The following is a 55,877-nucleotide window of genomic DNA, read 5'->3' on the forward strand; positions in this document are numbered from 1 at the left end:
GTGCTGCTCTGGAGTCGATGTCACGGCTTCTGCGCCCCGGCGGGCGCGTGGTACTCACATCCCGCACTTGGGAACTCGTGAGGGCCAGAGGTTCCCGGCTGGAGATCAGTGACCGACTCGTCCGCCGGAACGGTCGCGATGCCGTCGTGGTCTACCGCTGGGAGATTGCGCCGCATTGGGAGGAGGAGCACCACATCGAGATTGCGATCGCGCAAGTTGATGCGACCGGGTTGGTGCTTGTCCGCTCGGAACTGCTGTCCTGCTGGCCCTACCGTTACGAGGAACTCGAAGTCGAGTTGCACCGGGTCGGACTCCAGACGGAACTGAGCACGTTCGATCTTGAGGCCGAGAACTACATGGTGGTCGCGAGCAAGGTATGAACACCGGACTCTCAGTCCCCGGCCGGACCGCGCGGTTGCTCGCAGGACGCTTGCGCCCTCTCAAAGGTGCGGGTTCAAGTGGTCAACGCAACGCCTCGGACGGGGAGTGCTCGTCGATCAGACGTCGGTAGATCCGGGGTGACGGTGTGGCGCTGTTTCCTGGTCGCATCCAGATCAATGAGCAGGATCTCGTCGATCAGCGGCGGGAACGGATCCAGCTTCGACGGCCGCGCCGAAGCGGTTGTCGTGCGTGGCTGCGGCCAAGCCGAGGTCAGGGCCTTGTTGACCGTGCTTCAGGTGACGCCGTACTTGCACTGCAACGCCCGGTTCGACATGCCATCGCGGGAGTCGCGCCGCAGCGCGGCGTACATCTCGACCTTCGACTGGCCAGGCAGCATCGGGGGTGCTCCTTTACTGAGCACATCCAGCTTGACACCGCAACCCCGATGGTGACGTCAGAATTCGCGAACATCTTTCTGGGCCATCACCTGGTGCCGTCAGCTTTCACGAACAACTGGCGTCACCAACTACCGACAGAACCACGGCGGTGACCCGGTCGTAGAGCTGGGCAACGAGCCACCGCAGACGCAGTGGTCTGCTACGCCTCTTGCTCCGCAGGGCGAACGTATGCGTCGAAAGCGGCGGCGTGGCGGGCCATGGCCGCCTTCCACAGTGCGTTGTGTGTGCGGGCGATCTCCTCCCAGAGGGCGGGGATGGCGGCGGTGAAAGCCTGCACGGAATCGGTGGGTGCGGTGCGCCAGGAAGGGAACTGGTCGGCGCAGGCTGCCGCTGATGCGACGGTGTGTCCGGCTTCGAGGAGTCGCAAGATGAGGACGGCCGGGTCGATCCAGGCTGTGCCGCGTGTGGGCCAGGCCCAGTCGATGCTGGGGGCTTGGTCGTCGTGTCTGAGGCGTCACGTGACTCGCCTCGCGAGGGTCATTACGGTCGACACCTACCGGACAGGACCTGGCCAGCTGTCACCGGTCCGCAGCGGCTATCGGATCGATGTCGCAGTGATCGATCATTTCCACACGCCCCGAACTGGCAACGGCCACCCGGAAGGTTGTTTTGTCCTTAGCAGGTACCGACACCTGGTCGGAAGTGTCGATCATGGTGTAGCCGTGCTTGTCCTTGAAGGCGACTTTCACGGTGAAGAGGCCGTCGCGTCCGTTCGGATTTCTGATCTCGACGGTCGCGTACGGGTCCTCCATGCTTGCGCAGTGCACGAGCACCGCGATGCCGTCCTTCAGGGGCCGTGCGGCATCGCTGGAGGGGGACGCCGTGGAGGTAGGCTGCGAACTCCCGCCACTGTTACGGGCATTCGTGCCGGAGTCGTGCGAGTTACTGCTGGGCGAACTGGACGAATTGCCGTGTGAGCCACCGCCGCCCGACGTCGAACTGTCGTGGTCTTGGCTAGAGCTGCTGCAACCGCTCCCGTCGCTGCTCTCCTGGCTGCCGTTTCCGTGGCCACCGCCCGAAGAGAACCCGGTCAGGGCCAGGACGACCATTGCCGACACCGCTGTGAATCTGAGCTTGCATCCCCGCATGTACATGCCCCGCACCCTATCCACGGGCGCCGCTCCGGCATCGGCGAGGGCGGGCCGAGCTGCTCTGTCTCAGCGTACGGGCCGGGCGGGCGACCCTCCGCGTTGCGATCGCACGTGCCGGCCGCGGGCCCGTCCTTCGCGTGGACGGCGCTACTTTCGAAACACGCCCTACTGATCCTTTCGTAAGTTCAGTCGGTGTGACGGGCGTGTGGATGGGAGGCTTTCGGGGTGGCTCATCAACCTTCCCCTTCGGCTATGGGCTCTCCCCTTACTCCTATGTCGCAGCCTCAGTTGGAGGCTCAGCGTGTTCGGCGGTCGAGTTGTTCGAGGAGGGTGTCGTCTCGAATGCGGAGATCGCGAGGGCGGTGGGGTGTGTGCCGAGAGTGTGCGGCGTTGGCGGCGGGTATGGGAGGAAGACATTGTTTCGGCCCCGTGGCGAGGGGCTGCCGCCGGACGCCCACTCCGTGTGCGGGTCGGGCCTGAAAGTAGTGGGAGGCCTGTCCGGCGGAATCGTCGGCGTGGCCGCGCCGGGCGCTCGCTCCACCTGCCAGAGACAACGAGCGCCCAGAGTCCTCAAAAACCACACCAGCTTTTGCTACCTCCATCGTTGAGGAGGTCGTCACGCATCCACCCGGCCCAACTGGCAGTGACATCTCTGGCAAACGTCCAGGTGTAGCCACTGGGACTGCCGCTCGTCCAGCAGTAGTAGTCGATCTGATGCGTACCGTAGATCGTGCCGTTTATTGAACAGGCAGTGCTGGAGCCACTGCGCATGTTGATGCCGCTGCCCTTGCTGCTGACCGCGGTCGCGTCGAGGTTGGGCGGACGCGTTGATCCACAAGCAGCATGCGCATCTGCTGGCGTGGCATACGTGATTGGTCCCACGAGCAGAGCCGTGGCAGCAACAAGAGCCACGCGCAGCGTCCTCTTTCTCACAGAATCTCCTCGTCGGCGCATGGAGCTGAAAGCTTCATTCCAGACACCATGTGGGCTGACAGTAAAGCCTCGGTAGTAAAGTTCCGGACGATTTGCACTTGGCGGGATGCCGACCGTCGGCGGATCTCACGCCCGTACCGGCAGCGGTGACAGGTGAGCCGACTCATAAGAGCTCGTAACACGATCTTGTGGACGTGCGCTGGTGGGGCGGCACTTGTCGGAGGATTCCACCGTTCGTGAGGTGCGAAGAACCGACCGTGGATCGCGCTCTTTATCAGCGCATCAAACTCGCTTCCTTGGACTGCGTCCGGCAGTCCGGGAGCGAGTGATCTCTATTCCGGAACAGGGTGTGCATGCCGCAGGAACTTGATGGACTGGGGTGATGAAGATCTTGTCGCCTCGTGTCCTGCGGGCTCTTCAACGGTTCAATGCCGCCTATCCCTGGGATCACAACGCCCGCTACCATCGCTGGATCCTGCGGCAGTTGCCAAGGCGCTTCGACCTCGCCCTGGACGTCGGTTCCGGCAGCGGTGATCTCGCAAGGCTCTTGGCACGACGAGCCGCCACTGTGCGGGCCGTCGATTCCGATCCCGTGATCACAGCCCAGGCCCAGAAGCTGACTCCTTCCGGGCCCCCCGTCGCCTTCAATGTCGCGGATGCAATAGCCCGAGTTTCCGGCTGGCCCTTACGACGTCATCACGTGCGTCGCCACGATCCACCACCTGCCATTCACCCAGGCGCTCACCCATTTCCGCCGGCATCTGGTTCCGGGAGGAACCCTGGTGATCGTCGGTCTGTCTCAAGCCCAGACCCGCGTGGACCACTTGCTCGGTGTTGTCGCCATTCCGGCCAACGCTGCCATGGGCTGGCTCAAGAACAAAGGGCGTCCCTCGCAACGCCCCGTCTCCATGACGGCCCCTACTCGCCCCGCGGACATGACCTTTGACGACATCGTCCGAGAAGCCAGAGACGTCCTCCCTGGCGCACGGCTGCGACGACGATTGTTCTGGCGCTACACGCTGGTATGGAGTCAGCCCTAAGCGGCCCGCGGCTTCCTAGATCAAGTGTCGGTTCGAGGGCTCGTACGGGTGAGACGCCGAGTCACATACATACGGCCACTGCGCCCGGGCGTCTTCGCTGGGGAGTCGCCGCGTGCTACGGCACCAGCCCAGCCAGGACCGCACCCAGCGCAAACAGCCGTTTCAGAAGATGAGCGGCGTGCCTCCTCGCAACAATTCCAGGCTCCGCCGGCTCCTGTGATCGCCCGCTCTGCGCGGGAAGAGATCAAGACTCGTGACCGCGCCCCTTCCCCAGCCCCCGAGAGAGCCACAGGTCCCGGTTGCCCGCGATCAGCACGCGCCCGTCCGCGAGGGTGACCGCTGTTCTCGGGGGGTCCTCGCTGCAACCGAGGCCGCCACGTTTGAAGCCCGTTGTCGTCCCCTTGCCGACCCAGACGGAAGCGCACAGCACGGTGCGGGTGTTCGGCTTGGACTTGGGGCGAGGGGCCGAGCCGACCAGGACCGGGCGGCCTGTGGAGTCGACGGTCGCGGCCGTGATCACGCCGCTGCCCATGGCCGACGTGTTCATCCGGGTCCAGTGGGTGCCGTCCTGGCTGGTGAGAACCAGCGGGAGGGAATCGTAGAAGGCGCCGGCCCTCGCGTAGCCACCCACGGCGAACCAGTGGCCCGACGCGTACAGGACGCTGTGCACCTGTGTGCCGGGGGGCGTCCCGGTGATTTCGCCGGACGTCCAGTGCGCGCCGCCGTCCGCGCTGCGCCAGAACGGGATGGTGCCCGAGGAGTGGAAGTCGTAGGCGTTGGTCGCTGCCGCGCCGAAGGCGACGACCTTTGTGCCGTTGACGCCGAAGTCGCCCACGGGTGTAGATGGTTGACCACCTTCGATCGTCGGCAGCGGCACGCGACGCACGGTCTTGCCCGCGTCGTCGGAGGCGAACACGTAGGGAGACTCCACGTGGTCGACACTCTGGCCGCCGCCGATCAGCAGGCGCGAGCCGACCTTCACCACTGTGTTCACCGAGGCGTCGTCCGCGGTCTCCTGCTCGGGGTGGGTGTTGAACGTCAGCGGCAGCGTGGCGAGTTGGACCTGCTCGCCGTCCGGCGCCCGGCGGGTCAACGTGGCACCGACACCGATCAGCGAACCGTCGTCCCACGGCACCACCACGTCGCCCGGCAGGCCGCCACCGAGCCAGCCGCTACGCATGGAGTACGGCACGTCGCTCTCGTCGTCGGCGCCCGGCTTCGGAGTGATCGAGAGCTTCGTACAGCCTTCGGACCCGGTCCAGTTGACGTTCACATAGTGGTAGCCGTTGGCGAACGTCCCCTCTCCCAGGGCGCAGTCGCCCAAAGGCACCAGCTGGCGCAGGCCCTCGCCGGGCGCGACGTACCCCTCGTTGTGCGGGCCGGTCACCGACGGGTAGTCCACGGCGCCCGCGTACTTCTTGAACCCGAGCCCAACCGCGCTCGCGTCGTCCGCGCCCGTGTCCCCCGCCCTGATCTGGCCGCAGCCGACCAGCACCAAGGCCGCACCGGCCACCAGGCTCGCGACGACGGCGAGCTTCCCCCCGCATGTTCTCATCCCTGCACGCTACTCAACTCGCACGCGTCACGCCGGGAGTTGGCGTGGCGGGTGGGATGACCGGCCGGACACGCCAGCGCCCGAACACGTGCGTCGCCTTGGCAGGCAGATTGGCAGGCAGAGTCGTCGCGAGCCAGGAGTACGCCCAACAAGAACGCGAGGGGGCGGACCTCGGCGACCGGAACCGAGCCCGGACTGCGCGCGAGCACACGGCACCAACTCCCATGACCGTGACCTCACGTGTGCACCTCCCGTGTGTGGCTTGGTGGTTGAGCACGTGGGCTGAGCCCGCTCTCGCCTGCGCGGCTGAGTTCACCTCTGCGGCGGCTACCGACCCGGGTTCTTGGTCGCAGCATCGAGTGCGTCGCACGGCCGGCTGACGGCCGCTGGTCGGCGTCCGGGACGATCCGGTCAGGTCTGGCCGATTGCGCCCTCGATCTGGGCCAGTTGGGCGGCGAGGATCTCCTCGAAGGCGGCCTGGCGGTCCGCCCCAAGGGGGCGGACGTCACGAGCGAAGTGGGCCAGGGCAGGGAAGCGTTCGGGGTCGGCGCCCAGCACCGCGACCCGGAAGTGCTGCATGCCGTGCTCGTACTCCTGCGGGGTGATGGTGCTGATTCCGGCCTCAGAGGCGATCAATGCGGCGATGAGGACCGCGAACCGGTGATAGCGCGCCGGGATCTCCTCATCGGGCAGCCCTGACGCGCGCAGGGCCTGCAGCGCCTCTTCCATGACCAGCCGGGAACCGGAGCCTCCTGACGCATAGCGTCCCCAGATCGCAGCGAGCTGGGGCTGCTGCCCGAAGGCCTCCCTCACGCGCAGGGCGAGGACAGTGAGGCGCTGCTTCCAGTCGCCCTCGGGGCGGTAGCCGTCCGTGACTCCTCCCCGTCCTAAAGGACGGGGCTTCTCGCTATGCCGGGTTGGCGTCGCGACGGACCAGCCCGGCCCGTAGAATGTTGAGAGCTCCCACCGTGTCAGCGTGCGCGTTGTGACGGCACGAAACGCAGTGGAATTTTTCCTGCGTGGGCCGGTTTTCCTTCGCGGTGTGCCCGCATACGGGGCAGGTGCGGGAGGTGTTGCGGGGGTCCACGGCGATCACTTCCCGTCCGGCGCTTTCAGCCTTGGCGTGCAGGATCGTCAGGAACACCCCCCATCCGGCATCGTTGATCGATTTGTTGAGCCCGGCTTTGGCGGCGGCCCCGTTGGGGAGGAAGGTGCCTGGCTGGTCGGGGTCGGGGTTCGGTGCGGGGGCCTTGCTCATGTTGCGGATCTTGAGGTCTTCGTGCGCGATGAGGTCGTGTGCGCGGACCAGGTCGAGCGCGGTCTTGTGTGCGTGGTCGAGCCGCTGGCGGCGCACCTTGCTGTGAAGCTGGGCAACCCTGTCCACCGCGCGCTGGTGGTTGGCGGTTCGGTCCTTCGCCTTGCGGCGCGGGAACCGGGACAGGGCCCGCTGTGCTGCCTGGAGTTTCTCGGCTGCACGGCGGCCGTGGCGCGGGTTGGGCACGAACTCGCCGTCTGAGTCGGCGAGGAAGTTCGCGATGCCCAGATCGATGCCGGCCACGGAGCCGGTCGCGGGCAGCGGTTCGGGCTGGTCCTGCGCGGCGGTGAGCACGACGAACCACTGACGGCCCTCGCGCTTGACCGACACGGTCTTGACGTGGCCGACCACAACGCGGTGCTGGTTGACCTTGACGTGGCCAATGCCCTGAAAGCGGACGCGGGTGACGGGGTCGTGCGGGGTGGAGTTCCACCGGCAGCCGTCCCCATCCTTGGGGAAGTCCACCGTGTCGAACCAGTTCACCCCGCGAAAGCGCGGGTAGCCCGGGATGTCGCCGGACTTGACCCGGCGGAAGAACGCGGCGAACGCTTTGTCGAGACGGCGCAAGGTGGCCTGCTGTGAACTGAACGACCAGCGGCCCTGACGCTCCGGGTCGAATGCCCGGATCTCCTTGAGTTGCGCGGACTGCATCCCGTACTTGACGGTGGTCTTTGAAACGTGCTGGTAGGCGTCGCGGCGTTCCTGCAACGCCCCGTTGTAGAGAGAGCAGTGGTCCCGCAGCATCTCGCCGAGCGCCTGGTCCTGCCGGATGGTGGGCCGCATGAGGAACTTATACGCACGGATCATCTCAGCCCACCCCCTCCGGTCGAGCTCGCTTGATCCTACTACACTTGGCGTATGTCACCGCGCTGGGAACCAGATCCCGATATCAGACGTGGAAACCACGTCATCTACAATCTCCATGCACACTTGGTGTTTGTCACGAAGTACCGGCGTGGAGTCTTCAACGGCGAGATGCTGACACGCTGCGAGGAGATCATGCGCGACGTGTGCGAGAGCTTCGGGGCAGAACTACGGGAGTTCAACGGCGAAGGCGATCACGTCCACCTGCTCGTGCACTACCCGCCCAAGGTCGCCCTGTCCAAGCTCGTCAACAGCCTCAAAGGCGTCAGCTCCCGGTACCTGCGCGCGGAGTACACCGGCCGGATCGACAGGATCGGCATGGGCTCAGTGTTCTGGTCCCCGTCCTACTTCGCGGGGTCCTGCGGTGGCGCACCGCTGAGCATCGTCAAGGACTACATCGAGAACCAGAAGCGCCCAGCCTGACCGTCACCACGCAGACATAGAGATCTCCGGCGCTTCGCACCTCCGGGCCGAGGATCGCATTCCCGCCCGGCCTAAAGGCCCAGATTCCCTGCGAAGAACAAGGGATGGAGTCAATGCGTGTCCGACCCAAGGGAACCGCGCCGCGCCACGAACACGAACTCCCTGCCCGGTCGGTCGGGTGCGTCGCGTACGTCCTCGACGACGAAGCCGTGCTCGTGCAAGTCCCGCTCGATCTCCGGACGTTCGCGGAAGCGGAGTGTCGATTCCGAGGTCAGTACGTCGCCGTCGGCAGCGAACACATGCGTACCCTGGAAGCTCACCAGCGGCAGGCTCACGTCCGTCAGCTCGGCCCAGGTCTCGACGTGCCCGACGCCCGGGATGTCCGTCACGCGATACGTGGTTTCACGCGTCCACTCCGCCCATTGCTCCCATACGCGCTGCGCCGGATCGCGCGTCTCGAAGACCAGCCGCCCGCCAGGCCGCAGCGCCTCGTACGCGCCGCGAAGCGTCGCACTCCAAGCCTGCGGATCGACGATCGCCTGGGCGACGTTGCCGGTCATCGTCACCAGGTCGATGTGCATGGGCGGCAGGTGCCTCGCGTCGCCGTCGAGCCAGCGCACCCGCTCCCCGCCCGGCTTGCCCCGCGCGACGTCGACGGACGCCCGCGCGGGATCGATTCCGGTGACCGTCATCCCGCGCTCGGCGAGCAGCAGGGCGAACACGCCCGTCCCGCACCCGATGTCCAGCACCGATCGCGCGCCGAACTCCTGCGCCATCGCGAGGTACGCGTCGAGATCGCTGCGGTCCGGATCGAGAGCGTCGTAGATGGCGGCGAGGCGCGGATGCCCGAAAGCTGCGTCAACCATGGAGGCGAACGTATGTGGCCCCTAGCATGCGCGGCCACTGCATTTTCGGAGTACGTCGCCGATCGGGCGCGGCGACCCACCGGAGTCCTGGGTCCTACGGTTTCCTTCCTTGAGCGGCGAGTTGGGCGGAACCGGGCTCTGTAATTCGGCGCCCCAGGGTGCAGGAACTGGTCACCACTGACGCTGACCGTGCCGTACGACCGCGCCCTCGACATCGTTGTCGAAGACGCGGCCTGCACAGTCGCGGGCCTACGGGATGCTGCACGCCCCGAGGGCACGGTGCGTGCCGGGGTGTGCGGTCGCCTTACGGCGTGTAGACGGCCTCACTGCCGTACAACTCCCGGGTGAACGCGGAGACATCGGAGCTGCGGTCGGCGCCGTCGAGGTTGTACGTCAGGTAGACGCCGTACCCTTCGCTGACGGTGCGGCGGGCGAGGTCGGCGGCCGTGCTCTGCGAGGTTCCGCCGATTTCCACGGCTGCCGGCGACAGCTTCGACTTGGGCAGTGCGATGCCGGGGACCTGCCAGGTGCCGTAGTACGGGTTCCAGGCGTAGTCGAACTTGGACGAGACGTCGACGCCGCCGTAGGAGAGGCGCGACGCGGCCGGGCCGATGTTGTAGAGGCTGATGATCTTGTTCGGCATGTTCGCGCGCAGCGCCGTCACGAGCTGCACGAACGAACTGGCGTTGGGCTGGCCGGTCTCGTTGTTGCCGTACTCGGCGTACTCGTCGTCGAAGTCGATGCCGTCGAGTCCGTACTTGGCCACGGTGTCGGACAGTTGTGTGGCGAACGCGGAAGCCGCCTGCTGGGAGGGGAAGTTGGCGAAGCCGGCGCCCTGATGGTTGCCGAGCACGGAGAGGACGACCTTGATGCCCTTCTGCTGCAACGACCGTATCTCTGTGGCGGCGTTGTCGAGGACGCGCTGCACGTTCTCGTTGAAGTACAGGTACGCGGCCTTCTTGCTGGTGTCGTAGTTGATGTTCGCTGCGAAGATCACGGCGACGTCGAAGACGTTGCCGCCGCCGTTGGCAAGGGTGTACTTGCCGACGTTCTGCATGCTGTTGTTGTTCACCTCGACGTACGCCACCGAGGTCGGTCCCTGTTTCGCTGGAGCGGTTGCCGCTGCCGCGCCCGTGGTCGCCGTCGTGCCTAAACCGAGGGCCGCGACGGCCAAGAGGGCGAGCGCGGCCGTGCGCACTCTGCTCCGTACCGGAGTTGACATCGTTGATCGGTCTCCCATCGCGTGGGGGTGGCGCCCGACCTGTTTCGGAAGCGCCGCGTGAGCCATCCGAGTTTTCCGCCCACGCCACCGAATGTTGAGAGCCGTGCGCCAACTCTTCACGACTCCCACCAACGGCCCGTCTCGGGCCGGTCCCTCGCGTTCCGAGCCCCTTACGGCGCGCTGTCGCATCGCGGCGTGCGCCGAGACGAGAGACGAGCGGCTGCTCACGCCACGCGCCACAGGTGGTCGTCGGTCCCGTTGTCGTCGAACTGCACCACCTGCGCGCTGTTCTGAGTCGACATCCCGTCCACGCCCAGGACCTTTCCGCTGTGCCGGTTGCGGACCAGGAACCAGCCGTCGCCCTTGTCGATCAGGGTCCACAGGTGGTCGTCGGTCCCGTTGTCTTCGTACTGGACGACGTGCGCGCTGTTCTGGGTCGACATGCCGTCGACGCCCAGGACCTTGCCGCTCTGGCCGTTGCGCACCAAGTACCAGCCGTCGCCCTTATCGATCAGCTGCCACGCGTGGTCCCCTGTTCCGGTGTTGTCGAACTGCACGACCCTCGCGCTGTTCGCCGTGGACATTCCGTCGACGGCCAGCACCTTCCCGCTGTGCTTGTTGAGGATGCGCCGGTAGGGCGGCTCCGGCAGCCACGTCCTGCCGTTCGGGGAGGCTGCCGGGAACGAGGTGATCCGTAGCCGGGCCGCGCCCATCGGGACCAGGGTGACGTGTTCCACGGCGCCCGTTGCTCGCGCCGGGCTCTGCTGGAGCGGAGCGACCACGTGTTCGTCGTCGGAGATCCACTCCGGGATGCGGCGCGCCTGGGCGGTGAGCGTGAGCGGGGTGGTGTCGTGGGTGAAGGGGTTGGAGGCGATGGGGCCTTCGGCCCGGGTCAGCGCGAAGGTCGTGTCCGGTGCCAGGCCGTAGTTCCACGGCGTCGTGGCGTGCACCTCGTACTCGGGGAAGGCGTCGTCGCCCGCATAGCGGACGTACTGCTCGCCGATGCGCAGCGCATACGTCAGCGGCCCGTGCGTCACGCTGACGGCGCCGTGGTTGGCGGACCAGGTGTGGACGGCGGTGTGTTGCGGGAGGGTGAGTGTGACGCGGTCGCCGTCCTTCCAGGTCCGCTCCACACGCACGAACACCGGTCCGGCCTGTGCCGGGACCGGCTGTCCATTGACGCGCAGTTGAGGGTCTGCGCACCAGCCCGGCACACGCATCAGCAGCGGGAACGAGACTGGTTGCGGTGTGGACAAGGTCAGGGTGACGGTCTCGTCGAACGGGTAGTCCGTGTCCTCGGTGACGGTGATCGTGGTGCCGGAGCCGACGGTGGCGCGGACGCTGCTCGGCGCGTACATCGCGGCGGCGAGTCCGCCCTCCGAGGTGGCCAGCCACAACTCCTCGCTGAAGTAGGGCCAACCCATTCCGTAGTTGTGAGGGCAGCAGCGGTACTGGTCGACACCGGGCCGGTAGGACTGCATGGCGAAGCCGTTCTGGAACTGGCCCTGGGTCTTGGGGACATTGTCCAGGTCCACGCTGTTGGCGCTGGTGATGTAGTGCACGCCCTTACCGTCGGGATCCAGGGCGGCGGGCAGCATGTTGAAGGCCAGGCCCTCGCAGCGGTCCGCCCATATCGGGTCGCCGGTGACCCGGGTCAGCAGCTCGTGGCTGGCCATGAACTCCACGATGCCGCAGGTCTCGAACCCCTGGCGCGGGTCCCCGAAGCCGGGTCTGATGTTCTCGTCACCGGCGATCCCACCCCCGGGGAACTGCCCGTACCCGCCCAGGACTTGTTCATAGGTCTGGTAGGTGGCCCGGGTCAGGTCGGCGGAGCCCGTTCGCTGGGCGTACTGAGCCGGTTCACGGAAGCCTTGAGCGATGTTGACGTTGTGGGGCGTGGGCAGCGGGCCGGTCCAATCGGCGCCCCACGCGTGCATCTTGTCGACGAGGTCGAGCAGAAACGCCTCGCCTGTACGACGGTGCAGCCACATGGCGATATCCATGCCGTCACCCCAGCGCAGCGAGACCCAACTCGTGTCGAACGCGCCCTGCCCCTGCGCGTTCATGAAGCGCAGGAACCGGACGAGGAAGGGCACGATGCGCAGATCACCCGTGTATTCCTCATAGGTACGCAGCGCCTGGAGCAGCGGGAGGAAGGGCCAGAAGTCGGGGCCGCCGTTCAGCGAGGTGCGCAGTGCCCGAGGTCCGAAGAAGCCGTCGTCCTGCTGTGTGGCGAGGACCGCGTCGATCCAGCGGCGGGCCTGATCCAGGGCGGCGGCGTCTCCGGTGGCGATGGCGAGGGGGACGTATCCCCGCAGCCAGTACGGGAGTTCCTCCCAACCGTCGTGGTCGGGGCGCGCCCAGCCGCTGGTCGTGACGTCGAGGAAATGGGAGCGCGCGGCGTAGCGGCCGCACAGGCCGGCGAGTTGCAGGCGCAGTTGGCCGGCGAGCCAGCCGCGGGGGGTGATGCTGCCTGACGGCAGCCGGGTGAGCGCGTCGGCAGCGAGGCCGCTTGTCGCGGCAGCAGCGGGCGCTGCGGGGAGTGCGGCGCCGACGGTGAGGGAACCGATGGCGAGGCATCCGGATTGAAGGAAGTGGCGTCGGGCAAGGGGCATTCGGCTTCTCCTGTGGGGGGTGAGGCATGATCTGGCTGCAGGGCGCTGGTCTGCAGGTCGCGCGTCAACGGGGCGGCGGACGGCGCTGCAGCGGTGCGCCGGCCGGCAATCGAGGCTCCCGGGGAGGCGCCCATCGATGCCATCGCGGGTTAAGGCGCAGCTCGTCGTTTCGCGTCGGCGCCCATGAACGTGAGGACAACGTTGTCGTCAGCTCCGGTCGACTGGCCGCCGCAGTGGGCGCCGGCGCGCGTCCCGCGGAGATGAGCAGAGGGACGCGTCGATTGAGAGGCCTGGTGCGCACGAATCCTCCTTGGCCGAGGAAGGGTGGCGGCTCATTGCGTTCGCTCTGTACAACGTTGTAAGGAACGGCAGTTGGCATGACAGCACGACTTCCGAACCCTGTCCAGGGACATGACAAAACCGCGTGAGCGCGACACCTCACAGGGCACTAAGCCGCCCACTCCGGAAGCCCTTCGGGGCCTGACCCTGACGAGGGTTCGCGCGCCCGGCGTGGGCAGGCGGCGGGCTAACGGATCTCGCACTTCATGGACAGTCGTCCATGTATTATGGACAACTGTCCATGACGTTGGAAGATGAGGATGTCCCGATGGAGACGACTGCGAATGTGCTGGTCGGGCTGGTCGCCGCGCTGCACGCATACATCCTGGTCCTGGAGATGTTCCTGTGGGAGAGGAAGCCGGGCCGCAAGCTCTCCGGCTTTGATGCAGCCCTGGCTCGCGCCACCGCCCCACTCGCCGCGAACCAGGGCCTGTACAACGGGTTCCTGGCCGCCGGGCTGATCTGGGCACTGATCGCCGGGGATCCGACCGGGTTCCAGGCCAAGGTCTTCTTCCTCGTCTGCGTGCTCATCGCCGGCCTTTACGGCGGGCTCACCGCCAACCGGCGGATCTTCGCCGCCCAGGCTCTGCCCGGGGCCCTGGCGCTCGCCGCCGTTCTGCTTGCCCGGTGACTGGCGTGCAACCAGATCCCCGTACGGCACGGACGCGGGCCAAGCTGGGTCGGGCATTGCTGGAGGAATGCGCCCACCGTCCCCTGGCAGAAGTCAGTGTCGCGGCTCTGGTGCGCCGGGCAGGAGTCGGCCGCGCCACGTTCTACCTCCACTACGCCGACCTGGAGGCGCTCGCCGTCGACGTCTGCGCCGATATCGTCCGTGAAGCCGTGGACGCTCTGCACGCGTGGCGCGGCACACCCGATCCCGAGACCCCTCCACCCGCCCTGCTTACCTTCTTCGACCGCCTCGCTTCCCACGCCGGGCTCTACCGGGAACTGTTGAGCCCGGGCGGCAGCGGCCCTCTCGGCCAGGTACTCCACCAGGACCTGCGCACCCGCAGCCGCACCGAGCGCGCCCTGGCCGGTGCGCCGGAACCAGACCTGGTCGCCTCGGCCGTCGCCGCGACCTTCGCCGGGGTTCTCGCCGACTGGTTGCACGGCTTCATCGAGGCCACGCCCGCCGAGATCGCGCAGCGGATCTGGCGGCTGCTCATCAATCTGCACCGCACTCCCCTGCCCTGACGAGCCGCCTACTCCAACAACAGTCCCCTGCCGCCTTGTTCGCGTGCCGTGGGCACGTCGCACGGCCCACGCCGACCCCGGCCCGCACTGGAACGGGGGCCGGTACATGCGGTCCGCGCACCAGGCATCGTCGACGAAGTCGTAAAACCTTCCACGGGCCGGCCGTATCCGATGCGTCCCTCACCCCTCGCGCCATCCAGAGGAAGTTGGCTATGCCCAGGTCGATACCGACCACGCTGCCGGTGGGCGGCAGCGGTTCGGGCCGGTCCTGCCCGGCGCTCAGCACGACGAACCACTTACGGCCCTCACGTTTGACGGAGACCGTCTTGACCCTGCCGACCACGGCGCGGTGCTGGTTGACCTTGACGTATCCGACGCCCTGCAGGCGGACACGGGTCACGGGGTCGTGTGGGGTGGAGTTCCACCGGCAGCCGCTTCCACCAGGCAGCCCCCGCCCCGGCCGGAGGGGGCGCGCACGGCAGACGGGCCCCGATCCAGTACCGGGATCGGGGCCCGTCTGCATGCTACGGACAGCTCATGGCGACGTCGGCGACCGATCCGCCTATCCACCGTCGTCCACCTCGCCGCCTACGTGGGCCCCGGCACCGGGCGGGTGGCTCAGCGCCGGGACTCGTGTGCGCTACTTGCCGATGGTGATGGTGTTGTTGCACCCCTGGGTTGAGCCGACGTTGGTGTTCTGCGTGCCAGGTGAGCCGTTGGCGTTGGGCGCGTTGCTTTCCAGGCCGTTCTCGAACCCGGACTGGCCCTGCACGTCGACGTTGTCTCCGGTCGTCGTGCAGGTGGTGCTCTGGCTGAACTGCGTCGTATGGACCTCTCGGGCCTGGTGCTCGCGCGCGTGTCCGTGTCCGCGTCCGTGCTTGGGATTGTGCTCGTCCCCGTACCCGTTGGCGTAGGCGGTGCCGGCGCCGAGGAAGCCGACGGCGCCGAGGAGGACGGCTACGACAGCGGTCTTGCGAGGCTTGTGCATGTCTTCTCCGGGTGTTGAATCGGACGCGAACGTCATCTGCCACGCCTCAAGATGACGAGAGGTTAATGCGCAAATGCCCTATATCTGCTCGTCGGCACGCCGGATCGTCTGATCAACGAGCACGGGTGCCGTCGACCCGGCGGCCGGCCCAAGTCCCTTGTCCGGTCAGGGAATTGTGAGGTCGAACGCGGGGGTAGCCGCTCCGCGCAGAACCACCCGTGTGGCGGCTGCGAGCTTGCGGCGGGATAGGCCATTCCGGCCATGATCACAAAGCCGGCGCACCGCAGTACGCAGATGCTGCTACCTACGGGCCCATGGGGCCGGGGAGGACAAGGACATGGTGCAAGGTGGGTGCCGTGAAGTCCTCGCGTGAACCGGACGCGCCGGGCTGAGGAGTCTGCCATGGCGCGCCGTTCTACGGCTGTTGACGGTGGCGGAGTCGATCCCGTGGTGGTTCGATCGTTCAGGCGCCGGCGTCGCCGCTGACGCCGCGCTCGATCGCCAATCGGGTCAGTTCGACCCGTGAGTTGATGCCGAGCTTGGTGAAGATGTGTTTCATATGGGTGTTGACGGTGTGCACGGACACATAGAGCCGGTCGGCGATGGCCCTGTTGGTGAGGCCCTCGACGACGAGCGGGATGAGTTTGCTCTCGGATTCGGTCAGGTCCTCCCAATCCCGGCGGTTGCTCGTGTGGGTGTGCACGGGCGCGGTACGCACACCGAGGCGCCGCAGGCGACGCCTGATCCGCTCCTGATCGCGTCCGGCTCCGGAGGCAGCCGCCAGTTGGGCCGCTTCCTCGAAGTGGGCGATCGCAGCAGTGGTGTCGCCGGATGACGCCGTGAGTTCCCCGAGGTCCTCAAGGGCCGACGTCAGCGCGCCCGGCCTGCCCGTGCTCCGGTAGCCGGTGACCGCGGAAGCCAGTGCGCGGGGGTCTCGGTGGAGCAGGCCGTCCAGGTGGGCGCTCACCGCCACGACGATCTGCCGGCTCACGGCTTCTTCGGCCAGGTCGCGGACGACGCCGGCCACCGTTCGGCCGAGCAACCGGTCCCCACCGCGGAGCGCGATGCGTACGATCGCGGGCCAGTGGGAGGGAGGCAGCGCGAGCAGTCTCGTCGGTTCCTTGTGTGCGAAGCTGCCGGCGAGGATCGTCGCCGCTTCGCCGTCCTCGCCCTCGGCGTCTGCCAGGCAGGCGCCCGCGACAGCCAGCCAGGGGGCGTAGCGCTGGATGCTCGTGGCGGAGCCGGCTTGGGCGGCGCGGAGGTGGACCTTGGCCTTGAACAGGTCACCGCGTCTTGTCTCCACCAGAGCGAGCATCGCCCGGGCCTGCGGATTGGGCAGGGTGATCTCGAGTTCGTCCGCGACCATGAGGCTGGCCTCGGCTTCCACGGCGGCGTCGTCCAGCGCTCCCTGTTCGAGCAGCGCGCGGGCGCGGGCGGCGTGCCAGTGGGGCAGGGACCAGCCCAGGCCCAGCGCTTCCGCCTCGCGCTGTCCCTCCCGCAGCACTCGTTCGGTGTCCGCGAGCCGGTCGGTGAGGGTCAGGACGGTGGCGAGCCACAGCGCGGGAATTCGCGGGGGCCGCAGATAGAGGGCGCCGGACTGGTCGCCGGCGCGCCGGGTGGCCTGCTCGGCTCGTTCAAGGGCGTGGCCGAGGTGCCCGCGGTAGAAGAAGACCTGGGACTCGAACACCATGGCGCTGACGACGACGGCCGGGTCCTCGCTGCGGTAGGAGGTCTCGATCAGGCCGGGGCCGGTTTCTTCGGCAGCGGTGATGTCGCCCAGGTAGATGTGGCCCGTCGCCTTGGTCTTGAGCAACCGGACGCGAAGGTCGGAGGGCAGCGCGGGCAGGTCGAGCGCTTTTTGCAGGTGTGTCATCGTGGCGGCGACGTCGCCTGCTGCCTGGTGGATCTCGGCGGCCACCAGGCGCAGACGTGCCTCCTGCAGCGGCTCAAGGCCTTCCGGCAGTGTGGCGTCGACGAGGTCGAGTGCCTCGTGGACCCGGCGGGTGCGGCCGAGATACTCGGCGGCGTCGGTCAGCAGGACGATACGGCGCGGGTCGTGATGAGGCAGTAGGCCGGCGACCCGCTGGGCGAGGTCCGCGGCGGCGTCGGGGGCCGAGGCTGCCATGTCTCGTACGGCGGTGGTCAGGGTCTGTACGGCGTCCTCGTCGACCGGTCCCCCTGACATGACGACGTGCCAGGCCACCTCCGCCGGGCGGGCTCCGGTCCCGCTCAGGCACTCGGCCGCGTCCCGGTGCAAGGCGGTTCGCACGGCCAGGGGCAGGTTGTCGTGGACCGCCTGTCGTGCGAGGACGTGGCGGAAGGCCAGACGTGGGCCGTCGGCGGAGAGCAGACCGGAGTTGAGGGCAGCCTCGACGCCTGACAGGAGGCTGCCGACCTGCCTGCCCAGCATCCGTGCGGCGGTGCCGAGGTGGAACTCGCGGCCGAGGACGGAGCCGATCTGGAGAAGGTGCACGGCGTCTTCGGGCAGCCGGTCGACGCGCGCTGCCACACTGCGCCGGAAGCTGAGCGGAATGCCGTCGCGCAGCAGACTCCCGTTTCCGCTCCCGCTGGCCGTCTCCATTCTGGCGACGTCGGTGTCGGCGAAAGCGCGTGCCAGCTCGCTGGCGAGGAATGGATTGCCCTCGACGCCGCGCAGAAGTCTGGCGAATGCGGGGGACGGTGGCGCCTCGAGGATGTCGGCCGCGATGTGCTGCAACTCCGCCTGCGGCAGGGGGCCGAGGGTCAGCCACCGGGCGCCGAGGCGTTCGAAGTCCTCCCTGACCCTTGCCACGGTCGGTCGCTCGGTGTCGGACCGCACCGCCAGTACCCACAGGATGCGTGAGGCGGCCAGGCGTCCGGGCAGAGTCCGCAGCACGAAGAGGGTGGCGGGGTCCGCCCACTGGGCGTCGTCGACGAGTACGGCCACCGGAGCACGCTGCGCCCGGTCCTCCAAGGCGTCCGCGATGCTGTCCAGCAGCCAGAGCCGCTGATCGTCGGCGCCCGCGAGGCCGCCGTGGGAACCGCCCGAGGACTGCAGGGCGGACTGGAGGGCGGCTCCTGCGGCGTACTGGTCGAGTTCGTCGGCCCGCACCGAGACCACGTCGAATCCGGTCTGCCGGGCCATACGGTCCAGTTCCGCCAGCAGCCGGCTCTTGCCGACGCCTGCCGCGCCCTCCACGACGACGCAGGCGCCCCGACCGCCACGTACCGCGTCCAGTGCTTCACCGGCAGCCGTGATCTCACGGTCGCGTCCCCGCAGGAGCGGCCCGTTCATGGCGTGGCTCCCAGGCCCGCCAGCGCCCTCGCCCGCGGGGTCTGTGCTGTGCATGGGATCAGCATGACTCAGGCCTCGGTGGCCCTCAATGACAGTTCGGCGCCGATCGCTGCTTTCACCCGGGTGATTGCCGCTTCCCGGCCGTTGTCTCACCCTGTCGCGGCGCATGCTCCCTGCCAGCCGGATCTCTTGGCCCTGGAGAGGAGCACTACGTGCGTACAGGCAAGGAATACCTCGCAGCGCTGAACGACGGCCGCAAGGTGTGGGTGGGTGACGAACTGGTCGACAACGTGGCCACGCACCCCAAGACCCGGGCATACGCCCAGAGCCTCGCGGCTTTCTACGACCTTCACCACCGTCCGGACCTGCAGGACGTCATGACGTTCGTGGACGAGGACGGTGTACGGCGGTCCATGACGTGGTTCCAGCACCGCTCGAAGGACGACCTGCGGCGCAAGCGGCGGTACCTGGAGACGGTGCAGCGCGAACTGGGCGGTGGGGCGATCCCCCGCACACCGGACGTGAACAACTACGTTCTGCTGACCTACGTCGACGACCCGGAGCCCTGGAGCGGCCAGTCCGTCGGGACCGAGGGGAGGGACCTGACCGCGGGGGTCCTGGACTTCTGGAACGTGGTGCGGGACGGAGACCTCAACGTGCCGCCGGCTTTCGTCGACCCGCAGGCGGACCGCTCGCGGGATTCGGCGCAGGCGGAGTCCCCCGCCCTGCGGGTGGTCAGCACCTCGGACGAGGGCATCATCGTGCGGGGTGTCAAGGCGATCAGCACGGGCGCGGCCTTCGGGGACTGGATCCACATCGGCGTCTTCTACCGCCCCGGCATCGTCGCGGAACAGATCATCTACGGGGCCGTGCAGCCCAGTACCCCCGGGGTCACCATCATCTGCCGCGAGAGCAACGTCCGTGACGGCGAGGAGGTGGAGCACCCGCTCGCCTCGCAGGGTGACGAACTGGACAGCATCATCGTGTTCGAGGACGTGCTCATCCCCTGGAACCGCGTCTTCCACATCGGCAACCCCCAGCACGCGGCGTTGTACCCGCAGCGCGTCTTCGACTGGCTGCACTACCACTCGCTGGTGCGTGCGACGGTCAAGGCGGAGCTCATGCTCGGTCTGGCCCTCCTGGTCACCGAGCACATCGGCACCTACCAACTGCCGCCGGTCCAGGCCCGCATCGCGCGGTTCGCCGGCTTCCACCAGTCGCTCAAGGCGCATGTGGTCGGTTCGGAGGACCAAGGGTTCTTCACGCCCGGCGGCATCTTCAAGCCCAACGTCCTGATGTTCGACTTCGGGCGGGCGTACTACATCGAGCACATCACCGAGATGGTGCACGAGCTCATCGACCTGGCCGGCCGGGCCGCGCTCATCTACCCCACCGAGGGCCAGTGGCAGCAGCCCGAACTGCGGCCGTGGCTGGAGGCGCTGCAGACCGGGCCGGTCGGACGGCCGCACGACCGGCTGAAGATCAGCCGGGTGATCCGCGACATGTTCCTGTCCGACTGGGGCGACCGCATCGGCGTGTTCGAGAATTTCAACGGCACCCCCCTGCTGGCCATTCGCACGCTCACCATGAAGCGGGCCGAGATGTCTCCGGCCGGCGCCATGGCAGACCTCGCACGCAAGGTCTGCGGCATCGAGAACGTGAGCGACGACGAGGAGGAGACCGCGTACCGGTCGCAGGCGAACTACGCCCGACGCCAGGACGCCTCGCGCCAGGACGCCTAGGAGCGGATGGCCGGGGCCCGGGTCACAGCACACCGCACTCCCGGGCCCTGGCCACCGCCTCGCTCCGGTCGTGTGCGTCGAGTTTGCGGAAGATCGCACGTACCTGTGTCTTGACGGTGTTGTGGGACACGTAGAACTCGGAGGCGATCTCACGCAGCGTCAGCGTGCCGCACAGGGCGCGGAGTACGCGCCGCTCCCCCACCGACAGGTCTTGGGGGCGGGGGGCGGCGGGCGGGGTCGCGGTCACCTCGTCGGACCGGGCGAGCAGACCCGCCAGGATGCCGGGCGACTCGCACCGGTCCGCCGCGCGTTCGGCCGCCTCCCGGGCCTTCTGCACCGCGTCCGCGTTGCCCCGCACGCGCTCCAGTCGCGACCGTGTGAAGTGCCCCAGGGCGCACACGTGGGGTTCCCCGTCCATCCCGGGCGAGCCCGCCAGTGCCGCCTCCATCGCGGCAAGCATCCGTTCGGCCTCCTCGACACGTCCGTCCTGGAGGAGGACTCCGGCCCGTCCGACGTAGGCGGGCACCGAGACGAAGTGCCGGTCCAGGCCGACGGTCGTGATCTCCTTGAACGCCTCGTCGCCCAGGATGCGTGCGAGGTCGAGGTTCCCGGCCAGGAGCGCGCACAGCGTGCGAAGGCCCAGCGCGCGCACGAGAGCCAGAGCGTGCCCGGCGGCGTGGGCGTCGCGGGTGGCCTCACCGAGCAGTGACTCCGCCTCCCGCAACCGTCCGGTCCACAGCAGGGCGGTGCCCCGTGCCGTGCAGAGCAGGGCGCGCCAGGAGGTCAGCGGCAGCGTGCCGGTGAGGGCGGGCTCTCCGATGCGGTCGGCGGCCAGCACCTGCCCCTTCAGACAGCAGGCCATGCTCTGGGCGACGGCTGCCGCTGCGTCGACGGTGCTGCCTTCGCCGACCGTCTGTCGTCCCGTCTGCCTGAGGCGGGCCACCTCCACCCAGCGGCAGGCCGTCTCGGGGGCGCCGGCGGCGAGCGCCGTCATCGCCGACACGACGCACAGTCGCGCGTCGCCGGCCACCGTGCGGTGCGGCAGCAGGTCCAGCCACTGCGAGACCTGCGCACCTTGACCTGCCGACAGCGTCTCCTCCCAGGCGCCGAGGACCGATGCGACGGCCGCGGCCTCCTCGCCACCCAGCATCCAGTGCCGTATCGCCTCAGTCGTGCGGCCCTGCCGGGAGTACCACTGAGCCGCCGACCGGTGCAGCCCTGCGACGGTGTCCGCTCCCTCGGTGGCGAGGATGTCGGACAGCAGCGACGACAGTGCCCGATGACGCCGGTACGCCGGTGGCTCGGCTGCCACGCGCACGAACAGCTGCACGGTGCGCGACAGTTCACGCAGCACGGTCACTGCCCGATCGCCGGCGAGGGCCTGGCACGGCCCGGCACTCAGCTCGTCCAGCACGCTGGTGCGCAGCAGGAACCGGCGCTGTTCGGTGGTGAGCCGGTCGAACACCTCGCTGAGCAGATACTCGGTGACCGCCTGCCTGCCGCGGGCCACGAGCCCCTCGGTGTCGGCCTCGTCCGCGGCACGGGCCACGGTGCACCCCATGATGCACAGCCCCGCCGCCCAGCCCTCGGTCGCCTCGTACAGCGCTGCCGAAGTCTTCGCGTTGGGGACGGATCCGGCCAGGGAAGTGAGCAGCGTGCCTGCTTCCTCGGGGGTGAAGGCGAGGTCGCTCGCGTCGAGTTCGGCGATCAGCGCCCGGGCCCGCAGGGTCGGAAAAGGCCTGTCGGGAGCGTGCCGGGTCGACACGACGATACGAAAGCCGTCAGGCAGCCGGGTCAAGAAGTCCGCCAGGGTACCGACCGCGTCGGGGTCCGTGATGCATTCCAGTCCGTCGAGGATCAGTGTGAGCGGTTCCGCCGCACCCAGGGCGGTCACCAGGGCCGGAAGGGTCTCGCCGAGCCAGGCGGCGACCGCCCACTCCCCGTCGTCGAGGTGGGCGGGCAGTTCCGGTCGTGCCTGGTGCAGCGCGCGCAGGATGCCCGTCCAGAGCCGGTCGGGGGCGTTGTCGCGGGCGTCCAGACTGAGCCAGGCCCCTGCGCCGCGCGCCAGCAGGCCCCGCGACCACTCGGTCAGCAGCACCGTCTTGCCCGCGCCGGCAGGCGCGGAGACCACCAGCACGGGCTCGGTCGTCTCGTCGAGCCGACGCAACAGGCGTGGCCGGGTCAGCAGATGCGGAGGCTGTGGCGGTGGTTGCAGCTTGAAAGCGGGCACGGAGCTGGTCATGGCACTTCCCGTGTGGTGGGTCGGGACGAGCGGAGCCCCCGACGGCCGTGGGCTCGCCTCGCAGGAGCCGGACGTCGGGGGCGGACGGGACGGTGGCATGGGGCGCGCCAACTCCCGTGAGGCACATGGCCGTCAGGGCCGGTAGGTGGCCCTCAGGGCGCCGAAGTCACCGGCGAAGTGGACCAGCGGCCGGCACTCCATCCGGTGTGAGCAATGGCGGACGTCACCCACGAAGATGGTGTGATCGCCGCCCGGGAGAGCCTCGGCGACATCGCACACGACGGCTGCGATCGCGTCCTTCAGTATCGGAACGCCGTGGTCGTCGATGGTCTCGATGCCCGTGAACTTGTCCGGTTTGGAGGCGGCGAAGTTCCGCGCCAGGTGCTCGGCGTCCTCGCCGAGGACGTTGACCGCGAAGCGACCGTGCTCCGCGATCGCGGTCCGCGTGAAGAGGTGGTTGCCGATACAGACGAGCAGTTGAAGCGGGGCCAGGGACAGGGCGGACACGGCGCTCGCGGTCATGCCGATGGGCGTGCTTCCGGCGCGTGTGGTGATCACGCTGACACCGGTGGCGAGCCGGCTCATCGTGGCTCGGAAATCGACGGTCGTTTCGAGGGTTTCGGTCATCGGGAGACCTCCGTGGAGAACGGAACGGGCGTGATCTGTCACGGGACACGGGTTGGCTCACGGTCCCGGGTGGTGCGTCGGCGGCCATGCCGTCCGAGCGGTGGGCCGGCTGGGCTCAGCGCGCGGGCAGCGGCTCGAGCACGAAGGTGCGGCGCAGCAGGGTGTACGGCACCTCGGTCAGGCCCCGGCAGGGACCCGCGTCGGCCGCGTAGGTCTCGTAGGCCTCCACCAGCGACTCCTTGACGCCGAACACCGGGTCCGCGTCGAGGTACGGGTCGTCGGCGGGGAAGAGCATCGTGGTCACCCGCTGGAACCCCGCGGCCTCGATGAGCAGGTGCACGTGTGCGGGACGCATGAGCGACCTGCTGGTCGCGCTCATGAGTTCGCCCACCGGGCCGTCGCCGGGGATCGGATAGCTGGACGGCCGTATGGAGCGGAAACCGAAGTTTCCCGACTCGTCGGTCCGGAACAGCGCGCGCATGGCGGGGTCGACCTGGCCGGGCACCTCCATGTCGTAGTGACCGTCCGCGTCGCTGTGCCAGACGTCCACCGCGGCGCCGGGCACAGGTGCTCCGGCACGGTCCACGACCTGGCCCTCGAAGAACAACGGCGTGCCGGGCAGGCCTCCTGAGATGTCGGCGTTGTCGGCGTGGCGCGGCCTGTCCTCCCTGAAATAGGGGCCCAGGACACTGTTCTGCGTGGCCTTGGCCTCCCGCCGGTTGCTGAGCGCGTCGACCAGCATGGTGACGCCCAGTACGTCGGAGAGCAGGATGAATTCCTGGCGGGTCGGTGTGCAGGTGTGGCCCGTGCGGGTCAGGAAGTCCACCCCTGCCGCCCACTCGTCCTCCGTCAACTCGACGTCACGGACGACGTCGTGGAGGTGCCGCACGAGTGATTCGAGGATCTCCGCGTGGCGGGGGTCCTTGGTCTCCCGCATGGTCGAGATCACGGCTGGGGTGATGCCGTCGCTGGTCAGATCACGCATGGCGCGCTCCTGTGGTGAGGGGGTGTTCGGTCGCCGGGTCGATGCGCGGTTCGCGAGGGTCGGCCCGCGGTTCGCGAAGGCCGGTAGTCGCTTCGTGAGAGTCGGGCGGCATTCACGGTGCCTCGCCGGCCCAGGCCCGGGTCAGGAAGGTGCGGACGGCGTCCCGGTCGACGGGGCGGGGGTTCCAGTAGCCGTTCTGCACGATGAGTTCGGCGGCCTGCTCGATCCCCGATTCGGGCATGCCGAGGTCCCGCAGTGCCGTGGGTGCGCCCAGTTGGCCGCCGAGCTGGAACAGGGCGTTCGCCGGGGCGTCCCCCGGCAGCGCCTGGGAGATGCGTGCCATGGCTTCGCCCGCGGCCGGAGCGTTGAAGGCCACGACGTGCGGAAGGACGACGGCGTGGGTCTGTGCGTGCGGGAGCCCGAAGGTGCCGCCCAGCACATGGCACACCTTGTGGTGCAGCGCCATGCCCACCGTGCCCAGGCACGTGCCCGCCAGCCAGGCCCCGTACAAGGCGTCGGCCCGCGCCTCCGTGTCGTCCGGGCGTCGCACGATGCGGGGAAGGGATCGGACGAGGGCATCGAGGGCCTCGCCCGCCATCAGGAAGGCGACCGGGTCCCGGTCCTCGGCGTACAGGGCTTCCGCGGCGTGCGCCATGGCGTTCAGGCCGCTCACCACCGATACCGCGGGCGGGAGCGTGAGCGTCAGATCGACGTCGTACACGACCGTCCTGAGCAGCACCTCGGGCAGTCGCCTGGTCTTCTTCCTGCGGCCTTCGGTCTCCCCGAGGATCGGCGTCATCTCCGAACCTGCGTAGGTGGTGGGGAGCGCCAGCTGCGGCAGACCGGTCCGCGCGGTGATCGCCTTGCCCAGGCCGATCGTCGATCCGCCGCCGACGGCGAGCACCGAGTCGGCTCCCAGGGACCCGGCGTGGGCGACCGCCTTCTCGGTCACCTCGACGGGGGTGTGCGGCGCCGCGGCGGTGAAGGTCCCCGCGGCCGCCGTACCCAGCAGGTCGGCGCACTGGTCCGCCTGGTCCGCCTGGTCCGGCGTCGACAGCACCAGCACGCGCCGGCATCCGAGGACATCGGCCTCTTCGGGAATTCGATTGCGGGTGCCGCTCCCGAAAACCACTTTGGTGACCTGCCCACGGTGCACGAATGTCTTCATGATGATGTCCCCGGTCCCGCGTTCCTTAATGGTGGAAAGAAGCGTTGCCCCGGAAACTCCGCGCGTCAACGGAATCTGTGAGAAACAACGGGCCTCAACGCGAGAATCCCTTGTTCGCGCGACGGGCACGGGGGGATCGGCCCAGGCATCGCCTGCGAAATCACCCATCTAAGCGATGCCGAAGCACCGAGTGGTGTTGGATTCTGGCTACCGGCGCCGACGGAAAGGGCCCACATACGCACGTGCGTCCAAACGGCACCGCACCCGGGATTTCCGTGATGCTCGAAAAGCGTCGCAGGGCACGCCGAATTCTTGTCCATTACCCATAGGCACAGGATTGCGTGGGCACGCGTGGCGGAACGCCGAATGAAAAGTAATGCACAAGGTGGTCGCCGCGGTGAGGGAGGCGGTGGCCGACGTGCCGGACGGCACCTCGCCGGCCGCGGGCGGTTTCGGGCTGATCGGACGACGAAAAGGAGAGGCGAGCCCATGACAGGGACGACCGGCAGGGTGGCGATGGTGACAGGGGCCAGCAGCGGAATCGGTGCGGCCACCGCGCGCGTTCTCACCGAACGCGGCATGCGGGTGGTGGTCAACTACCTTTCCAGCAGCGATGCGGCGGAGGCTGTCGTGGCCGACATCGAAGCCGCGGGTGGTCGGGCCATGGCCGTGCAGGCCGATGTGCGCGAGATGGCAGCAGTCCAGCACATGGTCGAACGGGTACGTGCGGCCTGGGGCGGCGTCGACGTGCTCGTGCACAACGCGCTCATCCCGTATGCGGTCAAATCCTTCCAGGACATGACGTGGGAGGAACTGGGCGGCAAACTCGACGCCGAGATGCGTGCGGCGTTCGCGGTCACCAAGGCGGTTCTCCCCACCATGACCGAACAGTCCTGGGGACGCATCATCTATCTCGGCACCGGCCTCAGCCGCCGGCCCCGCGCGGGCATGATCGCGCTGGGCGCGTCCAAAGCCGCGCTGGAGCAGTTCGCCCGCTACCTCGCCCAGGAACTCGGCCCGCTGGGAGTCACGGTCAACGTCGTCGCGCCCGGGCCGGTGGAGTCCCGTATCGCCGATGACGTCCTCGACGACGCGACGAAGCAGCGGCAGGTGACCGCCACTCCCCTGGGCCGCCTGGCACACCCTGCCGACGTCGCCCATGCCGTCGCCTTCTACGCCGACGAGGACAACGCGTTCATGACGGGAACCACCGCCGCCGTCAACGGCGGCATGGCCATGTACTGAGCGCAGACCGCTTCCGCACACGGGACACCCCCTCCCTGGTCCGGCCGCCGGTCGGACCGTGACCGGCACACCGCCGCCTGACAACCGAAGCCGCCGCGCGTGTGTGGCGGAGACAGACACAGACGGCGACACGACCAAGGACGCGTTCATGTACACGATCGATCTCGCCTACGTCGGGCGTGGCCTGCATGAGGAACTGGCCGCCCACATAGCCGATCAGGAGGACTACTACGCCGACGAGGGCGTGCATGTCGCCCTGCGCGACGGCTGCACCTGGGACGAGGAGCGGCTGCGGCGGGGGGCCACCATAGGGCTCGGTCGGGCACTTCTGTCCCGGCTGACCGACGGCACCCCCTGGGTCGGGCTGAACGTCAACACCCACCGCCCGCTCTTCTGGTTCCTCGCCCGCCCCGGCCTGAACTCCCTGGCCGACCTGGCGGGCCGCCGGCTGGCGGTCCACGCCCCCCACACCGCGCCGGGGTGCTTCACCCGGATCGTGCTGCGCAAGGCCGGCCTGGATCCGGACCATGACGTCCGGACCATCGTCCGCCACCCCGGGGACTACGGCATGGACCTGCGCCGGCTGCGCGCCGGCGAGATCGACGCCGCCCTGGTCGGAAGCACCATCGCGCCGGAGGCGGTGGCGGCCGAGTACGGCTGGCGGGTGCTGGCGTGGATGGGCGACCACTTCCAGATCCCCACCGTGGGCCTGGCCGTGGACACCACCTACACCGACCCGGAAGATCCCGCGGTGCAGGCCGTGCTGCGAGCACACCGGCGTGCGCTGAAGGTGATTCACCACGACCCCGACACCACGGTGCACCATATGCAGACATTCCTCGGTGGTCACACGGCAGAGGAGGCCCGCGTGCACTACGACAGGTTCATCGCACCGCACTTCACACCCGACGGCCAGGTCGACCCCGCCATCGGCGACGCCGCCATCTCCGCGGTCTCCGCCGAACTCGCGGTGCCCGTGTCCTTCACCGCGGCCGAGTTCTACCGCACCGCGCCGACGGCCACGTAGCGTCGCGCGATCTCCTTCACGGCTCCGAAATCTGCAGGCCCCTGCCGCCCACCGGCCTCAGTGGTACGCGCCGACCGCCCCGTCCTGTGGTGCGGTCGATGCGCCCCTGCGGGACGCTTCCCGCCGGCTCACTCCCGCCAACGCGGCGAGCACGGTGTCGTTGGCCTCGCGGCTGCCGACGGTGAGCCGCAGTCCCTCGCCGGGGTAGTGGCGAGCCTGGACACCGGCAGCGGTGAGTGCCGTGGCGCCCTCGTCGACGGGATCGGGGGCGGCGAGCCAGAGGGAGTTGGCGTGGCCCGGGCGTATGTGCCAGCCGTGCTGGACGAGTTGGTGGTGCAGCCGGTCGCGTTCGGCGATGACGGTGTCCACGCGTCGGCGCAGTTCGCCGACGGCGAGCAGCGATGCCTTCACTGCCGCCGTTGCCACCGCGTTGACACCGAACGGCAGTTGTTGCCGGCGCATTCGTGCCACCAGGTCGGGCGCGCCGAGTCCGTAGCCGACCCGCAGGGCGGCCAGGCCGTACGCCTTGGAGAAGGTGCGCAGGACCAGCAGGTTGGGGTGGTCGGCCAAGAGGGTGGGAGTGTCCGGCAGGTCGGCGTCACGGGCGAACTCCACGTACGCCTCGTCGAGGAGCACGGTGACGTGTCGGGGGACCTGTCGCAAGAACGCCGACAGCGCGTCGGCGGTGACCAGGGTCCCGGTGGGGTTGTGCGGATTGCACAGCACCACGACGCGGGTGCGGTGGTCGAGCGCCGCGAGCAGGGCGTCCAGATCCTGGCTCCCGTCCGGGGCCAGCGGTACGGGGACGGGTTGGGCGCCGACCATGTCGGCCAGCAGGGGATACGCGTCAAAGGTGCGCCAGGCGTAGGCCATGGTGTCGCCCGGCTCGATGACAGCCTGCAGCAACTGAAGGGCCACTCCCACCGATCCGCTGCCGACCACGACGCGGTCGGGGCTCACCTGGCACCAAGCGGCGATCCGCTCGGTGAGGTCGTCGGGGTAGAACTGCGGGTACCGGTGGGCCTGTTCAACGGCACGTTGCATCGCCTTGCGGACCGAGGGCAGCGGGGGGTACGGGCTCTCGTTCAGGGCGAGTCGGTGCAGCACGGAGGTGTTCACCGTCAGCCCCTCCCGCCATGCCAACGGACCGCGGCGGCACCGGCGAAGTCGCCGGCATGGGCGAATCCCCCGAGGACCACCAGGTCGCCGTCCTCGACCTGCTGTGAGCGGATCGCGCGGTCCAGGGTGATCGGGATCGCCGCTCCGAACAGGTTGCCGTACTCGTCGAAGGTGTTCAGATGCCGTTCGGCGGGCAGTTGCAGAGCTTCTCGCCAGTTCCGCAGGAAGGTGCGGTTGGGCTGGTTGGTGATGAGGCGGTCGATGTCGGTGGTCGCCACGCCGAGCCGCCGGCACAGGTCTGTGACCACCTCCGGGACGAGGCGGTTGCCGCGTGCCAGGACCTTGGCGACGCTGGCGTCGGTGAATCCGATACGCAGTTGGGACTCCCCCGGCTCCCAGTACTTGCGTCCGTCGTCGACCGCCACGGTCATGTCCCCGGCGTACTCGCCGACATGCCGGGTCTCCACGTCGAGCACCGGACTGTCGGCCGACGTCGTCACATATCCCACGCCGCAGCCGTCGCCGGGGATCGCGGCCTGGGCGAGCCGGCGTACCTCGGACTGGGTGAACCACTGGCCCGCGGCGCTCTGTGCGTTGCAGACCAGCGCGGTCTTCGCGTCGGTGGTGCTCAGGATCTGCCGCGCCAGCTTCAACATGTACACGAAAGACGCGCAGCCCGCGTTGGCCACGTCGACGAGCCACTCCGGGTTCAGGCCGAGCCTGCGTGCCACCTCGGTGCCGGCGCCCACGAACGGCAGGTCCGGCAACTGGCTGTGCACCAACAGCACGTCCACACTTCGGATCTCGTGCGCGCCATGGCGTTCGATCAGGGGCTGCACGGCGCGCTCGACCATGTCCGCGTTGGTCTCGTCCGCCGCCACGTGGTGCCGCAACGGCGGGACCTTGAACATGGCGTGGCTGCGCAGCTTGTCCTCGGCTCCGGGGTACCCGGTGTAGAAATCCGCGGGGACGGGCTTGCCGGGCAGGTAGCTTGCGACGTCGGTGAGGCTGACCGTGGTCACTGCGCCACCGCCCTCACCGGAGCCACGCTGACCGGCAGGCCGTTGCGGTGGCGGTGTTCCAGGATCGCCTTGAGGTTGTTCATCTCCACCGTGTGCCCCGCGTAGAAGAGGTCCCAGAAGTCGCCCACCCAGGGCCGGTCCGGGCGAGGAGTCATGTCGGGGTGCGGGTTGTCGTCGTAGTAGGGGTGGCGGCAGTTGGTCCAGGTGATCACCGATCCCGGCTTGTCGAGCACCAGGCGAGCCGGGACGACGCGCATCAGGTAGATCATCCACAGCTTGTCGCCCTGGTCCCAGGAGCAGTGGTAGTCCACGGTCATGGCTTCGGGATTGGCGACCACCTTGCAGTAGATCCTGGTGTCGTCCTCGAGCCGGTCGAAGCCGGCCCACAGCCCCGGTGTGCCGGAGGGCGCGAAGTCCCGCAGGCTGCACGTCCACTCCTCCAGGTGGTGGCCCTGGCGCAGGTACTCGTACACCTGCTCCGGGGGGCAGTCGACGTACTCGTGGATGGTGCAGTACTGCCCGTAGACCTGATGGTGGGGATAGACGGCATGGGTGAGCTCCATGCAATGGGCCGTCAACTCCTCCTTGCCCGGGTTCTCGATCCGCATCAGACCCGGGATGTCAGCCAATGTGGACGACGCCTCGCTCATGGGAACTCTCCTTGTTGTCGGTGGCTTTGGTGCCCCGGGTGCCTTCGATGAAGGACTGGAAGGGGCGGAAGGGCGGGATCTCGCCTGGGTCGCAGTCCAGCGCGACGAACGCCGGGCCTGCGCCCGCGTTGCTGCGCAGCAGGGCACTGCGCAGGTCCGCTGCGTGGTCGGCCCCTGTGACCTCCAGGGACGGGAAGGCAGCGGCCATGCCGGCGGCGAGGTCGGTCCGGGAGAACAGGTCGTCGCTGCGGACGCCGCCCTGGAGGAACTCCTCACGTACCGCGCACATGGCGTGGGCGTTGTTGTTGAAGATGACGAAGGTCACGGGCGCGGCGTACTCCACGGCCGTGTGTACTTCCATCCCGTGCATGAAGAAGGCCCCGTCCCCGGCGAGTACGTAGGTGCGTCGGCCGGTGGCGAGCGCGGCGCCGATTGCGGCACCGAAGGTGTAGCCCATGCCTCCCATACCGACCGCCAGCACGAAGCGGCCGTGGCGCGGTGCCGGGAGGTGATGGACGGCGCTGGCCCCTGCGTTGCCGGCGTCCACGAAGACGTGCGCGTCGTGTGGGAGTGCCGCCTGCACCGCGGCGACCGCCTGGGTGTAGGGGATGGTGCGGCCTCGGGCCTGAGAATCCGGGCTCGGCATGACGGTGGGGACAGGGCCGGCGTGCTGAGGGCAGGCGCGCGGTCGCGGCGGGAGGCGGCCGGTCACCGCGCGCAGAGCATCCGGCAGATGCGCGACCAGTGCGGTGCCCGGCACGAACGGCGGTTCGGGACCGAGGCACACGACTTCGGCGGCGGCCAGGGCCCGTTCAAGACCACCCCGTGCCAGTGACGGCAGCCGCGTGCCGACCAGCAGGCACACGTCGGCCCGCTGCAGACAGTCTTCGACGTTGGCGTGGCCCATCACCCCGGCTACGCCTGCGAATCGGGGATCACTGTTGTCGAAGACGTCTTTGGCGTCGGGGGTGACCGCCACCCACGCCCCCAAGCGCCGGGCCAGTTCGGCCAGTTCAGCGCGGACTCCCGTGGCGGCGACGTCTTCACCGGCGATGACGAGGACGCGGTCGGCCCGGCGAAGGATGTCCGCCACGGCGGTGACGGCCATGGTGTCGAGCCGCGCCACCGACGCCGTCTGCACCGGCGTCGGTACGCCCCGCGTCGGTTCGCCCGACGCCGGTACGCCCGCCTTCGGTTCGCCGGCCTGCGGTTCGCCCGCCGTCCGTGCCGCGCCGCGGCCCGGTAACCGGATCCGTGCCTGCTGAACGTCCTTGGGCAGCAGCAGGACCGCCGGCCCTCGCGGATCGGCCTGTGCCGCCGCCATCGCCCGGGGCAGCAACTCCGTGAGCGAGTCCGCGTCATCGACCCGCGCGCAGAACCGGGAGACAGGTGCGAAGACCTCCCGGGCGTCGAAGGAGCCCGCCTTGCCGCTGGTGTCCTGGAACGCCCCGTGGCCCTCCTGGCCGGTCGGCGGCTGGCCCACCAGGGCCAGCACGGGCACCCGGGAGGCGTACGCCTCGGCCAGGCCGGGCAGGAGATTCATGGCGCCACCGCCCGAGGTGGCGGCAACGACGCTGAGCCGCCCGGTGGTTCGGGCGCATCCGTCGGCCATCGTGACGGCGGAGAACTCGTGTTTGGCGACGACGCCGTGGATGGCGTCGGCGCGGTGCACGGCGTCGTACAGGTCCTCGATGTTCGCGCCGCCGACCCCGAACAGGTGGGTGACGCCGGCCCGGGCGAGCTCCCCGGCCAGGTAGTCGACCAGGCGTACCGTTCCTGCCTCGGTTAAGTCCGCGGTCGTCGCCGTCATAGGGGGCTCCTGTCGGTCTCGTGGTGCGGGTCGATGAAGCCGGATGGCGAGATGAGCTGAAAGCGGTGCCGGTATTCCTTCGGGGTGAGTCCCAGGGTTCGCCCGAAGGAGCGGAAGAAGGTCTCGGGGGCGGCGAATCCGCAGCGGCGGGCTATCTGGCCGATCGTCAGATCGGTGGTTTCCAGCAGCTCGCGGGCGCGGGCTATACGCGTGCGTTCGATGTACTGGCCGGGGGTCGTGCCCGCCTCACGCCTGAAGACCCGGGCGAAGTTGCGCAGGCTCATGTTGGCTCGCCGGGCGATCTCGGCGACGGGTAAGGGGTTGTGCAGATTGTCCAGAATCCACTCCTGCGCTGCCCGGATCGGCGGATGGTCGGCCAACTGGGCGTCGAGGACGGCGCTGAACTGCGACTGTCCTCCGTGCCGCTTGAGGAACAGCACCAGAAACCGTGCCGTCTGCAGCGCGAGCGCCGCACCGTGATCGGCCTCCACCAGAGCCAGCGCCATGTCGATCCCCGTCGACACGCCCGCGGAGGTCACAAAGGGGCCGTCCCACACGAAGATCGGCTCGGCGTCCACCTTCACGTCCGGATAGCGGTGGGCCAGCGCCTCGCTGTATGCCCAGTGCGTGGTCGCGCGTCTGCCGTCGAGAAGACCGGCCTCAGCGAGCAGAAAGGATCCGCCGCATACGGAGGCGACTCTGCGGGACCGGGCCGCCGCCTGACGGATCCAGGAGACCAGCGCCTGGTCCTGAAGTGCGCTGTTGAGGCTCCATCCGCCCGGCACGAGGAGCGTGTCGATCGGGCCCTGCCCCGCCTCCAGCGGCGCGGCTTCCACCACCATTCCGGAACTCATGCGCACCAGTGGCGCGTCGGCGGATACGAAGTCGATCCGGTACCGGGCGTCCTCCGGGCCAAGGAACCGGTTGGCGGTATCGAACACTTCCATGGGTCCGGTGATGTCCAGCGCCATTGCGCCCGCGTACACCACCACCACAACACGTCGCTCTAACACGATCACAGCCTGTATCGACCTTAGGACTGGCTGCAATGACAGATCATTGACGTATCCGGCCATCGCGCGGCCGCCGAGTGCGCAATAGCGGTGCCGGCCAGGCAGTTCGTACCCAGAACGGAGCACGGCGGGTGAGGCAGCTCACAGGGCGCAGACTGCGCCACCACTCCCCGGGCGAAATGCAAGTTCAACGGTCAACGTCAGCGACCTGTAGCTGAGGACGCGGCGGACGGCTCGTCGCTGCAACCGCCGTACTCCTACAGGTGGTTCCTCTCACAGGCGAACGACGATAAGGGCGATGTCATCACGACCGCCGCCGGCCACATCGAGGCGGGCCAGCAGTGTGTCGGCGAGCTGTTCCGGCCCGAGTCTGGCGCACTCACCAAGGACGCTCATCAAGCGGTTCAGGCCGGTGTCGATGTCCTCCTCGCGGCGTTCGATGAGACCGTCGGTGTACAGCACCAGGCTGTCGCCGAGCGTGTACTGGATGCTGGCCTGCGGACGGGGCACGTGCTGCGGCCGTGCGCCCAGTGGCGGGTCGGTGGCCTGGTCCAGCAGCTCGCACCGGCCGTCGGGGTGCACCAGGATCGGGGGCGGGTGGCCGGCGGTGCTGTAGGTGATCAGCTTGCTGCGCCGGTCGACGATCGCCTTCACCGCGGTGGTGCCCAAGGCGCCCTCGATGGAGCGGGCATACAGCCCCAGCACTTCCAGGGCTTGGGCGGGACGTTCCAAAGCGCGGATGGCTGCGGACAGCGCACTGCGCAGCATGCCCATGACGGCTGCGGCCTCGAGGCCGTGGCCGATGACGTCTCCGACGGCCAGAGCGAGCCTGTCGGGTGGGATGTCGACGACGTCGTACCAGTCGCCGCACACGTTCAGCGAACCGATGGCGGGCAGATAGCGCACCGCGACGTCCTGTGCGTGGTGGACCAGGTCGGGGGCGTGGAGCATGGCCTCCTGCAGCGTGACGGCGACCTCGCGTTCGCGGGTGTGGGCCTTTCGCAGTTCCTCGTTGAGGCGCTGCAGCTCCCGCGCCCGCGCGTACAGCTCCGCCTCCAGGGCCTGGGCGGTCTCCCAGGACTCACCGACGCGCGTCTCGGCGGGGTGACCGCTCTGGTGGGCTTTGACGAAGGCGGTGACGTCCTCCACCCGGTGAATGATCCACGCTACGTCGCCGTCCGATCCCAGCACCGGGGTGTTCACCGGCGACCACCAGCGTTCTTCGAACATCCCCGGTCGGTGCATGACGGGGATGTCGTACTTCTGCAGCGCCATCGTGTCCGGCTCGCGGGTGGCCAGAACGCGGTGCAGCGAGGCGCTCAGATTTCGTACGCCGTCCGCGTCCGGGTCCGCCGGATTGTCGGGGAACGCGGTGAAGATGTGCTGGCCCAGGAGATCTTCCCGACTCCGTCCGGTCGCTTCGAGGTAGGCACGGTTGACGTCCACGATCACCAGGTCCGGGCCCAGCACCAGATACGGGCTGGGCGTGGCGGCGAACAGGGCCACGTGATCGACCTGCGCTGCCATCTCGCCACTCCTCGTTCCACTACACCGGTGGCCCCGTCTCCTACCTAGGTTCCACCCGCGCCTACCTACGTTCCACCCGACTCTGCGGACAACCACCGCCGCGGCTTCCTTGTATGGCGTGCAGGTGGTCTGGATGAGATCGCGCACGGTGACGCGCTCGCGACCGCCGTATCCCGTGAAGTCTCGCCGGACGCCGGTCCGGGACTGCCAGGACCAGCGGCCGGGCCGCACGGTCCTGGCCAGGCTTCTACCCTTGACCGCGTTCAGGCGGTCGTCAGCTCCGGCCGGAGCGAGATGCCCGACCTGCCGTGGACGATCTGTTCAGGTTCTCGAGGTTCTGGGCGAGCGAAGCTGCGGTGAAGTCCTTGCCGATGTCGGCTTCGACGCCGGTCAAAGCTCCAGTGTCACAGTCAGCGGTTGACGGCAACGCCTCCAGCGCAGCCCACTACGGCCGTCATGGCCCGACGCAACCCGCACCGTCAAAGATCTCTAGACATCCCCGATGCGGCTCCGCGCCGCCGGCACCGTCCTGCCGATCACGGTGGCGAGCGTCGCTCCGAGGACACTGACGCAGACCAGGGTCAGCCAGATCGCGGCTGCCCCAGTGGACAGCAACCCGGAGAACGCCATCGGGGTGATCGTTCCTGCGAACGTCACGGCGAGCTGGTTGAGGGCCAGGTACCGGCCGCGGAGAGCGTCCGGGGCGCTCTCCGCGGCGATCGTCGATGCGATGGGGCCGCCGAGGATTTCACCGAGGGTGTAGCTGCTCGCACCGAGCAGTACGACGGCGACCGCGAGGGCGAGCACGGTCGCGCGGCCGGCGGCGAGGAACAGGAGGTAGCCGGCGGCGAAGCAGGCGTGTCCTGCGACGAGGACGCGACTGCGGACTCGCCCCCTGAGCCGACCGACGACGACGCCCTGGCCGAGGCCGACCATCAGGGTGTTCAGCGTGAAGACCGCCCCGGCCGTCCAGCCCGGCAGTTCCAGCACGTCCACGGCGTAGACCGGTAGCGCGATGTTGAGGGCGAACAGCGAGACGGCGAAGCACAGTTGATGTCCGACGAGTGGCAGGTATCGCCGGTCCCGGAACACGCGCCGCCAGCCTCCGGCAGCGTGGCGGACCGCTTCCGGACGGGTGTTCGGTACCGCCCGCATCAGGGCGAAGGCGGCGACATAGGACATGGCATTGATGGCCACGATCGCGGCGTAGACGCCGTGGGTACCGATGCTGACGGCGACGGCGGAGAGAAGGCCGCCGAGTGCGTACCCGAGGTTGCGTACCGATCCGAGGAGGCCGAACCACCGCTCGCGTTGACCGGGCGCGGCCAGCGCCGTGACGGTCACGCCGTAGCAGCCGAAGAACACTGCCCTCCCAGCACTGTTCAACCACGCGAAGATGACGATCTGCCAGGTTTGCCCCACGACGAGATACCCGGCGAAGCCGAGCGCCTGGGCCAGGTTTGCCGCTTGCAGCAACGGCTTGGCACCGTACCGGTCGACCAGTCCTCCGATCAGAGGACCTGCCGGGAGCGCCAGCAGCCCGGCCGTCGTCAGCGCCGCGCCCACCTGCACCAGCGTCAGCGAGGTAGTGGCCAGGAAATACAGCATCGAAACGGGAATGAAGACGCCGGTGCCGATCGAGTCGATGACGATCGCCGCGACGAAACGGCCATGTCGAGCCATCGAGGGACGGACCGCGGAATGGGATATAGCCACGGCACGGACGGTATATATTCTATACCGGTATCCACAACGCTACCGGGAGTCGTGCATGGGCAAGGCCTACAACGTCATGGCCGCGACCTGCCCCAGTCGCACCGTCCTGCATCGCATTGGGGCGCGCTGGACGGTGTTCGTCGTGAACGCACTCGACGCCAGGCCGATGCGATTCACTGAGCTCAAGGCGCACATCCGGGGGATCACACCCAAGGCGCTCACCGAGACGCTTCGCGCGATGGAGTACGACGGCCTGATCTCTCGCACGGAGTTTCCCGCGAATCCCCCGCACGTCGAGTACGCCCTCACCGACCTCGGCCGGTCACTGCTGATACCCCTACGTGCCGTCCGGGAATGGGCCGAGCGCCACGTCCCCGACATCGAACGCGCCCACGCGCAAGCCGACTCGCAACGCTGACGTGGCTCGCCGATCCGGCTACGAACCGCGCGACCCGGCCATCGCGTCGGGCAGGTCTGTTTCAGCGGGAGCGGCGCCAGGCGGAGGGCGCTGACGCGGGCTGCCGCCAAACGAGGCGACCCAGCTCGCCATGGGCGGCAGAACCGCCCATGGCCCAGCAGCGCACCCTGACCTTCTTCAACGACCACCCCGGACAGGGCATCCGCATCCCCGACCTGTGGTACGGCCGGCGCCCGTCCACGGGGACCCGGCGGAGCCCCTGAAGGCTCGGGTCGGCGCGCGACGGCCCCGAATCACAAACGGCCGCTCAACACCCCTGCTTTGAGGCCCTGATCGACGGCGAGGCCCCGACGTGGACCGCGCACGGCACTTCACACAGGGCTGATCGCCATGGCCACTTCGCTCAGGTCGTTGTTCAACTGGTGATCGCGCCCGGGCAGCCGGTGCACCTGCGCCTGCGGAATCACCCGGCCAAAGAGCTCGGCATGCGCCGATGGGGCGGTTTCGTCCTCGAGCCCATGGAACACATACACCCGCGCGCCATGCGGAAGCCTTGCGCCGAGGTCGCCGGGGAGCTCGAATTCGTCGCCTGGCCAGCCTCCCGCGCCGACGAACGGGGCGGCGATCAGCACGATCGCCGCAAGCCTCCGCTGCGGCGGCTGCTCGCCGAGCACATGGATGAGGATCGTCCCGCCCACGGAATGGCCGACCACGACCGCGCCATCCTCCAGGTCCGCCATCTCGCGCCGGATCACCGGGCTCCACCGGGCGTAACTCGGGTCGTCCTCGTCGGGCATGCGCGGGTAGCGGACCTCGTACTCGCCCCTGAGTTCTCGACTCAGGCTGCTGACCAGCTTGTCGTCCCATTCGTCGTGCACGCTCGCGCCGCCGCCCTGGATGAACAGGATCTGCTGGGTCCGTGTCATGGCAGTCGTCCTTTGCGCCCTTGTGTCCACCCGGTCGTCGTCCACGGCAGAGGAACTGCCCTCACAGCGCGTGGGCGCAGTCCTGACCGCCTCTTCTTTGCGCCAGGACGTGCTCGCCTCGGGGCAGTCCTTCAGGCGATGCGGCACAGTCCACTGCGTCAAGCGCGTGTCGTGTGCGATTCGATGTGAGCGAGCATCGCGTCCAAGGCCACCTCCAACGGCCTTACCTGGCGCTGCAGCTGAGTAATCAGAAGACCCCCCTGGAGTGCGGCGAGGGTGGCAAGGGCGAGCTCTTCCGGGTCGCTGTCGAGTTCGCCGCGGTCATGCATGGCCTGCAGGCCGGAGCGGATGGCCGCCTCCCAGCGCAGGAAGCCGGTGGCGGCGGCGAGCCGGGCCTCCGGATTCGTCTCGGCAACCTCGCTGCCGAGGGAGCCGATCGGACAGCCGCCTCGGCACTGCAGCCGCAGCTGGTACTCGACCAGGGCGTCCCGCCAGCGCCGTAGGCCCTCCATCGTGTCCAGGTCGGCGAAGAGCGGCTGCTGCATGTCGAGCACCGACTCCGTCTGGTACTCGATCACCGCCAGCAGCAGCGCCTGCTTGTCCGCGAAGTAGTGGTAGACCTGCGAGCCGCTGACTCCGGCCGCGGCCCGCACGTCCTCGAGGGTCGCCTCCGTCACGCCCCGCTCGTACATGAGCTGTGCGGCCGCGGCGACGATCCGGCGTCGCGTCTCCTGGCCTTTGCGGGTGAGCTTCCGCTCCTGCCGCGCTGCCTCTGTCCGGGTCCCCATGGTCGTAGAGCCTAACAGTTTTTGGATTGGACAACCCATTTTTGCATCAGCATTGTGGGTCACGCAATCCATTCCGCGGGCGGAACCTCTCGAAGGACCTAAGCAATGGAACTCAACAACAAGCTCGCCCTCGTCACCGGTGCGACCGGCGGCATCGGCAGCGAAACGGCCCGCCTGCTGGCCGCTCAGGGCGCCGAGGTCGTCGTGTCCGGCCGCGACGCGGAGCGCGGAGCGGCGACCGTGCGCTCGATCACGGACGCCGGGGGCCGGGCCCGTTTCGTGGCAGCCGACCTCACGGACCTGACCTCTCTGCGCCGCCTCGCCGAGACGGCAGGCGACGTGGACGTGCTGGTCAACAACGCGGCGATCTTCCCCGGCGCACCGACCGTGGACCAGGACGTCGACACCTTCGACACCGCGGTCGCGGCCAACATCCGCGCACCGTACTTCCTGACCGCGGCCCTGGCCCCCGCGATGGTCGCCAAAGGCGCCGGCAGCATCGTCAACGTCAGCACCATGGCCGCCCGGATCGGCATGCCCGGACTGTCCGTGTACAGCGCGACCAAGGCGGCCCTGGAGTCGCTGACCCGCACCTGGGCGGCCGAATTCAGCCCGGCCGGGGTCCGAGTGAACACCGTCGCCCCCGGCCCCACCCGCACCGACATGGTGCTCGCCACGGTGGGCGAGGAGGGCGCCGGACAGTTCGCCAAGACCACGATCCTCGGTCGTCTCGCCACGCCTCGCGAGATCGCGGAGGTGATCCTCTTCCTCGCCACGGACCGGTCCGCCTACCTCACCGGCGCCACCATCGCCGCCGACGCCGGCCGCACCGCCGCATGACCTCCGACGCCGCTCCGGAACCCTGCGGGCCAACGCCCCGCTCCCGGAGCGGCGTTGGAGCGCCCCACGGGCGCGGACCCTACGCCCCGGAACCGTAAGGATTTCGGCCCCTCCGGCCGGGGAGACACAGCTAGCCTCGGAGCATGAAGGTGGAAACAGAATGCAGGCGGACGTGAACCGGTTGCCGCTCTTCTGTGATGTCGCCATGGCGCGACGCATCGAACGCGTCGAAGCTCAGCTCATGGCCGCGGCGACCCACGCCGCCTGCCTGCGCAGGCCGGACGAAGGCGGTTTCGTGACGCGGGTGGCCGGCGGGATCGCCACCTTCGCCGAGGACGGCTCGCCCTTCAACAAGATCGCCGGACTCGGATTCGAGGGCGTGCCCGACGCGGCCTTGCTCGACGACATCGAGCAGGCCTACGCCGTTCGTGGTGCCCCCGTGCACGCGGAGGTCTCGGAGCTGGCCGATCCTGAGATCGCCACCCTGCTCACGGACCGCGGGTACCGGCTGGACTCGTTCGAGGACGTGCTGGGACTTGCCCTGGAGGGCGCGTACGAGCGAGTGGTTCCCTCCGGAATCGAAATCCGGTTGTGTCGCGACGACGAGTTCGACGCGTGGCTTGACGTGGTGACCGACGGCTTCGCCCATCCCGACGCACAGGGCGTTCCCTCGCACGAGGACTTCCCGCGCCAGGTCCTGGCGAATGCGGAACGGGACTTCGCCGCGGCCGGCGTGGTGCACTACATCGCTCTGTGCGACGGCACCGTGGCCGGAGGCGGCAGCCTCCGCACGGCGGACGGCGTCGCACAGCTCACAGGGGCCGCGACCGCTCCTGCGCACCGTCGACGCGGCGTGCAGACGGCTTTGGTCTCGGCGCGACTCGCTGATGCTGCCGCCGCCGGATGCGACATCGCCGTCGTGACCACCCAACCTGGTTCCAGGTCCCAACAGAACGTGCAGCGCCGGGGATTCGACCTGCTGTACGCCCGTGCCGTTCTGGTGAGGCAAGTTCCACCCAGCGGAGCAGTGGCTCGTCCCGTTGCGTCGGCTGCCGGTGCACGCGGCCATACGGCGTACGCGGCCCAAGGGCCGTGGGCCCAGGGCCCGGACGAGGTGAACGTAGAGCTGTATGACGGTCCACGGGACAAGCTCAGGCCGCTGTTCGAACTGGCCGAGGATTCACCGACGCAACTCGCCTCCTACATCGAGGGCGGGCGCGTACTCGTCGCCTTGCAAGGAACGGATGTGGTCGGCCATCTGCAACTGACGGCGACCGACCAGGCCGGCGCCTTCGAAATCAAGAACATGGCCGTACGGGAGGACCTTCAGCGCACCGGTGTGGGCCGACGTCTCGTGCACTGTGCGATCGACCTGGTCTCGCGTGAGTCGGGACAACGGGTGCTGGTCGCCACCGCCGCGGCGGACATCGGCAACCTCCGCTTCTACCAGCGCCTGGGATTCCGCATGCAGTCGGTCGAACGGGATGCCTTCACCACCCGCACCGGCTATGCACCCGGGACCCTCATCGACGGCATCGAACTACGCGACCGAGTCCGGCTCGACTACCTCGTCTGTGCCCGGTGCGGGTCGGAACGCCCTTCTTGAGCAACACACCTGGGTCCAAGATCGTCACAACACGACCCTGGGGATCTGCTTCATCGCCTTGGCCAACGGCCCGCAGCCCCCGGCCAGTTGGCGGCCATCACCGCCCCGCCATGTCAGGTGGCCTCTGACGTGGCGCTGCGACGGCACTACGCAGTGGTGCGCCGCGCAGTGCCGTAGTGGCGGCCTGCGCGAACGAGCGGACCAGCGGGTTCGTGTCGCCTTCGGTCCAGGCCACCACCGCACGGCTTGGCTCCATGTCGACCAGCGGCACGACAGCGAGACCTGCTCCCGGCTCGTGGTTCACGAGCGTGATACCGACCGTGCCGTTCCACAGAACGGCCTGCCGGCACTCTTGGACCGCGCGCACGACTGGCCCCTCGCGGCGCTCCCCGCCGTTCCAGTACGACTGCCAGAGGGGGTCGGTGCCTTCCGGGAAGACGAACCAGCGGCGGTCGGCCAGGTCTTCGAGGTGCAGGGCGTCACGGTCGGCCAGCGGGTCGTCGGCCCGCAGCAGTGCTCCCACCGGATCGGCACGCAACTCGCGTATGGTCAGGCCGGTTTCGTCGAAGGGCGCGCGGGTGAGGGCGATGTCGACCAGCCCGGCGTGCAGTCCGCAGGTGGGGTCGGCCAGGCTGGTCTCGCGGACGCGGACTTCGACGTGGGGGTGCCGTCGGCGGTAATCGTCCGCAAGCCGCCGGATGCCGGGATCGGCGCTGTCGCCGAGGAGACCCACGGTGAGGGATGCCGCTCCGGCCGCCGCGGCGACACGTACGTGCATCCGGTCGGCCTGGTCGAGCAGACCGCGCGCCTCCTCAAGCAGCACCGCCCCCACCGAGGTGAGCGAGACACCGGCGGACGACCGGTCCAACAGCACCGCGCCGACATCCCTCTCCAGCTGTTTGATCGCCCGACTCAGCGGCGGCTGGCTCATGTGCAGCCGAGCGGCCGCCCGGCCGAAGTGCAGCTCCTCGGCGACCGCCACGAAATAACGCAGCGTTCGTAGCTCCATGCAGCAACGATACCCATCCGGTATCGGTGTCCCGTAATGAGTCTTGGACAGCCCGGCGCCCGGGTCGTGGAATCGAAGCATGACCGACGACGACAAGGCCGGTGCACGGCCGCATTCCATTCCCGCCGTATCGGTGGTCGGCCCGGATGACGGGGAAACCCTCCTCCTGGGTACCACACGCATGCGCGTCCTCGAAGACGGCAGCAACACCGGACACCGTCTCGGGATGGCCGAGTCCGTGCTCGCCCCGCACACCCCCGGACCGCCGCAGCACCGTCACGCCCAGCACGACGAGGGCTTCTACGTCATCTCCGGCACGGTGCGGTTCACGGTCGGGGAGCGGGACTACGACGCGACGCCGGGAACGCTCGTGATGGTGCCGCCCGGCGCCGCGCACACCTTCGCCAACGTCACCGACCAACCGGCCGTCATGCTCAGCACGTTCACACCTGACCTGTATGTGCAGTACTTCCGAGACCTGCGGGACATGGTGGCCGCGGGCCAGGATCCGACCCCTCAGGCGAACATCCGGATGATGAGCCGGTACGCCACCGAACCCGTCACCGGCACGCCACCGACGACGACTTGACGACACGACTCGCCTGCCCCAATCGGAGCGCGCCGCCCCAGCGGACATCCGCGTACTCACCGCCAACTCCCGACAGGAATAAGGAAATCCGTGAACGTCGCCTATTGGTTCATCGCCGGTCTGCTTGCCCTCTTCTACTTCTACGGTGGCGGGGTGAAGCTGGTCCGCAGTCGTGACCGGCTCCGGCCGATGATGGCCTGGGTGGACAGCATGCCGGTGGCGGCCGTCAGAGCCATCGGGCTGATCGAAGTGCTCGGCGCGATCGGGCTCCTCCTCCCGCCGCTGACCGGCATCGCTCCCTGGCTGGCCCTCGCCGCGACCACCGGCTTCGTGATCCTGCAGATCGGCGCAATCCCGGTCCACCTGCGCATCGGGGATCGCCAGATCGCCCTCAACATCGCCCTGATCCTGCTCGCGGCCGTGACCGCATGGCTCGCGACCGCCTGGCTCTGACGCCGCGAACGCCACGATGGGGAAGACGGTCGGCGTCTGGTGCACGGCAACCCGGCAGGCGCAGGCGCCGTGGCCAACTCCGGTGACAGAGCCGGGGGTTCTCATCACCCTGCAACGCACCGAGGGCCGGCCGTTGGACTCTTCGGCCGACTCCCGGGCGGAGCACGTCCCGACGGCCGGCAACGCGCCGTCGAACCATGCCGGTTACAGGCGGCCGCGCCAAACTCCTCTGCTGATAAGCGAGTTCACGCAGCGCTGCCGGTCTGGTGTGCGCTGGATGCAGCCGGGACACAGACCGTGATCGGCACCGGCACCACCGCCGGGTACGCGTCAGGCAAGCCGGGCGAGGGCGGTCTCGGAGGGGCTTCCGGGGGCCGCCTGGTAGATGATGATCACTTGCTGCTCGGCGCCGCCCACGGTGAGTGCCTGGCGCCGGAGGGAGAGCTCTCCGACGATCGGATGCGTGAAGCGTTTGAGTTCGTCGCGGGAGGGCTGGGCGTCGTGCCGCGCCCACAGGCGGCGGAAGTCCACGTCCGCCGTCAGTTCGGCGACGAGCAGCGCCGTCTGTGGATCGCGCGGGTCGGCCTCGGCGCGCAGGGCCGCGGCGGTCTGCGCGGCGATCTCGGGCCAGTCGGGGAAGAGTTGACGGGCCTCGGGGGCCAGGAACATGTCCCGTGCCAGGTTGTGCCCGGGTTCATACATCGGGGCGAGGGCACGGGCCTGCTTGTTGGCGGCCAGCACGTCGAAGCGCCGGTTGCGCACATACGCCGGCGCGCCCACCCAGGCGTCGAGCAACTGATGCACGTCCCGGGCGACCTCGGTCTCAGAAGGCGGGACGGGATCCGGGTCGGCGAGCGCCAGCATGTACGCCGTCTCGTCGGTGTCCAGCTGCAGCGCCCGCGCGAGCGCCCGCAGCACCTGCGGTGACGGGTGCCGGTCGACGCCCTGTTCCAGTCGGGTCAGGTACGGCTCGCTGATCCCGGCCAGTTGGGCCAGTTCCTCCCGGCGCAGTCCCGGAACCCGGCGCCGACCAGGGGCGGGGCGGTCCACGTGCGAGGGCGGCACCCGTCCCCGGCGGGCCTTCAGGAACTCTCCCAGGGCGTTGTCGGTCGCCATGGCCGCAGGGTAACCCTCCCGGGGTTCTGGCTGCAGACCGGCACCGGGCGCAGGGTCGAGGCATGAAGAAGACCTGGTTCATCACCGGCGCGTCCCGTGGCTTCGGCCGGATCTGGGCCGAGGCGGCGCTCGCCCGGGGCGACCGCGTCGCCGCCACGGCTCGCCATCCCGAGGCCCTGCAGCCCCTCGTCGACGCCTACGGCGACAGGATCTGTGCGCTCCGCCTCGACGTCACCGACCGGGCCGCCGTCACCGGCGCCGTACAGAATGCTGTGGACGCCTTCGGCCACCTCGACGTAGTCGTCAACAACGCGGGCTACGGCCTGATCGGCATGGTCGAGGAGACCACCGAGGAGCAGGCCCGCGCCCAGCTCGACACCAATCTGCTCGGTCCCCTGTGGGTGGTGCAGGCCGCGCTGCCGTTCCTGCGGGCCCGGCGCAGCGGGCACATCCTGCAGGTGTCCAGCATCGGCGGTCTCGCCGCCTTCCCCACCCTCGGGCTCTACAACGCCTCCAAGTGGGCGCTCGAAGGGATGAGCGAAGCACTCGCCCAGGAAGTGGGCCCGCTGGGAGTTCACGTCACGATCGTTGAACCGGGCCCCTACGGCACGGACTGGTCCGGCGCCTCCGCGGTGCATGCCGAACCCATCGCGGCGTACGAGCCGATCCGCCAGGCGCGCCGGTCCGGCGCCGCCGCCCGCGCACCGCAAGATCCGCAGGCCACGGCCGCCGTCATCCTCGAACTGGTCGAGACCGACGAGCCGCCCCTGCGGCTCTTCCTGGGCGACTACCCCTATCCCGTCGTCGAGGCCGCCTACCGGCAGCGCCTGGACACCTGGAACGCCTGGCGCCCGCTCGCCACCAGGGCGTGAACGACGGCCGTTGCGATCAGGCGTCGTCGGCTTCAGCCGGTGTCGCGTCACCGAGCATGGCGAGGGTCAGGACGTTGCCGGCGATGCCCCAGCCGCCGTCGGCGACCTCTTCGATCAGGACCATGGTGTTGTTGCGGGCACGTTCGCCGTAGATCTCGACGTACAGCTCGGTGGTGCGGGTGACGATCTCCTCCTTCTGCTTCGGCGTGAGGGTCTTCTCGGGGACCTTGAAGTTCGCGAAAGGCATGGCTCGTCGTTCCTTCTCTCAGCGGGACGTCGCAAAGGGAGTCACCGGGAACTGCCCGCGGCGAGCAGGAGGTCGGTGTGGCTCTCGTTTTCCACGGTGAGGCGTTCCCGGCATGCGTACCAGGGGATGTCATCCCCACTGTCGGCGGCGCCTCGGCGGGCCGCCGTCACGCAGACTGGGATGCATGGGCTCCCTGCAATACACCGAACTCGGCGCCTTCCTGCGCTCGCGCCGCGAGCGCATCCGCCCCGAGGACGTCGGCCTGGGTCGCAGGCCCGCGCCGCCGTGTACCAGGGCTGCGCCGTGAAGAGGTGGCGCAACTCGCCGGTGCCTCGGTCGACTACTACAACGAGATCGAGCGCGGCGCGGGATCGCAGCCTTCGGAGCAGATGCTCGCCGCGCTGGCACGCGCGCTGCGGCTGACGTCGGACGAGCGCGACTACCTCTACCGCCTGGCCGATCGCCCGCTGCCCGCCCATGGCGGGCCCCAGTCTCACGTGCACCCCGGAATGATGGACCTGCTCACCCGGCTGACGTCGACCCCGGCGCAGGTCATCACCGACCTGCACGTCACGCTCGTGCAAAACCCCCTCGCCATCGCCCTGCTCGGCGACCAGTCAGGATTCCGCGGCAACAACGCGAGCTTTGTCCACCGCTGGTTCACCGACAGCGCCGCGCGCCGCCTCTACCCCGAAGCCGACCACGACACGCAATCCCGCACATTCGTCGCCGACCTGCGGGCCGCCGCGGCACGCCGCGACGCGAAGGACCTCCAGGCCCGCACCCTGATCACCGATCTGAACGCCCGCTCCCCCGAGTTCGCCGCCCTGTGGGACCAGCACGAGGTCGCGGTCCGCCGGGGCGACCGCAAGCGCATCAACCACCCCACGCTCGGCACGCTGGAGGTCAACTGCCTCAACCTCTTCAGCGAGGACGGCCGCCAGCGCCTGCTCTGGTTCACGCCCGCGCTGGGCACGGACAGCGCCGACAAACTGGAGCTGCTCGCCGTCATAGGAACCCAACTCTCAGACACCCAGCCCTGACCGGCACCCGCGAAATCGGCGTCGATTCTTGAAGGTTGCGCACACGCCTGAGAGGAGGCAATGGCCTGCTCAGGTCCGACGGCAGCAGTTCGATGTCGGCGGTGATGTTCTGTTCGGCGCAGAAGCACAACGGGGCCGCCCGGCAGCCCCCAGCAAGCGATGGGCTACTGGTCGCGGGGATTACAGGTCGAGGACCGCGCGGAGGGCGTTGTCGATGAGCTCTTGCTGTTCGGGGCCGATACTTCCGTGGTGGGTGCCCGTCTCGAAGCGGGACACGGAGAGCTGCAGCAGGTTGACGGCGACGACGGACGCGTCGACCGGAGTGGTCAGGTGAACGCTCATCGCCGTGTCGGGGTGCTGCGCCGGCGCGTGCAGCACCAGGACGACGACCGCACCGTAGGCCTCGGCGAGACCGTCGAGGCTGACCACGAGAACGGTACGAGTCCCCTTGCCGGTGTCGACGTCCCACACCTCGCCCTTGTTGATCGTCACAGGGCGTCGCCCTCGCCCGACAGGTCGAGGGGTTCGACGGAGGCGAGCTTGCGGGCGGCGTCCAGCGTCATCTGACGTCGCACGGCCCGCAGGATGTAGTCGTTCAGCGACCCGGCGCCGGCCGCGGCGTCGCGCAGCTGCTTGTCCATGGCGTCGGGGATCCGCAGCGTGATGGCACTCATGACACCAATTCTAGTGGCAGCGGTGGCGTAACAGCAATCATCGGCCTGCGCGTCCGCGACGTGCGCTCGACCGGCTGCTCGAGGACTGCCGTCCGCTGGGCCCGCTGGTGCACGAGATCGAGGAGCAGCCGCCGTATGTGTTTTACACGCCGCGTGACAACACCGGCATGCTCCCCCACAGCCGACGGTGCGGGTGAGCGCCGGGGCCGTGACGACGCTCCACGCCCCAGGGGCGGCAGCCGGGGCTGAGCCAACCACCGCCGTCCGGACCAGGAGTCGAACCAGCCTCGAGCGGGTCTCAGTCCTCGCCGGGCGGTGCTGCGCCTCCGGAGCTCGGGCAGGGCGTGACGTGCGCGTGCCCGTCCGCTCTGGTGCCGGACGGGCACACCGTCATGACAGAGGGGCGGTCACACCTCGTCTGTGGCGAAAAGTTCGAGGTGCCCGCACTTGGGGCAGCGGTAGGCCGCTATCCGCCGGCGGGGCCGGCCCATCCGTTTGGCACCGCCGAAGATGCCCCGCTCCAGAGCGCCCTCGATCCAGCGCGCGTACCCGCGCGAATGCTCGCCGGCGTCCTCGATGAAGCCCTCGGCCAGGCCGGGGGTACCGCAGTGGGTGCACGTGAGGTTGGTCGTCATCCGGGTGAGTGTAGGGACCAGACCGTACGGGCTTACGGAGCCGTCCCCGGCCAGGTGACCGGGAGTTCGTGGACGCCGTAGATGTCCAAGTTGGTCCGCAGTCTCACTTCGGTTGCGGGGGCGGCGAGTTGGAGGGTGTCTGGGCACGTGACCGAAACCGGAGTTCTAGCGCCGGCGTGCTCCGCGCGTATTCGCCTGGCTGCCGGGGGCGTCAGTCGTCCTCGTCCAGCGTGAGCTGGCGGTGGTGGAAGTCGAAGTGCCGGGTGGGGTAGCGGTAGATGTCGGCGCGCGTCATGAAGTCCTGGAAGAAGGGGTCCCAGCGCACGGGGTAGTGCATGCCGCGTGAGAGAGCGGACTCGGGCTCGGCTGCGAGCTTGCGGCGCAGCGCGTCGATGACGCGGTCGAACTTGGCACCCATCCGCTGCGGTCCGTAGACCTTCGCGGCTCCGACCGGGCCGAGGAAGTTGACGAGGTCGAACGGGGCCGTCGCGGCATTCAACAGCCGGGCGAATCGCCTGCCGGCACTCTCGGGAAGGCGCCCGAAGACGCGCACCAGGACGAGCAGCCGCAGGACGATCATATAGCCGAAGAGCATGTGCCACAGCAGCTGCCTGTTGGTCCAGCTGGTGCCGTTGGTGCGCCTGGCGAGATCAGCTTCAGTGGCCCCGTCGAGGAGATGGTGGAATGTGTTTCGAGCGCGGTCGTAGTCGTCGCAGACCGACTGCCGGTCCATCGGGTGCGCGTTCACCATGGTCTTCCGCTCCCGCCGCGGGCCCGGATTCGTCCTGGGGCCATAAATCGTCGGAGCTTGCAGGCGCGTGTAACGTGACCTGCCGATTCGGACAGGTGGGGTGCGACGTTGGCTGACATCGTGCGCGTTATGTAGGCGCTGGCCGATCAGGGCGTCACGGTGCTGTTCAAGGCCGATGCGGAACGCATGCGTCACGGAGTGCGGCCGTGCACCTTCGTCGCAAAGGGTCTTCCGTTCCATGAGGACCTGCTCGTGCGTACTGATGCCGCCTCGGTCGACGCCTGTCTGGAGATGTGTCTGCCGAAGTTGAGTGAGCGCGGCCTGGTCGTCCCTGAGTGAACGCGGCTCGGCCAGCCGTGGACCATACGGTAGCTGACGAGCGAAGCGGCGTACCCCGGCATTGGCCCTCGGGGTTTCGGCGTCTTGCGGTGGGAGGAGGAGGCGGACGGGGCCCGCATGGGGCATGGCGCCTACTTGGGGCCGGTGGTCAACCACCTGGGGCTGAAGTCCCGGGCTTGCTGCTCGGGTCGTCGATGGCTTCGGCGAGATCCGGCTGCGTCCAGCCCCTTGCTTCTCTGTGCGATGAGCGCGAGAGGAGGGGCAGGGGCCGCTGACTGGGCCCCGCAGACCCACGTCCACCAGCCGCGGGCGGCGATGTTGTGGGACGAGTTCAGGTCCGCGTGCGCAACGAAGCCGCAGGACCGGCAGGTGAACACGGCCTGAGCAGGCCGGTTGCGTTTGTCGATGTGGTGGCACTGGGAGCATTCCTGACTGGTGTACGCCGGATCGACATACACCACCGCAACGCCGGCCCGTCGAGCCTTGTAGGCGACGAACGTGCCGAGCTGGTGGAAAGACCAGGAGTGCAAGGTGACGCGTTGGGGCTTCCTGAGCCGTACCCGCTCGCGAATGCCGCCCAGGTCCTCCAGGGCGATCCCGCGTCCGGTGCGTTGAGCCTCCGCCACGATGCTCTTGCTGATCTTGTGGTTGATGTCGCGGGCCCTTCGCCCATCCCGACCCGCGTACTTCCTCGCCCGCCGCTTGGCGGACTTCGTGCCCTTCTTCTGCAACTTTGACCGCACCCGCCGGGCGTTCTCGCGCACCCGGTTCACCCTGCGGCCACTGTGCCGGACACCGGTGGAGGCGGTGGCAATGTTCACGATCCCCAGATCCACCCCGAGGAAGCCGTCCGGCATGGTGTTGAGCACGGCCTCGGGAACCTCGCAGGTCGCTAGGAGGTACCACCGGCCGGCGGTGTGGATGAGGTCACTCTCGCCTTGCCGGTAGGCGTCCAGCAGCTGGAGTTGTTCGGCCTGCCCGGTGTAAGCGATGGATTTCAGACGTCCACGGATGGTCCAGATCGACACCGTCCGATCCTGCGCCTGCCAGGACAGGCAACGGTCGTCGAACGCCTGGGCCGCACCCGACCGGAAGACCACCGCCTTGGACAGCGCGCTCTCGTAGCGTGTCGAGCCGGGCTTACCCAGATTCCCGGCCCGGGCGTTCGCCGCGAGAGTGGTGTACGCGTCGGCGACCTTCCGCAACGTGTGCAGAGCGGGCTGCGCGGACAGGCCCCGCGCTTTCAACTCCGCATAGGCCAGGGCCTGCAAGCCTGCCCGGGAGGAGCGCACCGACCGCGGCTTGCCCGCCCCGCGCGCCTTGCCGTCCCACGACCGGGTCGTGGCAGACTTCGCCCCGGCTCCGGAGGTTTTACCTAAGGGGATTCGTGGAACCGGCAACGCGTCCGGGGCCGACTTCTCCCGTTCCTGTGACCAGGCGGCCAGGGCGGCCTGATCGTGATTGAAAGCGTGGGTCGAGAGCCAGGTAGCGGCCTCGTTGCAGGCATGCAAGGTCGCCTCAAGTGCCGCCGCCTGCAGAGGCGTTGGCAGCAGCTTCACCCGCACCACCAACTTCACGGATCACACGCTACTACTGCACCTGTGTCACCACGATAGGAACAAATGCACGCCGCAGCGTCACCTACTCCCTCCATGCCCACTTGGTCTTTGTGCCCAGATACCGGGGCGCAGTGTTCAGCGACGAGATCCTCACACGCTGCGTGGAGATCACGCGCGAGGTCTGCGGAGACTTCGGGGTCGAACTGATCGAGTTCAACGGCGAGAAGGACCGCCTACCGGTGCACTACCCGCCCGAGGTCGCCCTGTCCAAGCTGGTCGGCTCCATTAAAGGGGTCTCCGCCCGACTGCTGCGCAAGGAGTACCCCGACCACATCCACAAGTACCTGTGGGGCGATCACTTCTGATCACCGTCCTATTTCGCTGCCTCCGCCGCAGGCGCCCCACTGCAGATCGTCAGGGAATACATCGACCATCAGAAACGCCCCGGCTGACCAGCCCAGTCCGGCACCGCCAGAACGACAGTGCGACGCTCCACGTCGCCACGACGGGATGCAACTCCTCTCGATGACTGAGGCCACTGGATTCCTTGCACGGATCAGTTGAACTTCGCGGCCGACCAGAAGTAGCCGAGGACGGCGAGGCCGGCGCACCAGGCGAGGGCGAGCCACCCGTTGTGGCCGATCGCGGTGCCCAGGAGGAGGCCGCGCAGGGTCTCGATGGCGGGTGTGAACGGCTGGTACTCGGCGATCGGCTGGAACCAGCCCGGCATGGAGTGCAGCGGGACGAAGGTGCTGGAGATGAGCGGGAGGAAGATCAGCGGCATTGCGTTGTTGCTGGCGGCCTCCGCGCTCGGGCTGACCAGGCCCATCCCGACCGCGATCCAGGTCAGGGCCAGCGCGAACAGCGCGATCAGGCCGAAGGCCGCCAGCCATTCCAGGACGGTGGCGTCGGTGGAGCGGAAGCCGATCGCCACGGCGACCGCGCCGACCAGGACCACGCTCAGGACGCACTGCAGCACGCTGCCGACGACATGACCGATGATCACCGAGCCGCGGTGGATCGCCATGGTGCGGAAGCGGGCGATGATGCCCTCGGTCATGTCGTTGGAGACCGAGACCGCGGTGCCGATCGTGGTGGAGCCTACGGTCATCAGCAGCAGGCCCGGCACCAGGTAGGCGACGTAGTCGGAGCGGCTGGCGCCGCCAGCCAGGCCCGCGCTCATGGCGTTGCCGAAGATGTAGACGAAGAGCAGCAGCAGCATGACGGGCGTCAGCAGCAGGTTCAGGGTCAGGGAGGGGTAGCGGCGGGCGTGCAGCAGGTTGCGGCGCAGCATCGTGGACGAGTCGCGTACGGCGAGGGAGAGGGAGCTCATCGCAGGGCCTCCTTGGCCTGGTGGGGCTGGCCGGGCGCGGTGGCGCTGTCGGTCAGGGCGAAGAACACGTCGTCGAGGTCGGGGGTGTGCACGGTCAGTTCGTCCGCTTCGATGCCGGTCGCTTCCAGCCAGTCGAGGATGGAGCGCAGTTCGCGCTGGCTGCCGTCGCTGGGCAGTTGCAGGGCGAGTGCCTCGTCGTCGCGGGCGGCCTCGGCCAGCGCGGTGGCGGCGGACCGGTAGGCGGCCGGGTCGGTGAAGCGCAGGCGGACGTGGCCGCCCGGGATCATCCGCTTCAGTTCCTCCGCGCTGCCCTCGGCGGCGATCCTGCCGTCGTGCAGGACGGCGATGCGGTCGGCGAGTTCGTCGGCCTCGTCCAGGTACTGGGTGGTGAGGAAGACGGTGACGCCGCCCGTGACCAGCTCGCGGATGATGCCCCACATGGTGTGCCGGGAGCGGGGGTCCAGGCCGGTGGTCGGCTCGTCGAGGAAGATGATCCGCGGGTTGCCGACCAGGGTCATGGCGATGTCGAGGCGGCGCTTCATGCCGCCGGAGTAGGTGGAGGCGGGCTTCTTCGCGGCCTCGGTGAGGTCGAAGCGCTCCAGCAACTCGGCGGCCACGCGGCGCCCTTCCCGGCGGGAGAGGTGGTGCAGGTCCGCCATGAGGAGCATGTTCTCCTCACCGGTGATCAGGCCGTCGACGGCGGAGAACTGCCCGGTGACGCCGATCGCGGCGCGCACCGCCTGCGGGTCGGCGGCGAGGTCGTGGCCGCCGACGTGGATGGGTCCGGAGGCGTCGTCGGCGCAGATGAGGGTGGACAGGATCTGCACGGTGGTGGTCTTGCCGGCGCCGTTCGGGCCGAGCAGCGCGAACACGGAGCCGGCCGGGATGTGCAGGTCGATCCCGTCGAGGACCCTCTTGTCGCCGTAGGACTTGCGCAGGTTGGTGACGGAGACGGCGGCGGGTGGCTGCGGGCGCCCGTCCGTCCGACTGGATGTGGGCATGACAGAAGAAGGCATGGTGCCCTCCCTTTCGAAGGCTGAGGCGATGAAGGCGAGCGAGACGAAGAACGTGGAGGGGCAGGGGGTGGAGAGGTGGGGTGGGGGGTGAGGCGGAGAGTGCCCGGTGGCCGGGGCGGGAGGTCAGGCCTTGGCGCGGCGGACGTCGATGTTGCCGTACCGGGTGCGGGCGCGGATGTTGACGGTCTCCTCGCTCTTCTCCGGGCTCTGGGACGCGGTGAGCGTGTTGCGCACCTGGCCGGAGCCCGCGCTGACGTCGAGCCAGGCGGCGGTGCCCTCGCGGATGCCGACCTCGATGGCGCCGTAGGAGGTCTCCAACTGCACGGTGCCGCGGGCGACTTCGGCGACGCGCAGGGTGCCGTGGGCGGTGGTGGCGGTGACCGAGCCCTCGGCGCGCGCGATGTCGATGTCGCCGTTGGCGCCGCTCACCCGCAGCTCGCCGATCGCGGCGGCGACGGTCGTGGTGCCGTGCGAGTTCTTCAGGACGGCCGGCCCGTCGACGAGGCCGACGCGCATGCTGCCGGAGCTGGTGGTGATCTCGGCCATGCCCTCGACGCGGTCGACGGTGATCGAGCCGTGCGAGGCGGTCAGCTGCAGCGGTCCGGTGGCATCCAGACGGACGTCGCCGGAGGAGGTCTTCACGCGGACCTCGCCGAGCCGGCCCTCGCCGAGCACCTGCGCCCAGGCGCCGGTCATGTCGATGCGGGAGCCGGTGGGCAGTTCGACGGTCACGTCGACGGTGCCGGTACGCCCCAGCAGGTAGCGCTGCTTGGGGGTGCGCACGGTCAACAGCCCGCCCGCGTAGGTGACTTCGGTCTGCTCGGCGGTGCGGACGTCCTGGTCCTTCTTCGGATCGCGGGGGCGTACCTCGACGACGGTGTCGTGGCGGTCGCTCGCGCTGAACTGGATGGAACCGGCCTCCACACGGGCGGTGACCGAGATGGATTCGGGAGTGTCGAAAGCAGGCATGGCTGTACCGTCCTCATGGGTCCTTGGGGCGTCCCCGCAGGTGGGACGTGGTGTGGGTGAAGTGGTGGGGGCGGGCGCGGCTAGCGCACCCAGCCCGTGAAGCTCTGTCCGACGGCCTGGGTCTTCTCCGCCGTACGCGGCCGGGTGTTGCCGTCGACCGCGGCCGACACGGCGCGCACCAGCCAGGCGTTGACCGACAGGCCCTCACGGCTCGCCGCCTCCTCGGCGCGCGCCTTGAGATGGGCCGGCAGGCGCAGGTTGACGCGGGCGGTGCCGCTCTCGTCGCCGTCGGCGGGCAGCGGGGCCCTGAGCGGTTCGGCGGTCAGCGGCTGCTGTGCGCCGCAGGCGCAGCGCGCGGAACTCCGGCCCGGCCGCGCGGTCCTGCGGCACCACCGATGGCGCCGCGGGCGATGAAAGGCACCTGTCACCCTCTCCACCTGCGGAATCACGGGGAAGACGCCTCCAGTAGCCGTGTCGATGTGACCGCCAGGGCCGCGACAGAGGCGTGAAGTGGTGTCATATGGCGCCGGGTGGTGCCACTTGGCATCATCCGGCGCCATGCGGCACGAACGGCGGAGCGGAGAGAAGCCGAAGGAACGCCGCCCGCCGCGCTGCCCTGAGCGATACGTCGCCGCCACAAACCGCCCGTGCGGGCCCGCGTGCGCGGGCCACCGGTCGACCAGCACGACCGGGTCCGCCAGCATCTCCCGGTACTGACCCACCCCCCGGTCCAGCGCGCACGGCTGGACTTCCAGCAATCTGGCCCCGGACCACAGAGGGACGCCTGCGCACGCGTCGGCCAGCGCCGATTCGTCCTGCAGCGCAGGTACCTCCCGCAGTGGTCGGGTTACCCGCGGACAGGCCTCGTCGCCCACGGCCTGATACCCCGATCCGGACCAGCGCTCGAATTCGCGCACGCCATGGGTGCCGTCGCCGCCCTTGAGCACAGGCCCGCGCAGCACGGTCAGCGGCACACTCTTCACCGGACGACTCCACCCCGCCCGAGCCCCGGCGCCAGGGATGCGCCGCACGGCCACGGCGCGCAGTTCACGCGGCTGCAGGCTGGTGGACGCACTGCGCGGCGGCCAACTCCCGCACTGCCCGTGAGTCACCACCGTCGCCGTGACCTTCTGGTCCACATACTGCGCAGACAAAGCGAGCACCTGATTCAACGCGGATGCGGCGGGCGTGACCGACCCGCCTTTCGCCCGCATCACGAGCGGGCGGAAAACATCGATCCCCACGCCGTCTCCCCCGCTTGTGGGCTGTCGCCCGCAACGCTTCTCTGCCGCCCTGAGTAAAAAACAGCACGCGCGGTATGTCAATGCCGTACCGGTCGCCCTGTTTACGCTCGGCGTAGCCGGAGACGGATGCGAGGCGGGGCGGAATATCCCGGCATTCCAAGGCAAAGAACGCCGAGGGGCCGCTGCAGGCCTTGCGCAGAAGCGTTCATTTGACCAAACCACAAGGAAACCTGGCAGACGGTTTCACTCCAGGAAGGGGCTCCTTGCGTCACCGTCGGATCACGCCTGGACGGTCCGCTCCGCCCCAGGCGCCCGGGAGTCCTCGGAGACGGACGACCACCGACAGAGTGCGACGCGGCCAGCAGCGGCATCACGACTGCTTGGGCGCGGCTGGCCTCCCCGGCGCTAGCCGGCACCCAGCGGCAGCCAGGTGGTGAGGATCTCGACAACGGCCGTCCCGGCGATGAAGGCGGCGCGGCGCCATCCGTGGGCATCACCCCGAGCGCCGAGTTCCCTCCAACTGAGCCTGGACGAGCGGCTCCTGCACCCAGCACACGACCATCGCCGCAATCCGGCCACCACACCCGCCAGACCAGCAACCGCCAACCGCACCCCGCCGACCTCACAGCCTGCACGGCGCGCGCCGGCCACTTCGCAGGCGACGGCCGCCTGACCTCGCGCTCACGTCGGCCTCGTGGGCCCAGCTGCGGCCGGACCTGCCAGTCATTTCGCCATCACGTCCGGTGCAGTCTCAAGCCGGTGATGCCGCAAGCGAGTTGGGGCAGCGCGAGATGCAGGGACGGCGGCTCGTCTCCGGTAGCGGATCCGCAGCGGCTCGAACCCGTGGAGCCGAGTACCGGGTCGGGGTCGGTCGGCCGAGGCGGCGACTTTCGCTGTGATCCACCCTCTCAGGGCCCGGACGTGCGAGCCGCCGCCCGATTCCCTTCCACTCGTTCCCATGTAATATACAAACTGGACGGTTTTTTCTGGACCTGCAGG

47 protein-coding genes and 7 pseudogenes are annotated in these 55,877 nt (G+C 68.8%); 18 read left to right on the top strand and 36 right to left on the bottom strand.

The window, feature by feature from the left end:
- A pseudogene (locus ACGFYN_RS39925) lies at positions 1 to 380 on the top strand (SAM-dependent methyltransferase); the annotation flags it as partial.
- A 977-nt stretch (positions 381 to 1,357) separates the two neighbouring features.
- Here the strand turns inward: ACGFYN_RS39925 and ACGFYN_RS39930 are convergent.
- Both ACGFYN_RS39930 and ACGFYN_RS39935 read right to left on the bottom strand, forming a co-directional pair.
- Positions 1,358 to 1,888, bottom strand: coding sequence for a hypothetical protein (locus ACGFYN_RS39930; RefSeq protein WP_393870904.1), 531 nt, complete (start codon positions 1,886 to 1,888; stop codon positions 1,358 to 1,360).
- Positions 1,889 to 2,500: 612 nt separating this feature from the next.
- Complete coding sequence (locus ACGFYN_RS39935) at positions 2,501 to 2,842, bottom strand: SH3 domain-containing protein (protein ID WP_393870905.1); 342 nt, start codon at positions 2,840 to 2,842, stop codon at positions 2,501 to 2,503.
- Between the two features lie 403 nt (positions 2,843 to 3,245).
- Between ACGFYN_RS39935 and ACGFYN_RS39940 the strand changes: the two are divergent.
- A pseudogene (locus ACGFYN_RS39940) lies at positions 3,246 to 3,903 on the top strand (class I SAM-dependent methyltransferase).
- Positions 3,904 to 4,147: 244 nt separating this feature from the next.
- Here ACGFYN_RS39940 and ACGFYN_RS39945 read toward each other — a convergent pair.
- From ACGFYN_RS39945 to ACGFYN_RS39955, 3 genes and pseudogenes are all read right to left on the bottom strand, one after another.
- Positions 4,148 to 5,458 carry a hypothetical protein gene (locus tag ACGFYN_RS39945; RefSeq protein ID WP_393870906.1) on the bottom strand — a complete coding sequence of 437 codons (1,311 nt, stop codon included), beginning with the start codon at positions 5,456 to 5,458 and terminating at the stop codon, positions 4,148 to 4,150.
- Positions 5,459 to 5,869: 411 nt separating this feature from the next.
- Positions 5,870 to 6,328: pseudogene (locus ACGFYN_RS39950) on the bottom strand (TetR/AcrR family transcriptional regulator C-terminal domain-containing protein); the annotation flags it as partial.
- A 37-nt stretch (positions 6,329 to 6,365) separates the two neighbouring features.
- Positions 6,366 to 7,580: an RNA-guided endonuclease InsQ/TnpB family protein gene (locus ACGFYN_RS39955; protein ID WP_393870907.1), complete on the bottom strand. Its 1,215-nt coding sequence runs from the start codon at positions 7,578 to 7,580 to the stop codon at positions 6,366 to 6,368.
- A gap of 51 nt (positions 7,581 to 7,631) precedes the next feature.
- Here ACGFYN_RS39955 and tnpA (ACGFYN_RS39960) point away from each other — a divergent pair, with 51 nt between their 5' ends.
- Entirely contained in the window at positions 7,632 to 8,060 is a 429-nt protein-coding gene (tnpA, locus tag ACGFYN_RS39960; protein WP_393870908.1) for an IS200/IS605 family transposase, read from the top strand.
- A 110-nt stretch (positions 8,061 to 8,170) separates the two neighbouring features.
- On the opposite strand, the gene ACGFYN_RS39965 is transcribed toward tnpA (ACGFYN_RS39960), so the two are convergent.
- From ACGFYN_RS39965 to ACGFYN_RS39975, 3 genes are all read right to left on the bottom strand, one after another.
- Positions 8,171 to 8,926 (bottom strand): class I SAM-dependent methyltransferase, encoded by a 756-nt coding sequence (locus ACGFYN_RS39965; protein WP_393870909.1) that lies wholly within the window; start codon positions 8,924 to 8,926, stop codon positions 8,171 to 8,173.
- A 304-nt stretch (positions 8,927 to 9,230) separates the two neighbouring features.
- A complete protein-coding gene (locus tag ACGFYN_RS39970) occupies positions 9,231 to 10,148 on the bottom strand; it encodes an endo-beta-N-acetylglucosaminidase H (protein WP_393870910.1) in 918 nt (305 codons plus the stop codon).
- Positions 10,149 to 10,372: 224 nt separating this feature from the next.
- Positions 10,373 to 12,763: an RICIN domain-containing protein gene (locus tag ACGFYN_RS39975; protein WP_393870911.1), complete on the bottom strand. Its 2,391-nt coding sequence runs from the start codon at positions 12,761 to 12,763 to the stop codon at positions 10,373 to 10,375.
- Positions 12,764 to 13,370: 607 nt separating this feature from the next.
- Between ACGFYN_RS39975 and ACGFYN_RS39980 the strand changes: the two genes are divergently transcribed.
- Positions 13,371 to 13,733, top strand: coding sequence for a DUF1304 domain-containing protein (locus tag ACGFYN_RS39980; protein WP_393870912.1), 363 nt, complete (start codon positions 13,371 to 13,373; stop codon positions 13,731 to 13,733).
- Between the two features lie 5 nt (positions 13,734 to 13,738).
- Positions 13,739 to 14,296, top strand: a complete 558-nt coding sequence (locus ACGFYN_RS39985) for a TetR/AcrR family transcriptional regulator (protein WP_393870913.1) — start codon at positions 13,739 to 13,741, stop codon at positions 14,294 to 14,296.
- A gap of 199 nt (positions 14,297 to 14,495) precedes the next feature.
- Here ACGFYN_RS39985 and ACGFYN_RS39990 read toward each other — a convergent pair.
- The 3 genes and pseudogenes from ACGFYN_RS39990 to ACGFYN_RS40000 all read right to left on the bottom strand — a co-directional run.
- Positions 14,496 to 14,735 (bottom strand): annotated as a pseudogene (locus ACGFYN_RS39990) (RNA-guided endonuclease TnpB family protein); the annotation flags it as partial.
- Between the two features lie 201 nt (positions 14,736 to 14,936).
- On the bottom strand, positions 14,937 to 15,284 hold the full coding sequence (locus ACGFYN_RS39995) for a hypothetical protein (RefSeq protein ID WP_393870914.1): 348 nt from the start codon (positions 15,282 to 15,284) through the stop codon (positions 14,937 to 14,939).
- Positions 15,285 to 15,747: 463 nt separating this feature from the next.
- Positions 15,748 to 18,558 carry a helix-turn-helix transcriptional regulator gene (locus tag ACGFYN_RS40000; protein WP_393870915.1) on the bottom strand — a complete coding sequence of 937 codons (2,811 nt, stop codon included), beginning with the start codon at positions 18,556 to 18,558 and terminating at the stop codon, positions 15,748 to 15,750.
- Positions 18,559 to 18,770: 212 nt separating this feature from the next.
- On the opposite strand from ACGFYN_RS40000, the gene ACGFYN_RS40005 reads away from it, so the two are divergent.
- Positions 18,771 to 20,300 carry a 4-hydroxyphenylacetate 3-hydroxylase family protein gene (locus ACGFYN_RS40005; protein ID WP_393870916.1) on the top strand — a complete coding sequence of 510 codons (1,530 nt, stop codon included), beginning with the start codon at positions 18,771 to 18,773 and terminating at the stop codon, positions 20,298 to 20,300.
- Positions 20,301 to 20,322: 22 nt separating this feature from the next.
- Here the strand turns inward: ACGFYN_RS40005 and ACGFYN_RS40010 are convergent, their stop codons facing one another.
- Complete coding sequence (locus ACGFYN_RS40010; protein ID WP_393870917.1) at positions 20,323 to 22,542, bottom strand: LuxR C-terminal-related transcriptional regulator; 2,220 nt, start codon at positions 22,540 to 22,542, stop codon at positions 20,323 to 20,325.
- On the opposite strand from ACGFYN_RS40010, the gene ACGFYN_RS40015 reads away from it, so the two are divergent.
- A complete protein-coding gene (locus ACGFYN_RS40015) occupies positions 22,541 to 22,687 on the top strand; it encodes a hypothetical protein (protein ID WP_393870918.1) in 147 nt (48 codons plus the stop codon). The genes ACGFYN_RS40010 and ACGFYN_RS40015 overlap by 2 nt on opposite strands.
- Here the strand turns inward: ACGFYN_RS40015 and ACGFYN_RS40020 are convergent.
- From ACGFYN_RS40020 to ACGFYN_RS40030, 3 genes are all read right to left on the bottom strand, one after another.
- Complete coding sequence (locus ACGFYN_RS40020; RefSeq protein WP_393870919.1) at positions 22,675 to 23,169, bottom strand: flavin reductase family protein; 495 nt, start codon at positions 23,167 to 23,169, stop codon at positions 22,675 to 22,677. The genes ACGFYN_RS40015 and ACGFYN_RS40020 overlap by 13 nt on opposite strands.
- A gap of 115 nt (positions 23,170 to 23,284) precedes the next feature.
- Positions 23,285 to 24,154: a dioxygenase gene (locus ACGFYN_RS40025; protein ID WP_393870920.1), complete on the bottom strand. Its 870-nt coding sequence runs from the start codon at positions 24,152 to 24,154 to the stop codon at positions 23,285 to 23,287.
- 112 nt (positions 24,155 to 24,266) lie between these two features.
- A complete protein-coding gene (locus ACGFYN_RS40030) occupies positions 24,267 to 25,322 on the bottom strand; it encodes a maleylacetate reductase (protein WP_393870921.1) in 1,056 nt (351 codons plus the stop codon).
- Positions 25,323 to 25,811: 489 nt separating this feature from the next.
- Here ACGFYN_RS40030 and ACGFYN_RS40035 point away from each other — a divergent pair, with 489 nt between their 5' ends.
- The gene (locus ACGFYN_RS40035; protein WP_393870922.1) at positions 25,812 to 26,567 is read left to right on the top strand and encodes an SDR family NAD(P)-dependent oxidoreductase; all 756 of its coding nucleotides are present in this window, start codon (positions 25,812 to 25,814) and stop codon (positions 26,565 to 26,567) included.
- A gap of 148 nt (positions 26,568 to 26,715) precedes the next feature.
- A complete protein-coding gene (locus ACGFYN_RS40040) occupies positions 26,716 to 27,594 on the top strand; it encodes an ABC transporter substrate-binding protein (protein WP_393870923.1) in 879 nt (292 codons plus the stop codon).
- A 57-nt stretch (positions 27,595 to 27,651) separates the two neighbouring features.
- Here ACGFYN_RS40040 and ACGFYN_RS40045 read toward each other — a convergent pair whose 3' ends face one another.
- The 7 genes from ACGFYN_RS40045 to ACGFYN_RS40075 form a co-directional block, all read right to left on the bottom strand.
- Positions 27,652 to 28,713 carry a histidinol-phosphate transaminase gene (locus ACGFYN_RS40045; protein ID WP_393870924.1) on the bottom strand — a complete coding sequence of 354 codons (1,062 nt, stop codon included), beginning with the start codon at positions 28,711 to 28,713 and terminating at the stop codon, positions 27,652 to 27,654.
- Between the two features lie 2 nt (positions 28,714 to 28,715).
- A complete protein-coding gene (locus tag ACGFYN_RS40050) occupies positions 28,716 to 29,735 on the bottom strand; it encodes a 3-oxoacyl-ACP synthase III family protein (RefSeq protein ID WP_393870925.1) in 1,020 nt (339 codons plus the stop codon).
- Positions 29,732 to 30,385, bottom strand: coding sequence for an SRPBCC family protein (locus ACGFYN_RS40055; RefSeq protein ID WP_393870926.1), 654 nt, complete (start codon positions 30,383 to 30,385; stop codon positions 29,732 to 29,734). Before ACGFYN_RS40055 ends, ACGFYN_RS40050 begins: the two co-directional genes overlap by 4 nt.
- The gene (locus ACGFYN_RS40060) at positions 30,357 to 32,195 is read right to left on the bottom strand and encodes a thiamine pyrophosphate-binding protein (protein WP_393870927.1); all 1,839 of its coding nucleotides are present in this window, start codon (positions 32,193 to 32,195) and stop codon (positions 30,357 to 30,359) included. The genes ACGFYN_RS40055 and ACGFYN_RS40060 overlap by 29 nt, the downstream gene beginning before the upstream one ends.
- Complete coding sequence (locus ACGFYN_RS40065; protein ID WP_393870928.1) at positions 32,192 to 33,271, bottom strand: GlxA family transcriptional regulator; 1,080 nt, start codon at positions 33,269 to 33,271, stop codon at positions 32,192 to 32,194. The genes ACGFYN_RS40060 and ACGFYN_RS40065 overlap by 4 nt, the downstream gene beginning before the upstream one ends.
- Before the next feature lie 210 nt (positions 33,272 to 33,481).
- A complete protein-coding gene (locus ACGFYN_RS40070) occupies positions 33,482 to 34,735 on the bottom strand; it encodes a PP2C family protein-serine/threonine phosphatase (RefSeq protein WP_393870929.1) in 1,254 nt (417 codons plus the stop codon).
- 489 nt (positions 34,736 to 35,224) lie between these two features.
- Positions 35,225 to 36,451: an MFS transporter gene (locus ACGFYN_RS40075; RefSeq protein WP_393870930.1), complete on the bottom strand. Its 1,227-nt coding sequence runs from the start codon at positions 36,449 to 36,451 to the stop codon at positions 35,225 to 35,227.
- 55 nt (positions 36,452 to 36,506) lie between these two features.
- Here ACGFYN_RS40075 and ACGFYN_RS40080 point away from each other — a divergent pair, with 55 nt between their 5' ends.
- Positions 36,507 to 36,869 carry a winged helix-turn-helix transcriptional regulator gene (locus tag ACGFYN_RS40080; protein ID WP_393870931.1) on the top strand — a complete coding sequence of 121 codons (363 nt, stop codon included), beginning with the start codon at positions 36,507 to 36,509 and terminating at the stop codon, positions 36,867 to 36,869.
- A gap of 371 nt (positions 36,870 to 37,240) precedes the next feature.
- Here the strand turns inward: ACGFYN_RS40080 and ACGFYN_RS40085 are convergent, their stop codons facing one another.
- Positions 37,241 to 37,795: an alpha/beta fold hydrolase gene (locus tag ACGFYN_RS40085; protein WP_393870932.1), complete on the bottom strand. Its 555-nt coding sequence runs from the start codon at positions 37,793 to 37,795 to the stop codon at positions 37,241 to 37,243.
- A 158-nt stretch (positions 37,796 to 37,953) separates the two neighbouring features.
- Entirely contained in the window at positions 37,954 to 38,583 is a 630-nt protein-coding gene (locus ACGFYN_RS40090; RefSeq protein WP_393870933.1) for a TetR/AcrR family transcriptional regulator, read from the bottom strand.
- A 105-nt stretch (positions 38,584 to 38,688) separates the two neighbouring features.
- Between ACGFYN_RS40090 and ACGFYN_RS40095 the strand changes: the two genes are divergently transcribed.
- Both ACGFYN_RS40095 and ACGFYN_RS40100 read left to right on the top strand, forming a co-directional pair.
- Positions 38,689 to 39,423: an SDR family NAD(P)-dependent oxidoreductase gene (locus ACGFYN_RS40095; RefSeq protein WP_393870934.1), complete on the top strand. Its 735-nt coding sequence runs from the start codon at positions 38,689 to 38,691 to the stop codon at positions 39,421 to 39,423.
- A 205-nt stretch (positions 39,424 to 39,628) separates the two neighbouring features.
- Entirely contained in the window at positions 39,629 to 41,029 is a 1,401-nt protein-coding gene (locus tag ACGFYN_RS40100; RefSeq protein WP_393870935.1) for a GNAT family N-acetyltransferase, read from the top strand.
- A gap of 97 nt (positions 41,030 to 41,126) precedes the next feature.
- Here the strand turns inward: ACGFYN_RS40100 and ACGFYN_RS40105 are convergent, their stop codons facing one another.
- Positions 41,127 to 42,038 carry a LysR family transcriptional regulator gene (locus ACGFYN_RS40105; protein WP_393870936.1) on the bottom strand — a complete coding sequence of 304 codons (912 nt, stop codon included), beginning with the start codon at positions 42,036 to 42,038 and terminating at the stop codon, positions 41,127 to 41,129.
- 79 nt (positions 42,039 to 42,117) lie between these two features.
- Here ACGFYN_RS40105 and ACGFYN_RS40110 point away from each other — a divergent pair, with 79 nt between their 5' ends.
- Together ACGFYN_RS40110 and ACGFYN_RS40115 are read left to right on the top strand one after the other, a co-directional pair.
- On the top strand, positions 42,118 to 42,627 hold the full coding sequence (locus ACGFYN_RS40110; RefSeq protein ID WP_393870937.1) for a cupin domain-containing protein: 510 nt from the start codon (positions 42,118 to 42,120) through the stop codon (positions 42,625 to 42,627).
- Positions 42,628 to 42,717: 90 nt separating this feature from the next.
- Positions 42,718 to 43,080 (top strand): DoxX family protein, encoded by a 363-nt coding sequence (locus tag ACGFYN_RS40115; RefSeq protein WP_393870938.1) that lies wholly within the window; start codon positions 42,718 to 42,720, stop codon positions 43,078 to 43,080.
- 330 nt (positions 43,081 to 43,410) lie between these two features.
- Here ACGFYN_RS40115 and ACGFYN_RS40120 read toward each other — a convergent pair whose 3' ends face one another.
- The gene (locus tag ACGFYN_RS40120) at positions 43,411 to 44,196 is read right to left on the bottom strand and encodes a helix-turn-helix domain-containing protein (RefSeq protein WP_393870939.1); all 786 of its coding nucleotides are present in this window, start codon (positions 44,194 to 44,196) and stop codon (positions 43,411 to 43,413) included.
- Positions 44,197 to 44,258: 62 nt separating this feature from the next.
- Here ACGFYN_RS40120 and ACGFYN_RS40125 point away from each other — a divergent pair, with 62 nt between their 5' ends.
- Entirely contained in the window at positions 44,259 to 45,068 is an 810-nt protein-coding gene (locus ACGFYN_RS40125) for an SDR family oxidoreductase (RefSeq protein ID WP_393870940.1), read from the top strand.
- A gap of 16 nt (positions 45,069 to 45,084) precedes the next feature.
- Here the strand turns inward: ACGFYN_RS40125 and ACGFYN_RS40130 are convergent, their stop codons facing one another.
- Positions 45,085 to 45,315, bottom strand: coding sequence for a tautomerase family protein (locus tag ACGFYN_RS40130; protein WP_393870941.1), 231 nt, complete (start codon positions 45,313 to 45,315; stop codon positions 45,085 to 45,087).
- 193 nt (positions 45,316 to 45,508) lie between these two features.
- Here ACGFYN_RS40130 and ACGFYN_RS40135 point away from each other — a divergent pair.
- A pseudogene (locus tag ACGFYN_RS40135) lies at positions 45,509 to 46,358 on the top strand (helix-turn-helix transcriptional regulator).
- Positions 46,359 to 46,538: 180 nt separating this feature from the next.
- Here the strand turns inward: ACGFYN_RS40135 and ACGFYN_RS40140 are convergent.
- The 4 genes from ACGFYN_RS40140 to ACGFYN_RS40155 all read right to left on the bottom strand — a co-directional run bounded on the left by ACGFYN_RS40140 (position 46,539) and on the right by ACGFYN_RS40155 (position 48,418).
- Entirely contained in the window at positions 46,539 to 46,850 is a 312-nt protein-coding gene (locus tag ACGFYN_RS40140) for a type II toxin-antitoxin system PemK/MazF family toxin (protein WP_393870942.1), read from the bottom strand.
- The gene (locus ACGFYN_RS40145) at positions 46,847 to 47,032 is read right to left on the bottom strand and encodes a hypothetical protein (protein ID WP_393870943.1); all 186 of its coding nucleotides are present in this window, start codon (positions 47,030 to 47,032) and stop codon (positions 46,847 to 46,849) included. Before ACGFYN_RS40145 ends, ACGFYN_RS40140 begins: the two co-directional genes overlap by 4 nt.
- Positions 47,033 to 47,439: 407 nt before the next feature.
- The gene (locus tag ACGFYN_RS40150) at positions 47,440 to 47,667 is read right to left on the bottom strand and encodes a hypothetical protein (protein WP_393870944.1); all 228 of its coding nucleotides are present in this window, start codon (positions 47,665 to 47,667) and stop codon (positions 47,440 to 47,442) included.
- Positions 47,668 to 47,878: 211 nt separating this feature from the next.
- Complete coding sequence (locus tag ACGFYN_RS40155; RefSeq protein WP_393870945.1) at positions 47,879 to 48,418, bottom strand: DinB family protein; 540 nt, start codon at positions 48,416 to 48,418, stop codon at positions 47,879 to 47,881.
- Positions 48,419 to 48,577: 159 nt separating this feature from the next.
- Here ACGFYN_RS40155 and ACGFYN_RS40160 point away from each other — a divergent pair, with 159 nt between their 5' ends.
- Positions 48,578 to 48,757 (top strand): hypothetical protein, encoded by a 180-nt coding sequence (locus ACGFYN_RS40160; RefSeq protein WP_393870946.1) that lies wholly within the window; start codon positions 48,578 to 48,580, stop codon positions 48,755 to 48,757.
- Positions 48,758 to 48,888: 131 nt separating this feature from the next.
- On the opposite strand, the gene ACGFYN_RS40165 is transcribed toward ACGFYN_RS40160, so the two are convergent.
- Complete coding sequence (locus ACGFYN_RS40165) at positions 48,889 to 50,334, bottom strand: RNA-guided endonuclease InsQ/TnpB family protein (protein ID WP_393870947.1); 1,446 nt, start codon at positions 50,332 to 50,334, stop codon at positions 48,889 to 48,891.
- A 35-nt stretch (positions 50,335 to 50,369) separates the two neighbouring features.
- On the opposite strand from ACGFYN_RS40165, the pseudogene tnpA (ACGFYN_RS40170) reads away from it, so the two are divergent.
- Positions 50,370 to 50,768: pseudogene (gene tnpA / locus ACGFYN_RS40170) on the top strand (IS200/IS605 family transposase).
- 104 nt (positions 50,769 to 50,872) lie between these two features.
- Here the strand turns inward: tnpA (ACGFYN_RS40170) and ACGFYN_RS40175 are convergent.
- The 4 genes and pseudogenes from ACGFYN_RS40175 to ACGFYN_RS40190 all read right to left on the bottom strand — a co-directional run.
- On the bottom strand, positions 50,873 to 51,649 hold the full coding sequence (locus ACGFYN_RS40175) for an ABC transporter permease (protein WP_393870948.1): 777 nt from the start codon (positions 51,647 to 51,649) through the stop codon (positions 50,873 to 50,875).
- Positions 51,646 to 52,650 (bottom strand): ATP-binding cassette domain-containing protein, encoded by a 1,005-nt coding sequence (locus ACGFYN_RS40180; RefSeq protein ID WP_393870949.1) that lies wholly within the window; start codon positions 52,648 to 52,650, stop codon positions 51,646 to 51,648. Before ACGFYN_RS40180 ends, ACGFYN_RS40175 begins: the two co-directional genes overlap by 4 nt.
- A 138-nt stretch (positions 52,651 to 52,788) precedes the next feature.
- Entirely contained in the window at positions 52,789 to 53,634 is an 846-nt protein-coding gene (locus ACGFYN_RS40185) for a DUF4097 domain-containing protein (protein ID WP_393870950.1), read from the bottom strand.
- Positions 53,635 to 53,714: 80 nt separating this feature from the next.
- A pseudogene (locus ACGFYN_RS40190) lies at positions 53,715 to 53,954 on the bottom strand (toxin-antitoxin system HicB family antitoxin); the annotation flags it as partial.
- Positions 53,955 to 55,877: the final 1,923 nt, after the last annotated feature.

It is taken from the genome of Streptomyces sp. NPDC048419, from assembly GCF_043200415.1.
Classification (GTDB): domain Bacteria; phylum Actinomycetota; class Actinomycetes; order Streptomycetales; family Streptomycetaceae; genus Streptomyces.

Excerpts from the sequence above, each read along its gene's own strand:
- tnpA (WP_393870908.1), top strand. The coding sequence starts at position 7,632 with ATGTCACCGCGCTGGGAACCAGATCCCGATATCAGACGTGGAAACCAC.
- ACGFYN_RS40120 (WP_393870939.1), bottom strand. The coding sequence starts at position 44,196 with ATGGCGACCGACAACGCCCTGGGAGAGTTCCTGAAGGCCCGCCGGGGA.
- ACGFYN_RS40175 (WP_393870948.1), bottom strand. The coding sequence starts at position 51,649 with ATGAGCTCCCTCTCCCTCGCCGTACGCGACTCGTCCACGATGCTGCGC.
- ACGFYN_RS40090 (WP_393870933.1), bottom strand. The coding sequence starts at position 38,583 with ATGGGGACCCGGACAGAGGCAGCGCGGCAGGAGCGGAAGCTCACCCGC.
- ACGFYN_RS40030 (WP_393870921.1), bottom strand. The coding sequence starts at position 25,322 with ATGAAGACATTCGTGCACCGTGGGCAGGTCACCAAAGTGGTTTTCGGG.
- ACGFYN_RS40150 (WP_393870944.1), bottom strand. The coding sequence starts at position 47,667 with ATGACGACCAACCTCACGTGCACCCACTGCGGTACCCCCGGCCTGGCC.
- ACGFYN_RS39945 (WP_393870906.1), bottom strand. The coding sequence starts at position 5,458 with ATGAGAACATGCGGGGGGAAGCTCGCCGTCGTCGCGAGCCTGGTGGCC.
- ACGFYN_RS40080 (WP_393870931.1), top strand. The coding sequence starts at position 36,507 with ATGGGCAAGGCCTACAACGTCATGGCCGCGACCTGCCCCAGTCGCACC.
- ACGFYN_RS40145 (WP_393870943.1), bottom strand. The coding sequence starts at position 47,032 with ATGAGTGCCATCACGCTGCGGATCCCCGACGCCATGGACAAGCAGCTG.
- ACGFYN_RS40040 (WP_393870923.1), top strand. The coding sequence starts at position 26,716 with ATGTACACGATCGATCTCGCCTACGTCGGGCGTGGCCTGCATGAGGAA.
- ACGFYN_RS40095 (WP_393870934.1), top strand. The coding sequence starts at position 38,689 with ATGGAACTCAACAACAAGCTCGCCCTCGTCACCGGTGCGACCGGCGGC.
- ACGFYN_RS40055 (WP_393870926.1), bottom strand. The coding sequence starts at position 30,385 with ATGAGCGAGGCGTCGTCCACATTGGCTGACATCCCGGGTCTGATGCGG.
- ACGFYN_RS40015 (WP_393870918.1), top strand. The coding sequence starts at position 22,541 with ATGGCACTTCCCGTGTGGTGGGTCGGGACGAGCGGAGCCCCCGACGGC.
- ACGFYN_RS39975 (WP_393870911.1), bottom strand. The coding sequence starts at position 12,763 with ATGCCCCTTGCCCGACGCCACTTCCTTCAATCCGGATGCCTCGCCATC.
- ACGFYN_RS39980 (WP_393870912.1), top strand. The coding sequence starts at position 13,371 with ATGGAGACGACTGCGAATGTGCTGGTCGGGCTGGTCGCCGCGCTGCAC.
- ACGFYN_RS39965 (WP_393870909.1), bottom strand. The coding sequence starts at position 8,926 with ATGGTTGACGCAGCTTTCGGGCATCCGCGCCTCGCCGCCATCTACGAC.
- ACGFYN_RS40065 (WP_393870928.1), bottom strand. The coding sequence starts at position 33,271 with ATGGCCGGATACGTCAATGATCTGTCATTGCAGCCAGTCCTAAGGTCG.
- ACGFYN_RS40130 (WP_393870941.1), bottom strand. The coding sequence starts at position 45,315 with ATGCCTTTCGCGAACTTCAAGGTCCCCGAGAAGACCCTCACGCCGAAG.
- ACGFYN_RS40000 (WP_393870915.1), bottom strand. The coding sequence starts at position 18,558 with ATGAACGGGCCGCTCCTGCGGGGACGCGACCGTGAGATCACGGCTGCC.
- ACGFYN_RS40155 (WP_393870945.1), bottom strand. The coding sequence starts at position 48,418 with ATGGTGAACGCGCACCCGATGGACCGGCAGTCGGTCTGCGACGACTAC.
- ACGFYN_RS39930 (WP_393870904.1), bottom strand. The coding sequence starts at position 1,888 with ATGGTCGTCCTGGCCCTGACCGGGTTCTCTTCGGGCGGTGGCCACGGA.
- ACGFYN_RS40125 (WP_393870940.1), top strand. The coding sequence starts at position 44,259 with ATGAAGAAGACCTGGTTCATCACCGGCGCGTCCCGTGGCTTCGGCCGG.
- ACGFYN_RS40020 (WP_393870919.1), bottom strand. The coding sequence starts at position 23,169 with ATGACCGAAACCCTCGAAACGACCGTCGATTTCCGAGCCACGATGAGC.
- ACGFYN_RS40180 (WP_393870949.1), bottom strand. The coding sequence starts at position 52,650 with ATGCCCACATCCAGTCGGACGGACGGGCGCCCGCAGCCACCCGCCGCC.
- ACGFYN_RS40070 (WP_393870929.1), bottom strand. The coding sequence starts at position 34,735 with ATGGCAGCGCAGGTCGATCACGTGGCCCTGTTCGCCGCCACGCCCAGC.
- ACGFYN_RS40025 (WP_393870920.1), bottom strand. The coding sequence starts at position 24,154 with ATGCGTGATCTGACCAGCGACGGCATCACCCCAGCCGTGATCTCGACC.
- ACGFYN_RS40100 (WP_393870935.1), top strand. The coding sequence starts at position 39,629 with ATGGCGCGACGCATCGAACGCGTCGAAGCTCAGCTCATGGCCGCGGCG.
- ACGFYN_RS40035 (WP_393870922.1), top strand. The coding sequence starts at position 25,812 with ATGACAGGGACGACCGGCAGGGTGGCGATGGTGACAGGGGCCAGCAGC.
- ACGFYN_RS40105 (WP_393870936.1), bottom strand. The coding sequence starts at position 42,038 with ATGGAGCTACGAACGCTGCGTTATTTCGTGGCGGTCGCCGAGGAGCTG.
- ACGFYN_RS40110 (WP_393870937.1), top strand. The coding sequence starts at position 42,118 with ATGACCGACGACGACAAGGCCGGTGCACGGCCGCATTCCATTCCCGCC.
- ACGFYN_RS40085 (WP_393870932.1), bottom strand. The coding sequence starts at position 37,795 with ATGACACGGACCCAGCAGATCCTGTTCATCCAGGGCGGCGGCGCGAGC.
- ACGFYN_RS39995 (WP_393870914.1), bottom strand. The coding sequence starts at position 15,284 with ATGCACAAGCCTCGCAAGACCGCTGTCGTAGCCGTCCTCCTCGGCGCC.
- ACGFYN_RS39955 (WP_393870907.1), bottom strand. The coding sequence starts at position 7,580 with ATGATCCGTGCGTATAAGTTCCTCATGCGGCCCACCATCCGGCAGGAC.
- ACGFYN_RS40060 (WP_393870927.1), bottom strand. The coding sequence starts at position 32,195 with ATGACGGCGACGACCGCGGACTTAACCGAGGCAGGAACGGTACGCCTG.
- ACGFYN_RS39970 (WP_393870910.1), bottom strand. The coding sequence starts at position 10,148 with ATGTCAACTCCGGTACGGAGCAGAGTGCGCACGGCCGCGCTCGCCCTC.
- ACGFYN_RS40185 (WP_393870950.1), bottom strand. The coding sequence starts at position 53,634 with ATGCCTGCTTTCGACACTCCCGAATCCATCTCGGTCACCGCCCGTGTG.
- ACGFYN_RS40010 (WP_393870917.1), bottom strand. The coding sequence starts at position 22,542 with ATGACCAGCTCCGTGCCCGCTTTCAAGCTGCAACCACCGCCACAGCCT.